Genomic DNA, 57,671 nt, shown 5'->3' on the forward strand with positions numbered 1-57,671 from the left:
CATTGTGAGTCATTATTTTGGCGATAAACAAGGTCTCATTCACAGCTGTATGCGACAAATGCTCAAAGTTTTGGCTGAAACCACGGCGAGTTATAAAGCACAGGTTGCACAGCCGAGTCCAGAATATTTGCTCAAAGCCATTATTGATGCCAACTTTGACATCAGTCAGGTCAACAACACCGCCATGCGGGTTTGGTTGGATTTTTGGTCTGCCAGTATGCACCTACCCGACTTAGGTCGTCTGCAACGAATCAATGACCAACGTCTTTATTCGAATTTGAAGTTTCATTTTTTGCAACTCATGCCAAAGTCACAGGCCAGCCAAGCCGCTAAAGGGTTAGCAGCACTGATTGATGGATTGTGGTTACGTGGAAGTTTAAGTGGTCATCAAGCATTTGATCGTGATTTGGCACGTTCTATTGCATACGACTATGTGGATATGCAACTTCGCTTAATTCAACAGATACGGCAGGAGCAACAAAATGAATGATGTACAGCTTCATAAGCTTTATATTCACGGACAATATTTCAATGCCACCAGTGGTCAAACTTTTGACAGTATCAATCCTGCTACAGGACAGGTCATTGCCAGCATTCAACAAGCCTCTAAAGCCGACGTCGATGCAGCCGTACACAGTGCTGTACAAGGGCAACGTGAATGGGCTGCCAAGACGGCAGTCGAACGTGCCCGTATTTTACGTCGTGCAGTCGATATTTTACGCGCACATAATGATGAGTTAGCGCGTCTCGAAACACTCGATACAGGTAAAGCATTTAGTGAAACATCTACTGTGGACATTGTCACTGGTGCAGACGTTTTAGAATACTATGCTGGATTGGCGACCGCCATTCAAGGCGAACAAGTCCCTCTACGCGAAAATAGTTTTTTCTATACGCGTCGTGAACCTTTAGGTGTGGTGGCTGGGATTGGCGCTTGGAATTATCCTATTCAAATTGCACTGTGGAAATCGGCTCCAGCCCTCGCTGCGGGAAATGCCATGATTTTTAAACCCAGCGAAGTCACCCCCCTTACAGCCTTAAAACTAGCAGAGATTTATACTGAAGCAGGTTTACCTGCTGGGGTGTTCAACGTTGTACAAGGTTTTGGTACTGAAGTCGGTCAATCGTTGACTGAACACCCCGACATTCAAAAAATTTCATTCACAGGTGGTGTAGCGACAGGTAAAAAGGTCATGGCAAGTGCTGCTGCTTCTAGCCTCAAAGAAGTCACCATGGAACTTGGCGGTAAATCCCCTCTTATTATTTGTGCCGATGCCAACCTTGACCGCGCAGCCGATATTGCAGTGATGGCAAACTTCTTTAGTTCAGGTCAAGTGTGTACCAATGGGACACGTGTTTTTGTCCCTAAAAATTTGAAATCTGCATTTGAACAGGCTGTGATTGAGCGTGTCAAACGCATCCGCATAGGCGACCCTATGCAGGCTGAAACCAACTTTGGACCTTTAGTCAGCTTTCCACAGATGGAAAAAGTCTTGTCTTATATTGAGTCGGGCAAAAAACAAGGTGCGACTTTATTGATTGGTGGACAAAGGGCCACCGAAACAGCGTTCGCAAAAGGTGCATATGTATTACCAACTGTTTTCACCGACTGTCACGACAACATGCAAATTGTGCAAGATGAAATCTTTGGTCCTGTCATGAGTATTCTAAGCTATGACACTATCGAGGAAGCGATTCAACGTGCCAACAACACCAATTTTGGCTTAGCTGCAGGTGTGGTTACACAAGATATTTCCCAAGCGCATCGTATTATTCATCAACTTGAAGCTGGTATTTGCTGGATCAATACTTGGGGTGAATCCCCTGCTGAAATGCCTGTCGGGGGTTATAAACAGTCAGGTGTTGGGCGTGAAAATGGCATTACCACCCTTGAACACTACACCCGTATCAAATCCGTTCAAGTTGAACTGGGTGACTATCAAAGTATTTTTTAATGCTTAAATTTTAAATAACTCAATACCGTCTCAAATCTCTCTTTATTTCATCCTCAACTCAACAGGTGACCACGTTCTGCTAGGACGTGGCACTGCCATAGAAAAGGATCATTATGCATTCTCAACACTACGATTATATTATTATTGGCGCAGGTTCTGCGGGTAACGTACTGGCTGCTCGTTTAACCGAAGACCCCGATGTTTCCGTACTCTTACTCGAAGCAGGTGGTCCTGATTATCGCCTCGACTTCCGCACCCAGATGCCTGCTGCATTGGCCTATCCCTTACAAGGGCGTCGTTATAACTGGGCGTATTTAACCGACCCAGAACCTCATATGAATAACCGCCGCATGGAATGTGGTCGTGGCAAAGGCTTAGGTGGTTCATCCCTAATTAATGGCATGTGCTATATCCGTGGTAATGCCATGGACTTAGAACAATGGGCTAGCTTGAAAGGCCTTGAAAATTGGAGCTACGCCGACTGTCTGCCTTACTACAAAAAAGCGGAAACACGTGACATCGGTGGCAATGACTATCATGGTGATACTGGGCCTGTTTCTGTTGCTACACCTAAAGCAGATAACAATGTTTTATTCCAAGCCATGATTGAAGCGGGTGTACAAGCAGGATATCCACGAACGGAAGACCTAAATGGTTATCAACAAGAAGGTTTCGGCCCAATGGATCGAACCGTAACCCCGAAAGGTCGTCGCTCAAGCACCGCACGAGGCTATTTAGACATGGCAAAAGATCGAGCAAACCTAAGCATCATCACTCATGCCATGACCAATCGAATTTTGTTTAATGGCAAGCAAGCCATTGGGGTTGAGTATATTCAAGGGGCAAATTTAAACAATCTGCACCAAGTCTATGCCAATAAAGAAGTCCTGCTTTGTGCAGGAGCAATTGCATCACCGCAGATTTTGCAACGTTCAGGAGTCGGTGCAAGCTCTTTGCTTCAATCACTGGATATTCCAGTCGTGCATGACTTACCAGGCGTGGGTGAAAACCTGCAAGATCATTTAGAAATGTATTTACAGTACAAGTGCAAGCAACCTGTTTCTCTTTATCCCGCTTTAAAATGGTACAACCAACCTGCCATTGGCGCGGGGTGGCTATTTAATGGGACAGGAATCGGGGCAAGCAATCAGTTTGAAGCAGGCGGCTTTATTCGATCATCTAAAGACTTTGCTTGGCCGAATATTCAATACCATTTCTTACCTGTGGCGATTAACTATAATGGCAGCAATGCAGTCAAAGAACATGGTTTCCAAGCGCATGTAGGCTCAATGCGTTCGCCTTCACGAGGCCGTGTACAAGTAACCTCTAAGAATCCTTTCGACCATCCAAGTATCTTGTTTAATTACATGTCAACCGAACAAGACTGGCAAGAGTTTCGGGATGCCATTCGAATTACTCGTCACATCATGCAGCAGCCTGCATTAGACCCTTACCGTGGTGAAGAAATTAGCCCTGGAAAAGATGTACAAACCGATGCTGAGTTGGATGAGTTTGTGCGTAATCATGCAGAAACGGCATACCATCCTTCTTGTAGCTGTAAAATGGGTGAAGATGAAATGGCTGTAGTCGATGGACAAGGCCGCGTGCATGGTATGCAAAATTTACGTGTGATTGATGCGTCGATTATGCCACTGATTATCACGGGCAACTTAAATGCAACCACCATTATGATGGCCGAAAAAATTGCCGATCAAATCCGTGGTCAGCAGCCTTTAGCACGATCCACTGCACCCTATTATCAAGCGCTTGAAACTAACATAGTCTAGTTGATTGGATATATCGTAAGACCACATTATTAAGAGCCACTCTGGTGGTCTTATGACTCCTTTATATTTATTAGGTATCATAACTAGATATATTTTGAATATATTTTCATTCTTTTAATGGCTCAGTACTTCCGCATTATCTTTGCGGAAGTACTATGCTGTAATGACAGTAAAAAACAGGGTTATATTAGAGAAAAACTCTAGTTTATTGATTTATAGAAGAAATAAACTCACCTTAAATCACTGAAATTCATAAAAAATAAATTAACCATCACTCAAATTTATAGATATTATATCTACATTTATAATAAAAATTACTGAGTCAATACTTATTTCGTCTAAAATGGCAACCGATTGGAAATGTGTGGTTAAACTAAAAGGTACATTTTTTCTTAGTCTTAAGGATTCATGTATTTCACTCCCTCTCTTCTGAACTTTTAGTTTGCCACCATTTCCGTCAACCTCTTTTTTATTTTTGCTATTACCCTCTATTCGCTCTAAAGCGATGCAAAAACCTGCTCCCAAGGTCAAAATCGCATGAAAACTTTTTTAAAATACCTCGCGGTATTTGTCGTACTGCTTTTGCTTGCAGTATTGATTTTTTTATTCCGACCAACTGTGTCTAAAAAAATTCAAACCTCAAATAATGAACCTGTCGTTGATGCTGTCTTGGTTGGTGGCGGAATTATGAGCGCTACCCTAGGTACTTATTTGACTGAGCTTGAGCCAAACTGGCAAATTCGTATGTACGAACGACTGGATCAAGTTGCCCAAGAAAGCTCAAATGGCTTTAACAATGCTGGCACAGGTCACTCTGGCTTTATGGAAATGAACTATACCTCTGAAAAAGATGGCAAAATGGACATTACTAAAGCTGTAAAAGTTGCTGAACAGTTTGAAGTTGCAAAACAATTCTGGTCATACCAAGTCAAACAAGGTGTTTTAGGCAAACCAAATAGCTTTATTAACCCTGTTCCTCATATTGCATTTGTATGGGGTGACAACGTGAATTTCCTAGAAAAACGTTATGCAGCTATGGTTAAAAACCCAATGTTCTACGGCATGAAGTTCTCTGAAAATCCTGCCGAAATTAAACAATGGGCACCTTTGGTGATGAATGGCCGTGATGCAACACAAAAAGTAGCTGCAACACGTATGGATGTGGGTTCTGATGTGAACTATGGTTCAATCACCACACAATTGGTCGATCACCTTAAAAAGCAGTCTAACTTCCAACTGCAAACCTCAACTGAAGTAACTGGCATTAGCCAAAATGATGACAAAACTTGGACTGTATCATTCAAAAATTTGAAAACAGGTGCAACCAACCATGTCAAAACTCGTTTTGTGTTTATTGGTGCAGGTGGTGCAGCAGTTAAACTCTTGCAAATGACAGGTCTGCCTGAAGCAAAACAATATGCTGGCTTCCCTGTAGGTGGTGTGTTCTTAATGACAGACAATCCCAAAGTCACTGCTGGCCATACCGCAAAAGTCTATGGTCGTGCCGAATTAGGCGCTCCGCCAATGTCTGTTCCACATATTGATACCCGTTATATTGATGGTAAAAAATATGTGCTCTTCGGACCATTTGCGACCTATTCAAATAAATTCTTAAAGCAAGGTTCTCAGCTAGATTTATTAAAATCGACCACAAAGAACAATGTGCTGCCAATGACTGCTGTAGGCATAGAAAACCTTGATTTGGTGAAATATTTAGTGAGCCAAGTCATGATGTCTGATGAAGATCGTTTTAATGAGTTGAAAAAATACTATCCTGATGCAAAACCAGAAGACTGGCATTTGAATCAAGGTGGTCAACGTGTTCAAATCATTAAGAAAGAAGATGGTAAACCAGCCCAACTTCAGTTTGGTACAGAAATTTTCGCCTCTAAAGATGGTGCTGTAACCGCCTTGTTAGGTGCTTCACCAGGTGCTTCAACTTCACCTTATATTATGTTGAGCTTGCTTGAAAAAGCATTCCCGCAACAAGTACAAGGCCAATGGAACCCGAAATTACATGAAATTGTAAAATCGTACCAACAGGAGTTAAGCACAAATCCTGTCCTTCTTGACCAAGTTCGCCAGTACACAAGCACGACCCTAGGTTTGAAATACACACCTATGGCAAAAGCTGCGAATGACGAAACCGCTGCTGTAGCGAAAGCACAATAAGCCTTTCTAAAATACAAAAGGATGGACTTCGGTTCATCCTTTTGACCTTTCCCGTCGTTACTGCTTTTAATTATGTTTCTTTTACGCTCCGATGTATTTGCTGCATTTCATTCGCGCGATTTTTCCTTACTCAGTATCAATCAACTCTGTCTGGTGCTTGCTCTTGTTATGCAAGAAATTGCCATTAGTTACGCGCTTTATCAGATTACCCAAGACCCTTTAAGTTTAGGTTTAATTGCTGTTGCAGAGTTAATTCCATTTATTGGTTTTTCTTTTATGAGCGGTCATTGGGCAGATCACTATAATCGTCAGAAAATTTTACAATGCAGTTTCTGTTGGAGTTGTAGCATTCCATTACTCTTTATAATTCTTTTTAAAAGCTATGAAGAACAACAAATTACGCAGAATTTATTATTAATAAGTATCTATTTTCTAATTTTTTGCTTAGGCGTCATACGTGGAATTTACAGCCCTACATTCAATTCATTACGCCCTTTTTTAATTCCAACTCATGCACAAGCAAATGCTGCTACTTGGACAAGCGGTATATGGCAGTTCGGAGCAATCACAGCACCACTATGTGCGGGACTTTTACTGAGTCAGTTTGGACTCAAGTTCACACTTATGGTGGTATTCATCTTTTGCTGTTTAGGAAGTGTAAGCCTTTTACACCTTTCAAAACGTACTTTCCCAGCCACATTAGAAACCAAACTTCATCGTAGTTTAAAAGAAGCGTTGTACTTTATGCTGCAACAACGCGTGTTGTTTTGGAGCCTATTACTTGACCTCATTGCGGCATTATTTTGCAGCGTTGTAATATTACTGCCGATTATTACTCAAGACGTCCTACAGCTTGGTGCTGAGAGTTTAAGCTTATTAAGAGCGGCACCTGCCCTAGGCAGTTGTATTATGATATTCATTCTGCTGCATTTTTCTCCTGCGCGAAATGCTTTACGGAATATGTTGCTCATCACTACAGGCATAGCAACTTTGACGCTTGTGTTTGCACTCTCAAAATCACTTTGGCTTTCGTTCATCTTGTTAATATTCATCGGTGCTTTCGACTGTATTGGTATGGTTATACGTCAACACTTATTACAACAGCTTCCACCGAAACAACTTTTAGGACGTGTCGCTGCTCTGAATGGCATATTGGTGACTTCTGGAAATCAATTAGGAGGGTTACAAAGCAGTATTATAACCCGATATTTATCCATCACACCTGCTTTATTGATTGGTGCGAGTCTTTGTTTAAGCCTCTGTTTCATCAGTTACTTTCTTACCCGAAATTTACTAAAAACATCATTAAATCATGAGAAATATACAATACTTACAACAGAAAAATAGAAGCTTACAGAGAATATGCCTATGCTTATTTTAAGCGTAATGAGTTTGGATAAGGATTGATTTTTATGGCAAAAACAACCGAATTAACCCATCGACTTTATACGCTCATGTACTTTTTAATCATCTTTCTTATATTGGCGTATTGCGTACTCAATGCAATTTATACGGTCATTATTGGTGGAACTACTTTTTATTTATTTGCCAGTTTTATTTTAACCCTTCAATGTATTTTTGCATTACGCACTTCTCTGGACAGCCGTATTTACGCCAGTTTAGGAGTTGTACTGCTTATTATTGGGCTACTATATACACATGGACTGGACTTTCTAAACCATTTAAAAGCCATTGTGTTGGTTCCTGCTTTAATTTTAACTGCCTTTGGACTAGATAATTTATATAGAAAGCCTAACAGACTTGCCTGTCTTAAAATCGGACTGGTCATCAGCTTACTGCTCGTGGCTTATAGTCAATATTATGATTTAGTTGAACTGCAAAATTATTATGACTCTTTACATAACGGGGAGACTTGGCAGCAATTTGGCGCGTTATAACAACAACTCGAACAAAAAACTCCCCTTGTTAAAATTTTACCGGCCTACTTCTGATTCATCGTGTTATTGCATACAAAAAAACCGCCTTTAAGGCGGTTTTTACTAGTCTAAAATTGCAGACCAGAGTGAATAAAATGCCTGAATCTCTGATTCTAGAAATTCATCATTTTCAGCATCATAAACAAAAGATTTTTCTTCTAATAAGTATTCGCCATCTTGTTCACTAAGATATTTTTTTAAGAAAGTTTTAAAGTTATTTGCTCGATCTGGGAAAACTTGTTCTCCGTCAAAAAAGATCATAACAACCTCGAACTGCCTAAATTAGCTTAAATTCTAGCGTATATGTTGATTTTTATCAACATATGATAATTTTATGATAAATACATCACTGTTTTATAAATAAAAACTCATTAAATAGATGAAATTCATTGATAAAAATTTTGTAAAACCACAACCCCATAAATATGATTAATTTTACATATAAATAAATTAAATTGCTTTATGTATCATTATATTAATTTAATGTGATTTGTTTTGCATTTTATAGATTTACTTCTACAATGAAGAAAGGGATAAGAAAAAGAGGTTCAAAGCTCATGAATTTCGATGTATTCTTTTCTGACAAAGATCGTCATGAAGCGATTGATACAGCAAAGCAAATGGTATTTTTGCCAGAGAATTGTTATTTCCTAGAAAACCAAAGCCCAACAATAAACTTTTATCAAAATAATGATCATGAAATTTTTGCGAAAGTTGTTGTTTCATATCAAAATTGTGTAACTGAACTGATAACTGATAAACCCTTTACCTTAAAATTTCACGATAATGGAGTGCATCAATTTTGGGAATACGTAGATAATGGTTCTAAAGAGAATTGGCTCTTATGATGCAATATTTTTAGCATTTAACCCTACAATAAGAAAATAAAAAGGAAACTCTCCTTTGGGGGTTTCTTTTTTTATGTGCTGCGTCTTGAACTACTAAATTATTTAAAACTTTTAATCGGCCTCATCTTAATAAAGTCTTAATAGTCAATGGTGAGCTACATTAACAATGTGAAATCTAGAAGAATAAAACAAATAGTCTATCTTCTATCTACATTTGTTTCATTTTAGAAAAAGTGCAAAACATCAAATGTAAAAAAGCCAAACACTTACACAAACTTAAGGACTCTCAAATGGATGGACCTTAAAATAGACTGAAAAATCTGTTGGTCTAAAATAATAGTCATTAAAAAACCTCGTAACTCAATGAGTTACGAGGTTGAATTTGGTGGGCCCACCCAGACTCGAACTGGGGACCAACGGATTATGAGTCCGCTGCTCTAACCGACTGAGCTATAGGCCCTATATTGTTGCAAAACCATTATATTCAATAGTTTGGCTGTGCTGCAATACTATCTAACATTTCCCTATTGAGCAAGTATTTTTTGCTTGTAGACGCATAGTAGACGCTAGAAAATATTGTGCTATATTGCTAAATATTGCAATTGATTGCGATTCTAGCGATGTCATCTCAAAGAGTAAAGCTAACAAAGACATTTATTGATCAACTCGAACTGATGCCTGCTATCTACAGAGACAGTGACCTCATTGGCTTTGCTATTCGGGTAAATAATACCTATAAAACCTATATTGTTGAGAAAAAAGTCCTTGGTAGGACTGTACGCTCAACAATTGGTCTACATGGAAATTTAACCCTAGCCCAAGCGCGTCATATAGCCAGAGATAAACTTGCGCTGATGGCTCAGGGCATCAATCCAAATGAAGTTAAAAGAAAAATTATTGCTGAAGAAAAATTAAAATTAGATTTACTCAAAATTAAACCAACATTAAAACAAGCATTTGAGCATTACCTTTTATATAAAACCCTTAAGCCTAGAACAATTAAAGACTACACTATGGTTGTTGATAACTATCTAAAGGATTGGAATGACATAACACTGGATAAAATCTCCAGATCTATGATTCAAGCAAAACATTCTGAATTGTCACAACGAAGTTTGGCTCAAGCAAATATGGCGATGCGTGTTTTCCGAGCTATCTATAATTACTCAGTTGAGCATTATCGAGATGAAAATGACCAATCTATTTTGGATCAAGATAATCCGATAAATACACTGAATGCTAAAAAGGCTTGGAATAAAATTCGCAGCCGTAAAACCTATATTCATCAAGATCAACTCCCTGAATGGATTAAAGCAGTATTTGAATATAAAGACCGTGGTCAACAGCTAGAAACCAATCGGGATTTTTTACTTACCTTAGTTCTTACAGGATTCAGACGTGAAGAATGTGAATCTTTAACTTGGTCCAGTATCGACTTAAAGTATGGTCGAATCACCTTAATAGATGCAAAATATCGTGAACCATACACTTTACCTATGGGTGACTTTCTATTTACCCTCATGACAAAACGTTATGATCAAGCCACAAATGAATGGGTATTCCCTTCTGCCAAATCTACCTCTGGTCATATTGTAAATATTTCCAAAGTACGCCAGAAAATTAATAAATCCTGTGGCATTGAGTTCAGCTTCCATGATTTGCGTAGAACCTTTGGCGCTATTGCAGAAAACCTGGGCTATGATCAGTACACAATTGATCGCCTCCTGAATCACATTAATGATGATCGAGATAGAACAAGAGACTTTGTTCAAGTCAGCGACAGAAAATTAAGAGAAGCAATGAATACTATTGAAGATATTATTTTAGGTGATTACAAAAAAAGTTGAACGAAGGATACAGCTACCTTTTCTTCGCACCAAATGATAGTAAGCGAGTTACTGTTGATATGGAAAATATAGAAATTATGTTTCTATGTTACGAATAATTCTAACTCGGAGACATCCTCAGAATAGACAGCAAACAATCGGTTGATGATTTTCGCCCTTCTATTCATGTAAAAAACCATCAAATGATGGTTTTTTACGAATGAAAAAGTGACTTCCTATAGCGAGATTCGGAGACTGCTTTATAATTTCTTCCAAGTCATCATTGTCGTAGTGTTATCAGACTTTGACTTGCCGAAAACCTTCATTTGTTCACCAGTATTACTTAGGTCCGCATTAATAATATAAACAAGACCATTTTGTGGGTTAACCCATACCCCATTATTAAATTTATTTTTTGACGTTGCCTGCATATTAGTGAGGATTTCCAAACCAAACAAATATTTATTTTTTAAGGCTCCTGTACACTTCGTACAAACATCAGTGGCTGCCGTACCAGGTAATGCATACGACTTAGTGATGGCTGCACTATATTGTTGAGTTTTAGAATTCTTACGAATTGCAATTTCTGTAATGTAATTTCCTGATTTATCGTCAATTACCTTCCATGAGCCTAATAGTTGATCAACAGGCATTGCTGCTAAAAATTGAGTTGAACCTAACAATAAAGTCGAAGCAAATAAAATTCTAAATTTCATAAAATTGTCATATATTAAAAAGCCTCGGGATTATAGCAAAGCACATCCTCGATAGAATTATTATTTTAAATCATATGCATAGTTTGCTGAAATCGTATACAGCTTCGTTTTTTTGAATTTTTATAGATCTGCTTGAGCTTGTCATAGCGTATAGGAATTGCTCTAAATTAATTAGTGCTTGCAAATGCTGTATTAGTTTTTTACTCCCTGTTCTCACTCAAAAATTGCGTGTCATGTCCGAAAGATGAAATTCCATAACCATGAAAAGTACATAACCCAAACTCAACTTCACTCATTCATAAGAGCATAAATGATATGCGGTAGAGTCTGGGTTATGTCTAACGAATTACCAACCTAGCTGTTTATTCAAAGTAGCAGCATCGTAGTAGTCACCTTGATAAACAATTTTGTCGTTTTTAACACGAACAAAACTTACACCCTCAAAGTTAATTGGCTTATTTGTTGCTGGCGTATCTTTGCTCCATGCACCAGTGTTATTCCCTGTAAAGCGCCATTGGAAAGAAATACCATCTTTACTCACAATTGGAGCACTCGTCATTTCCCATTTCAAATTAGGCACAGCATTAATAAATACACTGATGACATTATCTCGTGCTGCCACTTGCCCTTTTTGTGGTGTGCCTACCGTAGCATCATAAAATACACCATCTTTAGCAAAATAAGAGGCTGCTTTGTTGGCATCATGTTGATTCCAAGCTTGCATATATGATGTAACGATTTGCTTAGGTGGTACAGCTGCATGAACAACTGTGACACCAGCCATCGCAGGAACTAAAATAAGCGCTTGTAAAATATTTTTCATGTATATTCCCTTCTGAAAAAATATGTTAATAAATGATGATTGCAGGTGCATCATGCGGAAAATTAATCTTCGTAAGCACTCATCACATGTTTAATACGGGTATATTCTTCAAAGCCGTAGCTTGATAAATCTTTGCCATAACCTGACTTTTTAAAACCGCCATGTGGCATTTCAGCAGTAAGCGGAATATGGGCATTGACCCAAACCGTACCAAAATCTAAATCGCGGCTAAAACGCATACTACGGCTGTGATCATTGGTCCAAACACTTGAAGCAAGACCAAACTCAACATCATTGGCTTTGTCTAATGCGTCTGCTTCATCTTTGAAGGTTTGAATCGTCACAATTGGTCCAAAAATTTCATTTTGAATGGCTTCATCGTGCTGTTCTAAACCACAAATGATGGTCGGCTCGAAATAGAAACCAGAGTACTGAGTCACTTGTTTACCACCTGTGACAATTTTGGCATGCGCTGGTAAACGATCTAAAAAGCCTTTTACATGTACAAGCTGGCGTTGGTTATTAAGTGCGCCAAATAAAGCTGTTTCGTCATCTGGCAAACCGCAATGAATTTGCTTGGTTTTAGCAACCATTTTTTCCACAAATTCATCAAAAATACTTTCTTGGACTAAAACTCGTGCTGCTGCGGTACAGTCTTGTCCTGCATTAAAGAAACCCGCTACGCTGATTGCATCTGTTGCTTTTTCTAAGTCAGCATCTTCAAATACCAGTACAGGTGCTTTGCCACCAAGTTCCAAATGCGCTTTTGCTAAATTACTTGCAGCAGAGGCAGCAACTTGAAGTCCTGCACGCACTGAACCTGTAATTGAAACCATTGCAGGTACTGGATGTGAAACAACTTTTGAACCTGCATCTGCCAAACCTAAAATGACGTTAATGGCACCTTTAGGGAAAAACGGAGCTGCAATTTCAGCAAGTTGTAAAGTACTATTTGGGGTGGTGTCACTTGGCTTTAATACAACGGTATTACCAGCAGCTAAAGCAGGCGCAATTTTCCAAACTGCCATTAATAATGGGTAGTTCCATGGTGCAACTTGGCCTACCACACCAATAGGTTCACGACGGATACTTGAAGTAAAACCATCTAAATACTCAGCAGTTGCCTTCCCTTCTAAGCAACGAGCCGCACCCGCAAAAAAACGGATATGATCAACAGATGTTTTTATTTCTTCTGCGGCGATCATGTGTTTAAGCTGACCTGTTTCTATACTTTGCGTCTCTACCAGTTGTTCTGCATTTTTTTCTAATGCATCCGCAAAGTCCAATAATGCCTTTTGACGCATTGAAGGTGTTGAACGTCTCCAAACTTTAAATGCAGCTTTTGCGCAATCGTAGGCATAATCTACATCTTGCTGTGTCGCATTTGGCGATTGTGCATAAATCTGACCGTTCACAGGGCTAATTAAATCAAAGAATTCAACCCCTGTTGTTTGAACAAATTCACCGTTAATAAAATGCTTTAATTGTTTAACGTGCATTTGAACAAATCCATTCGCCTGTCCTAAATTTTCACCAATATGTAGGTCTGTCATGCAATTTCCTTATTCAGCAATTTAAATAAAATATCTATCTATTCACCACAAATGCTTATTTATTATTTATGATTTTTTTTGTCAAGAATATTTTAAACACAAACCAAGACAAACCCATCCTAAAATTATAATTAATATACTTACATTTTTTCATTTTAACTTTACATTTTTATTTTAACTTTACATTTTTACATAATGTAAATTTACTTCAATATATTGATTTATTTAAGTTTAATTAAAAAAATAAAATAAACCAATCAACAGACATTATATAAAAAATAACATAATAATACGGCAAAAAAATTATTTTAAAAAAAATTGGCTCCTGCTCCAATTAATAAATTGGCTCTCGTTTGTAATTATAAAAAAAGACAAATTAGACTACGTAAATGTATAGTGATTTGAATCTTTAATATCAGGGAATAAATGATATTAGACCTCAAATCATAGAAAATGGATTTCATTTAAAATCAGGAAATTTTATTGATCTTCATCAAAGGATTAAATTTTCTAGATTCAAATTGAAAACCTTTTATACCCAAAATATTCCACGCTCCCAAAACAGGATTGGGAAAATTTTAATACTTAGGTATTGAACTTTATTGCTAAATAAGGAAATTGCATGAATGACCTTCCTATAGGTGAAAATGTAGGACAAGAAACGAGTTCTTCGTCTGTCCAAAATTCACAATTCGAACGATCAATTGGATTGATCTCTAATTTCTCACTTGGTTTTACCTATTTATCGCCTTTAACTGCTGTTTACTCACTCTTTGCCCTCGCGATTACACTTGCTGGCCCTCCATCAATTTGGTGGATTATGATTGCTGCTTTTGGTCAATTATTAGTTGCAATCGTATTTGGTGAAACAGCTTCACAATACCCTATTACAGGTGGACTTTATCCTTGGGCTAGACGCCTATGGGGGAGAAAATATGCATGGATGGCTGCATGGGTTTACCTTTGGGCATTAGTCGTTACCGTGACTTCTATTGCTGAATATAGTGCAGGATTTGTTGCCTCATTATTCCAATATGAACCAACAGCAATGAATTGCTTACTCACGACCATCGTATTGTTAATCTTATGTATGGTTGTAAATATGTCTGGCACCAAAAACCTTGCACGTGTTGCTCGAATTGGCTTCTGGTGTGAAATAGTGAGTGTAATCGCGTTGGGGATCTACTTATTGATTTTCCATCGTGCTCAACCGTTTTCTATTGTATTTGACACCATGGGCGTTCTTGCACAAGATGGTTCATACACCACAGCATTCTTCTCTGCTTCACTACTTGGCTTATTCATGTTCTTTGGTTTTGAAGCCTGCGGTAACGTCGCTGAAGAAGTCAAAAATCCAAGCCGCCAAATTCCTGTGGCAATGATTTTAAGTATTGTTTTCGGTTGTATCTCTGCAATGGTTTCGGTATTAGGCTATTTACTTGCATCACCAAACTTACAAGCGATTGTAAATGGTCAAGTGACTGATCCTATTCCATTTATTTTACGTGATGCATTAGGTACGCATGGCGCGAATCTGTTTATTGTAATTGCCATCATCGCAATGCTCTCTTGTATCTTGTCTTTGCAAGCTGCACTTAGCCGCCTTCTATTCTCTTTCGCACGTGACCAAATGCTGCCTGGCAATAAATGGATTGCAAAATTATCGAAGCAAAATGTACCTGATAATGCAATGATTTTAAGCTGCTTATTGCCTTTAATTTTCTGTGTTGTGGTTTATTTCTCACCCGATAACTTGGCACGAATCACTGCCTTTGCTGTCATCGGTATTTATGTTTCTTTCCAAATGGTTGTATTTGCTGCGCTGAAAAACCGCTTAAAAGGTTGGAAACCTGCGGGCGAGTGGAGTGTCGGTGCTTGGGGCTTGCCAATCAATGCTCTTGCTCTGGCATATGGTGTAGTTGCAATTTATCTACTTGCTCAACCTGCCGATGTCCCTTCTTTCTTTGACCGTTGGATTGTACTGATTGGTTTAGGTTTCGTAATTGTCAGTGGTTTGCTCTACATGTTTATTGCAAAACCTTATGGCAAATCACAAGCACCTGAAAATGATGCAATTGCACATGCGGCTAAACTACGCCAAAAACGTAATGCAACTTAATTCTTCTTCATAAGAAGCAAGGTAAATCCATCATTCAACCGTAAAACTTGTCTTTATAGCGTGTTGAAAACACATGTTCAGAGCGTGGTAGCTAAAGAAATGAGTTCTTTGAATACTGCGCTCTATAGACATTTATACCTTATTTACAGCTTTTTAAGTCATGGATGACTTTTCCAAATGATTTAAAACGATTTACAGGTTTTAATACATGGACAATCGCAGTATTAACATTCGCAAACTCACATTAGCTCAAGTCATTATTGTGGGTATTGCTTATATGACCCCAATGACTGTTTTTGACACTTTTGGGATTGTGTCGGACATTACCAATGGTCGAGTTCCTCTCGCCTACTTGTTTGCCCTCTTCGCTATGTTACTCACAGCATTCAGTTATGCCCGATTAAGCCAGCAAACTGAGCGCCCTGGTTCTGCCTATACCTACACCGCTGAAAGTTGTGGAAATTCAGCAGGTTTCTTTGTTGGATGGTGTTCATTATTAGACTACATTCTGCTGCCTTTAATTAATGCCTTATTGGCTGGAATTTATCTACATGCCTTAATGCCAGCAATACCTTATGCGGCATGGGTATTTGTTGCGGCAGGATTGGTCACTTTAGTAAATTGTTTTAGAATTCATATCCTTGCAAACCTTTCCCTCCTCTTTGTATTCGTACCATTAATCTTACTTGTCGTTTTTATATATCTGGTGATTAGTGGCATTGGTTCTAATGGATATGAGCATGTACTAACTTTAAAACCATTATTTAATGGTGATACCAGTATTGTGCCATTAATTACGGGCGCATCTATTCTGTGTTTCTCATTTTTAGGTTTTGATGCTGTAACAACGTTATCTCACGAAACTAAAGATCCCAAAAAAACCATTCCTCGCGCTGTCATGTTGACCACATTATTGGGCGGATTTATCTTCATTTCGGCATCATGGTTTATTCAGCTTTACTTCCCTGATAACGCCCGTTTTAAAGACCCAGAAGCAGCTTTACCAGAAATTGCTTTATATGTAGGCGGTGCCTTATTCCAAGCATTATTTTTGGTTGGACAAATCATGAATACTGTTGCCTCTGGATTAGCTTCTCATGCTAGTGCAGCACGCTTAATTCATATCATGGGTCGCGATGGTATTTTCCATAAAGGCATTTTTGGTTCTGTGAACCATAAATTAGGTACTCCTTTATATTCTGTGCTCACGATCGGTATGGTTTCTATGACAGCGATGTTTTTAGATTTATCTACTGTTCTGAATTTAATCAGTTTTGGTGCCTTAATTGCATTTACGGCTGTGAACTTCTCTGTATTTATGAAGTTTTATATACATGAAAAACAACGTTCAGGCTTTAAATCATTCTTCTTAAATCTTTTTTTACCCGCGTTATCAGTACTATCCCTCGTTGCAATGTGGCTCAATCTTGAGTCCAGTGCACTACATTTTGGTCTCGGCTGGCTAACTGTGGGTATCGTGTTGTTTGTGTATAAGAAAGTTCGCAAACAAAGTATCGTCCTGAGCAATGCTTAAGCTTATTTACCAAATTTAAAAAGAGAGTTCCATATGTCTATCGAAGTGACTAAACCCATTTTACTCAACGATGTCACATTTAAAGCCAGCCAATATCAACAAACTGGTAAAGAATGGAACTGGATTGCAGCTTCACGCGGTCAGTTCGAACATCCTGCCAACTACTATGAAAGTTCATTGCAAGATTGGCATACTTTTAATGTACTGAATGCAAATATCGAGTGTGATGTGCTTGTGATAGGAGGTGGACTATTAGGAACCTCGACCGCACTGCATTTGGCAGAACAAGGTGTAGATACGGTACTGGTTGAAAAAAACCGCATTGGTAGTGCCGCTTCTGGGCGTAATGGTGGACAACTCACTCCTGGCTTGGCACGCTGGGAGGCCGAGACCATGGCAGAGCACTTCAGTTTTGCAGATGCAAAAAAATTGTGGCACTTTACCTCTACAGAAGCGATGTCATTAATTGACAACATTAGTGAAAAATATGACCTGAGTTTGCAACGCAAACGCGGTCATATCACGGCTGCGGTTCATTCAGGACATTTAGATGCTTTACGTGAAGGTATGCAAGCACGTGAATATTTAGAAGAAAAAAATACGTCCATGCTTAGTCAGGATGAATTGCATACGCATATTCGTTCTGAAAATTATTTTGGTGGCTTGTTGGATCATCTCGGTGGTCATATTCACCCCCTAGCATTGACCCGTGGTTTGGCTTATGGTTTTTGTCAAAATGGTGGCAAAATTTATGAGCAAACTGAAGTGCAGTCTATTCAAGAACGTGCAGATGGTATTTATGTTACGACAGCGAATGGCGTGATTAAAGCACGTAAAAGTGTGGTGATGGCGGTGCATCATGCGTCGTTTACACTATTGGAAGAACGTAAACAAACCACTATTCCTTTTTATACCTACGTATGTACCACAGCACCGTTGGAACTTGATTTAAAAGAATTGTTACCAACTGATATGCCTGTTTATGACACGCAGTTCCAGATCGATTATTACCGTGGTGTATCTCAAAACCGTTTATTATTTGGGGGTGAAGGCACAGGTTCTTGTTGGGATGCACAGCAAACTCATGACTATTTATTGGGACGTATTAAACATGTATTCCCTCAATTAAAGCAGGTTGAGATTGACTTTGTTTGGAGTGGAAAAACGGACTTAACCGTGAATGGTGCAACCGATAGCCGTAAGTCTGGCAATAAATTTCCAATTTATGCAGTTCACGGTTGGAGTGGTCATGGAGTGGCGCAAACAGTACGTATTGGTAAAGCCATTGCCGACGATTTCTGTGGTCAATCGGATGACTTTGAAATGCTGACCAAAATTCAGCACATCAATATTCCGATGGGTCGTACCTTAGCACCGATTGTGATTCCAATTGCCAAAAGTATGTATGGCATTGGAGCCATGATTAATCCAGGGAAAATGGTGTCTTTCTAATTCACTTTGAGATCAGTTCAAAGGCTGCCTATGTGCAGCCTTTTTATTTATATCATTATTCTTTGTACACGACAAAAAAAGACAACTCATTGAAATAATGGCATAATACTTGTTTTCTGACGACGAATATGATGACACATTTCAATGAGTTACATCTCATCTTAAACAAATATCTAAAGTGGAACAAGTCACGTGTAAAATGTTTTACACTGATTATGCTGGCATTAATTGTAAAACAGACATGTAATCTTTCTTCTGCATCTAAAGCCTTACCCATCACGTGCTTACCACAATCATTTTATCGACGTATACAACGCTTCTTTGCAGATCAGTATTTCGATTATCGTCAAATTTCTCAGTTAATTTTCAATATATTTTCATTCGATAAAGTCCAATTAACTTTGGATAGAACCAACTGGAAATGGGGAAAACGAGATATCAATATCTTGATGTTAGCCATCGTCTATCGTGGAATAGCGATACCTATTGTTTGGACATTGCTCAATAAACGTGGAAATTCAGATACAAAAGAGCGTATTGCTTTGATTCAACGCTTTATCTCCATTTTTGGTAAAGATCGTATTGTGAATGTGTTCGCAGACAGAGAATTTATCGGTGAGAAATGGTTTACATGGTTAATTGAAAATGACATTAACTTCTGTATACGTGTTAAAAAAACTTTATTGTGACCAATCACTTAGCCAAGAATCATAAAATTAGTGATTTATTTCGTCATCTTCAAGTTGGTCAAACAGAATGTCGTAAACGACGTATTTGGGTTGGTCGAGTGAAACTGTATATTAGTGCGCTACGATTAGAAGATGGAGAACTTTTACTTGTTGTTTCTCCTATGTTTAATGCTTCTGCTATTGGTGATTATGCATTACGCTGGGAAATCGAAACCTTATTTAGTTGTCTCAAAGGACGTGGATTCAATCTTGAAAATACTCGTTTAACAGACCCTAGACGAGTCAAGAAATTGATAGCAGTGCTAGCGATCGGTTTCTGTTGGTGCTATTTAACAGGTGAATGGCAACATGATCGAAAAAAAGCGATAAAACTAAAGAAGCATGGACGACTTTCAGTAAGTTTATTTCGCTACGGTTTGGACTATGTTCAGATGGCTATTCTACGTTTGATTGGTTTTGGAAAAAAAGAAGAATTTAAGAAAGTGCTAGCAATTTTAAGAAAGAAAAAGCCTGATAGGACAAGGGCCCTATGAAATTTGTCGTGTACAGAGATCATTATTATTTTCTAAGCTGCCTACATGGCAGTGAACCGAAACCGTCCAACTTGAGGACGGTTTTTTATTTTCTAAGCTGCCTGCATGGCAATGAACTACCACGTGAACCAACACGCACGATTGAGTTATTTCTAAGCTGCCTGCATGGCAGTGAGCATACCCAACGGAACCCGTTTAAAGATTAAAAATTTCTAAGCTGCCTGCATGGCAGTGAACGCAGGTAAAACCCAAGTCACCGTACCCATTGTTTTCTAAGCTGCCTACATGGCAGTGAACTTGAAGTTAAGTCAAGTGCAAGCTCAGTTACGTTTCTAAGCTGCCTGCATGGCAGTGAACACCATAGATGAATTTGTATTTCCCTTGATCTATTTCTAAGCTGTCTACATGGCAGTTAACACTTAGACGACTTCATTACACAATTCTTGTACTTTCTAAGCTGCCTACATGGCAGTTAACTTTGAATTGGCACCTAAAACAAAGATTGAAGGTTTCTAAGCTGCCTACTTGGCAGTTAACTCACTAGGGTTTAACACATATAACGGACTTTTTTTCTAAGCTACCTATATGGCAGTGATGATGGCGATATGCCAGTGCTCGAATTACTAAGCTGCCTACTTGGCAGTGAACATGTCGCGTCAAAGCTCACAAATGCTGGGTTTTTTCTAAGCTGCCTGCATGGCAGTGAACAGACCAATTGCAGGGTAACTGCCTAAACTCATTTTCTAAGCTGCCTGCATGGCAGTGAACTTGCCGCTTTTTTAAGGGCCATTTTCTGCTTATTTCTAAGCTGCCTGCATGGCAGTGAACCACTTAAAACCTTATATGACAACGGTTCACTATTTCTAAGCTGCCTGCATGGCAGTGAACTTCGTATTACCGAAAGGCTTTTGTCCTTTGATTTTCTAAGCTGCCTGCATGGCAGTGAACCCTTATAAGCGAAAACAGAGCGAAATAGAACATTTCTAAGCTGCCTGCATGGCAGTGAACCGACCAAACCAAATTTTGTTTGGAAACTTCTTTTTCTAAGCTGCCTGCATGGCAGTGAACATCATCAATGGATAAACTTTGGTAGTGCCTGGTTTCTAAGCTGCCTGCATGGCAGTGAACTTTACATCACAATGGCGACCCTGTTTTACAGTTTTCTAAGCTGCCTGCATGGCAGTGAACTCTACAATTGGCGTATCCCCTTCTTTGAAATTGTTTCTAAGCTGCCTGCATGGCAGTGAACACTGAGCTTATCTTGCTCAATGCCCATCATTTTTTCTAAGCTGCCTGCATGGCAGTGAACCAAGTCGCGTTGACGAACTTCTAGCACTTGAGTTTCTAAGCTGCCTGCATGGCAGTGAACCAGTGTTGTCTCCGAACGATGCCAATTGGTCAGTTTCTAAGCTGCCTGCATGGCAGTGAACCAGTATCACCCTTGATACCTTGTAGTCCTTGTTTTCTAAGCTGCCTGCATGGCAGTGAACGTAAAACCAAGGAAGAACTACTTGCGCTTGAATTTCTAAGCTGCCTGCATGGCAGTGAACAGTAATTTTATAGCAAAAAATAAAGTTATAACAGTGAGTTAAACCTAAAAATCCATAAAAGACCCAAGTTTTAACTCACGTTTATAACCTATTGATTTTATTAAGCTGTTAAAGAATGAAAAAATATTGGGTCAAAATTCAGGAACACTGGATTCCGAACTTAAACCATAGGTACTAAAAACCTGACTTTCAGATTGTTCAGCATTTTTCTTTTCTATGAAAAGTTTAAATACTTGATCAGACGTTAAACTTTTCATTTGAATAAAAGGCAGATCCGTTGTTGTTACAACATTACTATAACGAGCCAATGCTTCATCAAAACCAATATCACCACGTTTTACACGATGTCGAGCCAAACGTTCAGCATTGGTTTTTACCTGTTTACGTTTATAAATAGCATAACCTTTTATATTCTCTGGGACTTCTCGAATAGAAGTGATGTGAACATAATCAGTTAATCGATCTAACCATTTTTTAAGATCAAGTTTTTTCAAATCAGCTTCATTTTGAGCAAAAAGTCGAAGCTTTTTACCTAAATTTACTTTTGAATTTTTATCATTTTTCTCAAATAGATATTGAGGAAAAGACACACCAAGATCCACCTTATTATTTGTATCTTTTATTTCAGCCAAAGCAATATGCAACTGCGTATAGAGCTTTGACCAAATGAAATACAAGGAAATCTCGGCTTGATCAATCAGCGTGATTTCTTGGTAATATTTCATATTTAGTCCTTAGCACTTTGACCGAATACACCACCACGGACTAAAACAGCCATAACATAGTGTTCCTGTTCAGCATTTTCTAACTTTTCACCCAACGCATATTTATCAAAGAGTGTAAAAAAGTCTTTTTTCTCTTTTGGGGTACGATACGCTTTGCCTAAATTCGTTACTGCACCATAGGGTTCAATTGCAATAGCCATTTGTTTATCTTCAAATTCTGGATACCATGTATCAATAGTACGTAGTGCATTTCCAACTTTTTGAGAGTGCATTGCCGCGACATCATTGACTTGATATAAAATCTTACTTTTATCGCCTTTACCTTTATCCAATACAAGTTCTTCACTTGGATAAACTTCCTGTGCTTTACCCACCAGAGCATAAGCTTCAACCTTTAAAAGTAAATACGGCAATTCACCCTTTAAAGCAGCAGCGATTTGGTCAGCTAATGCCTGAACTTGACTATCAACAGTATCAAAATCATGAAGTGAATAATCAAACGCATTAAATGTAATTGATGGTTGATCATTGGCTGTTACAACCACTTCTACTTTTTCAGCCCCAACACGGTTACGCCATAAAAAGCGACCATTTGCAATATTCAATGCATAGCGTTTTGCAAGTTCAGTAAAACCATATTGCTGAATATAGTCTTTTACCACAGTTTCATAGGACTTAAAGAACGTTTCATTATTACAAGCAGATGGTTTTTCTACGCCACCCAACACTTTTAAGCTAAATGAAACTTTTAATGTATCCTGACTTTCACCAAGTGAGCAAGCATCTACTTTTTGTAAATTGGCTTTTTCCACTTCAGCATTTAACTTCATCGGGTCGCCTGCTACAGCAGGTTTTAAACGGTTTGAAATAGTTCCTCGTACAGATTTTTCAATCAACTTTAATGCTGTTTGTTCAGCACGATTATCCCAATTTGTCCCATAAAAATACCCATCAGATGGGACTAATTTCTTTTCAAATGCTAAGACACTTGCAACTGCTTTTTCATTTTTAGCCATGAATTTTATTCCTTAATAAATGATTTAAATCGTTGTTGTTGCGTTTTGACAAAGGTATAAATTATTTTCTAAATCAACATGATATTGCCATAACAATTGATCCATACTTTCTATGCGATAAGGCATGATAAATTCGCCCAACGTAATCACACTTTCTGCAAAACGATGTGGCGTATTAACGTCACGTTGATTTTTCGCTTGCCCTAATTCAGAAATCCCCTGAAAGCCAACAGCAATTGGAACAAGCCAACCCATAGTTTTGCGTTTAGATGACCATGTGACTTTGCCATTTTCATCTTGTGTGGAACTATGTGTGACTTTTAAATAATCAAGTACAGCATCTAAGGCATCTTTGCCTTCATTCATACTTTCAATAACCAAATCACGGCGTTCAATCAGCACATGACCGAGCATTAATTTATTTAAAAGAGGCTTGAGTTGCTGATTTTGGTCTCCATCTTCATCAAAATATTGCAAGCTACAATTTTTCACTGCCAATACATCGCCACTGGCAAATTTCATACTCAAAATTAATTTTTGCACATCTACCAATAACTGTTTTTCTTCATCAGGATCTAAATTTTGACATTCAATTAACAGCGAAACTTCAAGGTGACAACGTGCTTCTTCAATAAAAGCAGGTCGATTACCATCTTTATCAAGCGGATTGGCTGTTCCTACAATGGAGTGAACAAAATCTCCTCGCCCTTTATAAGTTTGTAAATCAAAGTGATGGCAACTTATCGCAACTTTATCTAAAATAATATTGGTGTAACCTTGAGCCTGTAGTTTTCGTTGCAAGGCATGTATCGCGCCAAGCCATGCTGTCATCGCAGGAAAGCCAATGGTATATGGGCTACTCATGGCATTGGCATTTTGAATTTTTAAATGTGAAATAAGTAAGAAGTTACGCATTAGAAAAACTCCTTCGTTTGTTGTAAAGATTTTTCAACACGTTGTTTGACCTCTATCAATTCTCCTGCTCCAAGCGTAAAAGAACCCTCGATAGACTTTTCATAACTTCGTAAAATCCAACGTGCAATTTCACGGCTTAATTCATCACGCCATTCATCATCTTGTTCACGTTCATTTTCATAAAAACCGTCTAACCATACACGTTGTAATTTTGGCAAACTTGCATAGTAATCTTCGTTCGACCATCCTTCAGCATAGCTTTGTCTAATTTTAAATGCCTGAAATATCACTTGATCAATCACAAACTGAATGATGTTGCGAATTGCTGTACGAATCTCAATATTATTCAGATTCAATTGCATAAAATTATGCAATTGAATAAAACTTTCTTGAAAATTTTTACGATATAAACATTGAGCAAAAAAATCTGTCTTCGGTAATCGAATAGCACGTTTTTCAAAAAATGGTGGGCTACTGGATAAAAGATAAGCCCTTCCTGCATTTTGACTATTTAATACACTGACATTTTGTGGTTGTGTACCGCCATAAGCCGTCACTGTTAAATCATAAATATCAGCATAACCAACATCATCAAGTTCATTTTTTTTACGTCGATCTTTTGCCAGTTTTGTTGCATCTGAAAATCGTATTGCATCAATACTTTGCTTTAACTTGGTGATTAATCCTGATGGCGTAAGTAACGAAAGTAAATGGTATTTTTTTTCATCAATTGGAAAATAAACCTGCTTGACTAAATGATCTGTTTTTACTGATGTATCATTGTCTTTGATCACAAGAAAAGCTAAGCGTAAAACATCAAAGTCCAAAGAAGAACGTTGAATGAGTTGCTTTAAATCTTCATCCTGTTTTTCAAAGGCATCTAAAACAGTTTGCCCATTATCCAAATTAACTGACAAAAATTTGAAGACATCCATGGCCGCAGCATTACCAAAAACATCTAATGGATAATCCACATTACCACTACGTAAATATCCATCAACTGCATGCTTTGCCTGCACAATCACACCAGATGTTTTCGCACTAGGGTGACTAAATTTACTTGGATGGCTCACCATCGAAAGTTGACTGACTCGCTTAGCGGCATCAGGCAACCATTCTTGTAAACTAAACCGTTCATTGGCTTGCTGCTGTAATTCAGCAATTACCGTTTCATTTTCTGCTTTTTTTAACCGATCTTTGAGCCACAGCTCTTTTCGTTCATTTAAAAATGCTTCAATACTTGCTGTCATTATCTATCAATCCCCCTATTATTTATCTTTATTCAAAACGACTAAACCCAATTGCTCTGAATAAGTCAGCTTTTTGTTACTGTCATATTCTGGAAGCATTATTTCTCCATAACGCTTTGATAATTTTTCTACTTCACTCTTAATATCTTCATTTTCTGAATCTTTTTCAATTGCCATGCGACACAAAATGTCGCCATAATTTCGATTAAGCCAAAGTTTTTCTTTCTCTAAATCATTGAGTTCAACACAAGAAATATTATAAAAACCTGTCCGCTCAATATACTCACCAAAATCATCTTTCTCACAAAATATAAGCTTGTCATTTTTCCAAACGGCAAAGAGTTGAATATTGGGTGAGCTTTGTCTAAAGGCATTAAAACGTTGTGGCAGCGCGGTTAAAAACCATTTTTGCGTGAGCCAACCATTTAACGGTTGTGCCCCAACTTTTGCATAAGCCGTTAAAGCATCTGCCATGACAGCATGCTCTAAATCAGCTAATTTTTTAGTCGGTTGCAATGGACAATTACGTTGTATGCGAGGAATTGCATTAATGCCTGATTCAATATTCTGAATATCTACAAGTTCAGCAAGATTTTTGGTGTCTAATTTGAAATTCCCTTTCGCAGAATTAACTTCAAAACCTGGCTTTTCAAAAGCAACTTCAGCTTTTCTTAAACCTTTTAAGTTATATTGCAGCAAAGCAATATTTGGCTTTTCAATATTCTGTTCTAATTTACGATGCCGAAGTACACGACCTGCCAACTGAATAATCGAACGATATGAAGATGGCTCCACAATTGCCCAATCAAAATCATGATCTCGCCCAACTTCTTCAACAGGGGTCGCCACTAAAATAAAAATGACATTGTATACTTGGGTAGAATCTAAATGTTGCCGAATCATAGGGTTGGAAAATGCTTTGGGCTGTTCACCCATTTTTTCTTTCCGTTTTAGCACTTCATCTAAATGATGTTCCTGCTCACTGCGCAGTAATAAAACTTGTCGACTATGATATGCCATGGTACGAGCAGCCACATCAGGCGACCATTCTGCATTCAATAAATACTGGGTCAATGCGACACAAGGTGAAACATTAGCAACTCGAATCACTCCAAAGGAAACTTTCTTACCTGTCTTTTCATCAATCGTATGATGATCATGATGTAATTTTTCTACATGCTGTTGAATACGGCTAAAATATTCTGTCTGCACACTTTCATCTAATTGTTGCGTGTTTTTTTCTACCACTAAATCGGCACAATCAATCAGATATGCCTTATGTTTCACCACTTGTTCTAATAAAGATTTGGCGCGAATTTGTACAAATTTTTCATGTGCCTTTTCATAATCCAAAACATTATTATGGTTATTCGCTAATGGAACCGTTTGTATTTGCGCTTTGAACTCATCGACCCACATGCTGACTACATCTGTATTTTTTAATTTTTTAAAAGCACAATACAATTGCCATCCTTGCTGATAAGCATTGAAAAACCCTTCTGCCAATGCAGGTGGGATTGTTGCAGATGAAATCATCACCTTACGCCCCAGCATTCCTGTTAAATGGACTAAGCGAGCAATCGCAATTAAATCTTGCCCATTAAAATCATCAACTTCATCAATGACTAAATCTGAAGACAACAACCTTAAACATGGCAAAATATATTTCCCACCGCGTTTGGTTTCGGTAGCAGACATCATATGATCAATGGTACAAGCCAAAACAGGCTTATATAAAAATGCTTTATTTCGTTCTGCCTGATTTTGTGGAAATAATGCATTCATAAAATCGGCTTGTGGCATCGACTCATAATCGAGTTCATTATCCAATAATTGTTCTAAAGATTCAGAACCAATCTCGGCAAGATCATTTTCTATTTCATCTTTCTTTTGCGTGTTTTTATGATGTAACTCCTGAACCGCTTTAGAACCAATCAGAACTGCAAGCTCATCATTGCCCAAACCAATGTCATTACGATAAGAACCCCCTGTTTGTAGGGTTAAAGTCCTTAAACCCAAAGCGAGGATATAACGCAATGAATCCGCATTTGGAGAAAGAGCCTGCATAATTTTGGCATTGGCAATGGTTTTACCTTTGCCTGTACTTGCCATATTGACAATAAACCAACCCTGTTTTTCAGAACCTTCATTCTTTTGAATAAATTGCTGAATACTTTTGACTGCCTGATCTTGCCACTCAAAACCATCAGGACTTTTCTTTTTTAGTTTTTGAATGTCATAAGCAGGTTCCATCTCATCAGCCAAACGGCTTAAGGATTGTGCAACTTTCATTGCATTATCGCTCACACGCACAAGATGCTCATCTAAAAATTGTTTTGGCTGTTTGTTTTTTTGATCCGTGTTAGCAATTAAAGTTAGTTTGGTTTTCCAATTTTCATCTGCATCACAAGATGAATAATAATGATCACCTAGCATCAAACATAAACGCGCATGATGCACAATCACCCGCCAACTACCATCCGCAAATATTTGTTCGGTATGACTTAATTCTTGTAATAAACGTCCTGACCATTTTTTGATTTGTTTCGTCCATTCTGTAGATTGACTGAGTAAACCTTGTTCAAACTCAAAACACTGTTTTAAACGTACCTTATAATCATTTTCATCAAATTTATTCTGATACCCCCAATCTGCCCCAATACTTTTTAATAAACTTGAAAGTGTTTCTTTTGGGACAGATGCATAAGCCTTTCGACGATCTTCTTCTTTTAAGTCAGGCAAACGATGATGTGAAACAATCAACCACGAAACCAGTTGCGCCATAGGTGGCAGTTGATCTAAAGCTTTGGACTGATCTAAATTTTGTGTAATGGTTTGTTTTAATGCATCTTCACTCCAACTGTGTTGAAGTAATAAATTCAGCCATGCTTCATCATGTTTAACATTGCCCGAATGTTGTATTAAGACATTAAGTAATAGACATGAAATCCATTCGTGCCGCAGTGGATCACCCTTTTTACTATTCTTACTCTCTGGTTGTAGTTTTTCTTGGAATAAAACTGTTGCTTTGCCCCAGTCATGTAGTAAAGCAGAAATAGCCACCAATGCTTTGATTAGAGGCAAATAGTGCCAATCATTTTCCCATTTATTTTGATCTAATTTCTTCTTTGTTGTATTTACAGGTACAATGCCCTGCGCATTAAATTTATTCCGATTCCCTACGATCCACAGCAATTCGCTTCGACGTCTGCCTCGAATCCAGTGACAGCTTACCGCAGTACTTTTAGTCACCGTTTTACGCAAGAGTTTTTTAACCGCAATTAAGCCATCTTCAGTGATCACCGTTTGCCATGTGTTATCGCCAATTCGGTCAGCAAATGCATCCAATACACGGCGAGTGCGAGGAATCGCTTTCTTTTCACATTGAGAGACAAAGGTCACAATCATGCTTCATCCCCATGCTTTGCAGCCAATGCCGCATCTTTCACCTGATCAAACATCCAATCCAAACATTTATGCTCGATAAATTTCTGTAAGATTTGAGATCTAAACTCTTGCTCAGCCATACGCTCTTTGGCGCAAATAAAGGCATAAGGAAGTACCACAGCGTCCTTAATTAAATCCGCAACATCAAATACCAAAGCACCGCGACGGGTTTTACCATGCATCACCGCAAAACCATGAGGAATTCCGAGCACCCAAAGTGTTGTTGCGGCTAAACCATAGGCTAAATAATTGCCGTGATTGAGAAAGTCATTGGCTAAGTCTCCTTGTTCGGGATTACGACTAAACTCTTTGCTTCCACAACGGGTTGCAGCAATTTTATAAAGTTGTTTGGTCATGGCCGCTTCATGCAAAAGCAAATCACCGACTTTTGTGGTGTTAGGAATCTTCTTTTCAAAACCATCCAGTGCAGTTTGAATATCCCGATCATCCAAATAAAAACCCTGCTCTTTTAAATCACGGTCTTTGTCCCAAACTTTTCGAATAAATTCGACACGCGCAAACTGAAATTGTTTTGCGACTTCTAAACGCTTAGCCTCATCAAACCAAAATTGCATCCAACCTTGCATATATTCTGTTGGTCGGTACTCGCTTTGCGGGGTCATCCACTCAATTTCACTACCCATAAAAAGCGGCGTTCCACCCCCACCACAAAAACCAACCAATACTCCTGCACTGGCGAGCATTCGCATTGCAGCTTGGGTAATGGATGTACCTGTACCCAGTAAAATTACTGTGGTATTGGCAATCGGAATATTCCAGTATTGGTTTTCATTTTTGGCTTCGGTTAAGTAAAGCACCCGACCATCTTTTTGCATGACACGTGCATGTTCAAGGTAATAGACATTTGCACGTTTTGAATGAAGAATTGCTTTTAAGTCCGATGGATTCAGTTGTTCCATTTTTTATAAAACTATAAATATAATAATTAAAATGAGTATAAAAAAATTATGGGAAAAATATATAAAGCTTTAATCTAAAACGACATACTTTGACGTCTATTTAATTTTTTAGTTTAAACAAAATTCTTATTCTTAACCTAAAATTTGCTCATCAAGCCTACATTTGGTATCTAAAATAGAACTCAATAAATAAGACCATAAGCAGTCCAATTCATTATGATTTAACTGATTTCTTTTTTCGATAATCTAAATAAAACTCAATTGAAGACCAAATGACAACCAATAAAAAAAAGAAAAATACCAACAGAAAAGCGGAAAAATACATCATCTTGTTCAATCCTAAACTTGCTTTGGTAAAACGAAAGATATCTAGTGAAGTCCCATTTCATCTACGACAAAAGTCTAATATGGTTTAAATGTAATGAATAGTGATTTTTCCAATAAATTAAGAATTTTTTTCAATGAGTTAATAAGTAAAATCAATAAATAAGCTAATTTATTGGCATAAGCACAACACCATTACAAAATAGAAAAGATCAAATATACATTTGTATTTTATATACGCAATTACATCATTCCAGCCATTGACCTTATTTTGAAATAGGCAGACATTAGCAAGCTTGATTAACCCCAAAACATTAAGATCCGCTATGTTAAAAAAAATGATTGGCGAATCCGCATTTAAACTTGCGGGCTGGCAATATCACGTAGAACCGAATACCCTCGAAAACAAACAAGTAATTGTAGGTTTTGAGCACACATCAATGATGGATGCTGTTTTATCTCTTGCCTTATTCCAAATTTACGATATTAAAATTCATACACTTATCAAAAAAGAATTGTTTAAAGGCCCTTTAAAACCCTTGTTAGAAGCGATTGGTGGCATCCCTGTCGACCGCAAATCGAACCAAGACATTGTGGGACAAATGGTCGACCTTTTTGCTTCTCATGAAAAATTTAATTTGGTCATTGCACCTGAGGCAACGCGAGCAAAAAATGGTGAAGCGCGCAAACCTATCCGCACAGGCTTTTGGCATATTGCTAAAGCTGCCAATGTGCCTATTGTATTGATGTATGCCAATTCACAAACCAAACAAGGCGGTATTTTTGGTAAAATTTACCCTACAGAATTGCACCATGACCTTGCTTTAATGCAAAAACTGTATAAAGAAAATGTGGGATTGGAAATTATTATTCCTGAACCCAAATAGCACCGTTCAATTGTTTAAAAACTCAAACTTAAGCCCTTTCTCTGAAAAAAGGGCTTATGGTAGAATCTGCTCAATTTGATTTGGCATAAAGCCAATCTACAAGGAGCATATTTCGCATGGCGGGTCATTCCAAGTGGGCTAATACTAAGCATCGTAAAGCAAAACAAGATGCGAGCCGCGCTAAAGTATTCACAAAATTCATTCGTGAAATCGTTACAGCTGCCCGTTTAGGCGGTGGTGATGTTGCATCTAACCCACGTTTACGTGCTGTCGTTGAGAAAGCATTAGTCGCAAATATGACACGTGATACGATCAACCGTGCAATCCAGCGTGGTGTTGGTGGTGAAGAAAATGCTGATTTAAAAGAGGTCACTTACGAAGGTTATGGCGTGGGTGGTGTTGCAGTCATCGTAGAAACAATGACTGACAACTTAAACCGTACTGTGCCAGATGTTCGTCACTGTTTTTCTAAAACTGATGGTAACTTAGGTACCAATGGTTCAGTGGCATTCTTGTTTACTAAACGTGGCGAAATCACTTTTGAAGATGTTTCTTTAGAAGATAAAATTATGGATGTCGCTTTAGAAGCAGGTGCGGAAGATATTGAAGTGACTGAAGATGAAATCCTGGTCATTACTACACCTGAATCGTTTGGTGATGTACAGGATGCTTTGACTGCTGCTGGCTTAAAATCTGACAATGCTGAAGTCGTGATGAACCCTTCAACTAAAGCATTGATTTCTGATATCGATCAAGCGAAAAAAATCGTGAAAATGATTGATATGTTTGAAGACTTAGATGACGTGCAAAACGTTTATACGAACGTTGAATTTACAGAAGAAGTTTTAGCTCAGCTAGATGAGTAATCTTTCAAAAAATAAAAAAACGCGCCTATAAGCGCGTTTTTTTATTGATGAATACATACGGTATTGCTTATATCAGCGATTAAACTAACATTAAAAATTTTGAGAGTTTAAACCTTATTCAATAAACCACGACAGTTAAATACATTGTATTCCTTAATGACGAAGCTCGAATGTAAAGCAACAACGTGCTCAATTTTACCAATTCGATTGAGAAGAATTTGACTGTAATTTTCCATATCACGTGCAATCACTTCCACAATAAAATCTGCGGACTGCCCTGTGACTAAAAAAGCATTAATCACTTCTGGAATACTTTCTAATTCTTCTAAAAATTTGGAAAAGGTATCGGTATCGTGCTTACTTAAAGAAACTTGCAGTAATACATGTAAGCTAAAACCCAGTTTTTGATAATTGATGTCTCGACGTACATTGGTCATGACATTGGTATCAATCAAATGTTTAATACGGCGATGAACTGAGCTGACCGAAAGATTAATTCGCTCTGACAGTTCATTCAGATTCACATCTTCATGGGTCAATATTTCCAGAATCTGTTTGTCAAAGCGGTCTAATTCCATCACTGGCTCCAAGATAAAATAATAAAATACAGATAAGAACACATGGAAGAATTATTTGAATTATGCAAGATACGTGTTCAATATCTAAGACGATTATTTCGTTTATTCCACTAAAAATAAAGTCATGCATACTAGATATTTTTATCAGGCATTAGATTTATAGAAATTTAATGCCATAAATGTCCTTGAAGATAAATTAAAAATTATTCAAGGGTGATCATTACACATCTTTTTTCAATGAGTAATACAGCAAAGATTACATACCACGCCAGTCTACACGCGCATTACGTTCAGTATAATATATACGCTGTACATATTGCCCTAAAGGTAAATCCAAAAGTTGATGCTTGAAGATATAAAAATCTTCCGAACTTCCTGAAATATAGTCTTCTTCACGTTCCCAAGGGGTTCCCGCTATTTCCAATAAGGGTGCTAGCATGGAACAGACCGAAATATCTGCAAACCCTAAACGCTCACCCACAAAATAACGTCCATCATTTTCTAATAATTTCTGATTCAATACACTGATGAGCTGTTCCATCTGATGCTTAGAATATTCAACTTTTTCGGCATCAAGCTGGTAGCTCTTAGACACCAGTGTTCTTAAAATAGGTTTAGAAAATTTCTCAAATTGGCGCAGATAACCTTTTTCACCAATCATAATGTCTAAAGTTTCATCACTTTCAGATAGACTTTGTGCTAATCCCCAACGGCGTACATGTAAGCCAAGCTCGGACGCCAACGCATTAATTTCTAATGCTGCTTCTCTTAAATGTGGGTCTGCACGTAATAAAGCATGTTCAGGATACGTTTGATCTAAATACAGTGCAATTTGTGTTGAATCTGCAACCCAATGTTCGTTGTCTCGTAAAATCGGAAGTTTATTTTGCCCTGTTTTAAGTTGGGCAAAAGCACGATGCACACCAGGTATTAAATTCTGCGCAACAAAATCAAGTTGTTTATGATCGAGTAACCAGCGAGCTTTCTCACAATAATGAGATAAAGGAAACTGGTATAAAATTCGCATAAACACTCCAAAAGCTGATCGGAACATTGATTTTTGAGAAAACCAACGCTTTCAGTCTGTTACTTTAGTCAGTCAAAGCCAGAAACACAATGTCATTTTTATCCCAAAATAAATATAGCTGAGCCTTTTACAGTTATATAATTTTGTGGCTTAAATATCTTTAAACAAGATAACCCGCCTCTTTCAATTCAGTAGCTGAAATTTCAAAATTTAAATTATTATTTAAAATCAATTATTTAACTTATCTGTTTTTATTCAAACTTTACCACTTTAAGTTTTAAACATTGTTTTTCATAAGTACATAGAAATCAGTCAGTTAATTTTTTAAAGCTGAGATATTAACGTTTTGACATTGTTTCGAAGGTGTCATCATGGCTTATATCAATTCTAAAAACGTACAGATCATCAAAAATGATCAAGATGCAATTAATGCAGCTTACCAAGTTGCAGATTTTGCACTCGAGGAAAGAAATGTTCGAGATCAAACCCGTACATTACCTTTTGCAGAAATTGAACAATTTAGCCAAAAAGGCTTAGGCGGTTTAAGAATTCCCAAACAATATGGCGGTGCTTATGTTTCCAATAAAACACTGGCACGCGTATTCCGTATTTTGAATAAAGCCGATTCGAGCATCGGGCAAATCCCTCAAAATCAAATTAGCTTACTTTATCTCATTGACTTGATGGGCACCGAAGCGCAAAAGCAGTTCATTTTTCAAGAAATTTTAGCAGGTAAACGCCTTGCCAATGGTGGTCCTGAGCGCCATACCAAAGACTCTAAAACACTCAACACCATTTTGAGTATTGAAAATAGCCACTACTATCTTCAAGGTGAAAAATTCTATTCCACAGGCAGCAGCTTCGCCCACTGGTTAGCCATTAAAGCCATTCATCCTGAAGGTCATGTAGTGCTCGTCATCGTAAATCGTGAAGCGCAAGGCGTAGAAGTGATTGATGATTGGGATGGTTTTGGACAACGCACCACATCGAGTGGCTCGGTCCGTCTGAACCATGTGGAAATTGATCCCTTTCTGATTTTTGATGAACGCCTCTTAACGGCAGCACCTACCTATCGTGGTGCTTATTCGCAACTGTTACAAGTCGCGATTGATGTCGGTATTGCTGAGGCTGCCTTTGAAGATACGTTGGCAACCATCAAAAAAGCGCGTCCAATTGTCGATGCCCAAGTGGAAAAAGCCAGCTTTGAACATTACACCCTACAAGAAGTAGGCAAACTGCAAATTCAACTTGAGGCCGCTATTTTACTGCTCGATGAAGCCGCAGAGTATTTAGATGAGTTAGATCAGCTTGAGGGGGTAACCAATGAGCAAGCTGCACGAGCCTCTATTCTCGTCGCTGAAGCCAAAATTTATGCCAATGATGCAGCACTGAATATTTCTGAAAAACTGCTCGAACTCGGGGGCAGTCGTTCGAGTTTAAGTCAATTCAATTTAGATCAGCACTGGCGTAATGCACGTGTGCACACCTTACATGATCCTGTGCGTTGGAAACTGCATGCGCTAGGTGATTATTACCTGAATCATAAATTACCTGCCCGCCATGCATGGATTTAAGGAGAATAACATGACCTCATTTCAAAGTATTTCCCCTGCACAGGCAGCACAACTTGCACCTGCACATATTATTCAATCCGATGCCGAAGCCTTAGAAATTGCGCATACCTTGGCAGAACAATTCAAGCACAATGCGATTCTGCGCGATGCTGAGCGCATTTTGCCTTTTGATGAAATTGAAGCTTATAGCCAGTCTGGACTTTGGGCCATTACGGTACCTAAACAATATGGGGGTGCTGAAGTTTCGAGCTATACCGTGGCGCAGATTATTGCCCTTATGAGTGGTGTGGATGGTTCAATCGGTCAGATCCCACAAAATCATTTCTACGCCCTTGAAGTACTGCGTAATACAGGTACTGAACAACAAAAACAAAAACTGTATCAGGAGGTATTGCAAGGTGCGCGCTTTGGTAATGCGCTTGCAGAATTTAAAACTAAGAATGCCGCACAAAAACAAACTGCAATTTCTCCGACAGCAAATGGTTTTATCGTAAATGGTGAAAAATTCTACTGCACTGGCAGTTTGTTTGCACATCGTATTCCAACTTTGGTCAAAGATGCCCATGATCGTGAATTTCTGGCCTTTATTCCGCGTAACAGTGAAGGCTTGGAGCTGATTGATGATTGGTCGGGATTTGGACAACGCACTACAGGCAGCGGTACGGTTAAATTCCATCAAGTCTTTGTTGCTGCAGAAGATGTAATTCCTTTCGATCAAGCCTTTCAACAGCCTACTTTGGTTGGACCTTTTGCCCAAATTATGCATGCGGCAATTGAAACAGGCATCGCCCGTGCTGCTTTTGAAGAAACCTTGATTCGCGTTCGTCAAGCCCGTCCTTGGATTGATTCAGGTGTAGATGCTGCAACCCAAGACCCACTCACCTTATTAGAATTAGGTCGTGTCGTGGCAGATGTTCGCGCTAGCGAAGTGTTATTAAAACAAGCTGCTCGCTCTATCGATGCCGCCAAACCGCAACCCACCGAAGACAGCATTACTCAAGCGTCTTTAGACGTTGCCAAAGTACGTGCCCATAGTAGTGAAACAGCACTTAAAGCATCGTCCAAACTGATTGAACTGGCAGGTAGCCGTGGTAGCCAGCGTGTAGATGGTTTAGATCGTTTCTGGCGTAACGCCCGCGTGCATACCCTGCATGATGCGGCACGTTGGAAGTATTACTTCATTGCCAATTACACTCTCAACGGCATTCGCCCTCCACGTCGGGGGACCTTATAATGACACAACAAACGCAAAAAAAGATTATTTTAAATGCCTTTGATATGAATTCGGTTGGGCATATCAATCATGGTTTATGGACACATCCGCGAGATCAATCGCACCGTTTTAATGAACTCAGTTATTGGACTGAATTGGCACAAACCTTAGAACAAGGCTTATTTGACGGTCTATTTATTGCCGACATTACGGGTGTTTATGATGTCTATCAGAATGGTATTGATTTAACTCTGAAAGAATCGATCCAGTTGCCTAGTCATGATCCAAGTACCTTGGTTTCAGCTATGGCTGCTGCAACTCAACATTTGGGTTTTGGTGTTACGGTTAATTTAAGCTATGAAAATCCATATCAATTTGCCCGTCGTTTTGCCAGTTTAGACCATTTAACCCAAGGTCGTATCGGTTGGAATATTGTGACTGGCTATTTGGATAGCGCAGAACGATTGGTGGGACAAAAAGGCCTAAAAGAACACGACTTGCGTTATGCCCAAGCCGAAGAATTTCTTGAGCTTTGCTATAAGTTTTGGGAAGGCTCTTGGGAAAATGACGCGGTATTGAAAGATAAAGCACAGCGTATTTTTACCGATCCCGCTAAAGTACATGCCATTCAGCATCAGGGACAGTTTTATCAAAGTCAAGGGGTGTTTCAAGTCTCTCCCTCACCACAGCGTACCCCCGTTTTATATCAGGCAGGCGCTTCGCCACGTGGTTTAGCATTTGCGACTCAACATGCAGAAGGTATTTTTATTGGTGGAGATCGACCAGAGAAGATTAAGCAACAGGTCGATAAAATTCGTGCCCTCGCAGTTGCTCAAGGTCGAGATGCAAATAACGTTAAAATCTTTGTTGGCATTACTGTTGTGACTGCAGAAACGGATGCATTGGCTCAAGAAAAATTGGCTGAATATATCCGCTATGCCAGTCCTGAAGCGGGTTTAGCACATTACTCCAGTTCGGTAGGCATCGATTTATCCAAATTTGCTGATGATGAAGCGATTCCTTATCAAAAAACCAATAGCATTGCCTCAGTCAATCAAAAGTTTAAAGAACAAACCATTACACGCAATGACTTAAAAGCACAGCATGTCTTGGGTGGACGTTATCCCCTCATTATTGGAAGTGGCGCGGCTGTGGCAGAACAACTGATTCGGTGGATCGATGAAACAGGCATCGATGGCTTTAATCTGACCCGCACGGTTGCCCCAGAATCACATCAAGACTTTATTCGCTATGTCATCCCTGAATTGCAACAACGTGGGCGCTACAAAACAAGCTACAGCGAAGGCAGTTTAAGACACAAACTATTTCAACAAGGCGGCCATCTTGCCGACCATCATCCTGTACAGCAGTTCCGATGTTTAAGCTCAAATTCGTCTCCAGACTTAACCACACATTCAGAAAAACAGACAGCTTAACAGCTGTAAATTTGAAAATACGAGAGATAACATGGCTTTAACTGCAAAAAATAAATTTACCTTTTTAGGGGTACTTGTCGCTGCACTGGTGATTGGGCTAGTGGCGTGGAGTTACCATAAAAAGACCAGCAATACCGAGTTAGTGATTGGTATTAGCCCACCCTTTGCTAACCCATTAAAGGTTGCCGTCGAAGAGGCGAAACAACAAGGGATCAATGTCAAACTGGTGGAATTTTCCGACTGGAATACCCCGAATATTACTTTGAATCATGGTGATATTGATGCCAATTATTTCCAGCATCAACCCTTCTTGGACAATGCTATCAAAGAAACTCAATTCAAACTAAAAGCATTGGATAAAGGCGTCACAACCCATGTTGGCCTATACTCCAAGAAATACCATTCACTGGATGAACTACCAGATCAAGCTCGCGTAGTCATTCCAAATGATCCTGTGAATCAAGGTCGTGCATTGTTGCTGTTACAACAAGCCAAACTAATTACCTTAAAAAATCCAGAGAATCATTTATCTAACTTACAAGACATTGCTGCCAATCCTAAAAAGCTACAATTTATTGAAGTTGAAGGGCCGCAAACGGCACGCGCAGTGGATGATGCTGACTTAGTTTTCAGTTACCCACATTATTTACGTCTTGCCAAAACCATTGACCCGAATGATGCGCTGATTTTAGATGACAATACCAATACCCGTTATTCGATTTTATTTGTGGTGCGCGATGACTACCAACAGCAACATCCAGAGAAAGCAGCACAATTAGAAAAATTTATCAAAATTTATCAGACTTCTGCCAAAGTTAAACAAACTTTGAATGATGAGATTGGCTCAAAACTTTGGTTCCCTGGTTGGAAGTGAGATTGAGCAATGACAGATTCAGTTTTTAAGCCCCAAAATCGTAAGGTATGGCTGATTGGACTGACCGTTGTAATCTTGATTGCTGCTGTAGCGGTTTACCGCTACAGCAAAAGTCAGGCACAACAAGATGTTTTAACCATTGGCATTAGCCCACCTTATGCAGAACTGCTGCAAAGTGTTGCAGATGATGTAAAAAAACAAGGGATTCAGGTCAAACTGGTCGAATTCTCTGACTGGCATGCACCCAATGTCGCAGTACAAAACGGCGATATTGATGCCAACTTTTTCCAGCAAAGCGTCTTTTTACGCAATGCAATTCGTGAAACTCAATATGACTTACATGCCTTTGCCACAGGTACAGGCAGTCATGTTGGACTATATTCTAAAAAATATAAGTCCTTACAGGAACTCCCAAACAAAGCCCGTGTGGTCATTCCGAATGATCCTGTAAACTCTGCACGCGCACTGATTTTGCTACACCGTGCAGGTTTAATTCAATTGAAGGATATCAATAACGAACTTTCAACCGTGCAGGACATCATCCAAAATCCGAAACAACTGCAATTTATTGAAGTTGAAGGGCCACAAACTGCACATGCATATAACGATGCCGACCTCATCTTTGGTTTTCCACATTACTTAAAAATGGCGAAAGTAACCGATCCGCATAGCGCTCTGTTTCTCGACCCTATCGATAAGAAATACGCAATTTTGTTCGTCACACGTAAAGACTACAGCGATCACAATCAAAAATTAGCCACTTTCGTTAAAGCTTTCCAAAACTCTAAAAAAGTTCAAGAGATTTTAGACCGAGATTTTGGCAGCAAAATGTGGTTTGAAGGCTGGAAATAAGGAGAAAGACAATGGTGAGTTTTGGTTCTCATGTGGATTTTTCCCTTCCACATATCAAAATCCGTAATTTGAACAAGTATTATGCAGTACAAAACCAACAAGTCCATGCACTAAAGAATATCGATTTGGATATTCCTGAAGGTAAGATTTTCGGCATTATTGGTAAAAGTGGTGCGGGAAAATCTTCCCTATTGCGTACACTCAATGGCCTAGAAAAAGTCAGTGAAGGTAGCATTCACATCCATCAACAGAATTTGGCTGAACTCGATCATGCAGAACTCATCCAATTACGTCAGCGTATTGGCATGATCTTTCAGCACTTCAATTTAATGTCGGCTAAAACCGTGTGGGAGAATGTAGCACTACCGCTGAAGATCGCCAATTACAGTACGACTGAAATTGAGCAACGCGTCAGCGAAGTACTGCAACTGGTGGGTTTAGCCAATAAGGCTCAACACTATCCATCGCAACTCTCTGGTGGGCAAAAGCAGCGTGTCGGCATTGCCCGTGCGCTGGTGCATCATCCTGAAATATTATTATGTGATGAAGCAACCTCTGCACTTGATCCAGAAAGTACCTCAGTGGTGTTATCGCTGCTCAAGGAAATCAATCAAACCCTCGGTATTACCATTGTCCTGATTACTCATGAAATGCAAGTCATCCGTGAAATTTGCGACCAAGTTGTGGTGATTGAACACGGTGAAATCGTGGAGTCTGGACAAGTCTGGTCGGTATTTTCCAATCCTCAGCAGCAAATTACTCAAGAGTTGCTCAATTTAGAAGAATTAGATTTGCCCTTTCAGTTACACGAGCAACCACTAGCAGAATCGAGTCAGGTAATCTTGCGATTAAGTTATGCCTCACCCCTGCAACATGCACCAGATCTAAATTCGATATTCTCGGCAATCGATCGCCCTGTTCATCTCTATCAAAGTCATATTGATTCAATTCAGGAACATTTGATTGGAAAATTTGTGGTAGCTGTACCACAGCATGATCTGGATATCCATCAGCTTAAACAACAACTGCAACACCAGTTTGCCAAAATTGAGGTATTAGGCTATGCACAACCAACTCATTGACCTTTTGCTCACAGGAACTGTTGATACGCTAATTATGGTCGGCGTATCGGCAATTTTAGCTTTCCTAATTGGCTTACCTATGGCAGTCATACTGGTGAATACCAGTGAGCACGGCATTTATCCCTCAAAACCGATTAACCAAGCTTTGGGTTGGGTGGTGAATATTACCCGTTCGGTGCCTTTCCTGATTTTAATGGTAGCCTTGATTCCTTTAACACGCTTTATTGTTGGCACCAGTTATGGCGTTTGGGCTGCCGTTGTGCCTCTCACCTTAGCTGCAACACCATTCTTTGCACGTATTGCTGAAGTGAGCTTACGTGAGGTCGATCAAGGCCTAATTGAAGCCGCGCAAGCCATTGGTTGTAACCGTAAACAAATCATTTGGCATGTATTACTGCCTGAAGCTTTACCTGGAATTGTGGCAGGCTTTACCGTAACAATTGTCACCATGATTAATTCTTCAGCGATTGCAGGTGCCATTGGCGCAGGTGGATTAGGTGATATTGCCTACCGTTATGGTTATCAACGTTTCGATATGCAAATCATGCTCGCGGTTATTGTAGTTTTAGTGGTTCTGGTTATGTTAGTACAAGCAACAGGAGATGCACTTGCACAACAACTAGACAAACGAAAAGTTTAACAATCATGCACTTGAAGGTGCCGAAAAGAAAGATACGAGCCATGACCTGACTTTGTCATGGCTTTCATGTAAAATCAGCGCCAATTTTTAAATAATACGTTGTGAGTCATTTCATGGGTTTTAATTGCGGTATTGTCGGCTTGCCGAACGTTGGTAAATCTACCCTTTTCAATGCGTTAACTAAAGCAGCAATTGCGGCAGAAAACTTTCCGTTCTGTACCATTGAACCAAACACAGGGATTGTTCCTGTTCCAGATTTACGTTTAGACAAATTAACTGCCATCGTAAAACCACAACGTGTGCTTCCAACCACAATGGAATTTGTAGACATCGCAGGTTTGGTTGCTGGCGCGTCTAAAGGTGAAGGTTTAGGTAACCAATTCCTTGCCAACATCCGTGAAACTGATGCGATTGCACACGTGGTTCGTTGTTTTGAAGATGAAAACGTCATTCACGTGAATGGTAAAATTGACCCCTTAGATGATATTGCCACCATCAATACTGAACTTGCACTTGCGGACTTGGAAACTGTAACCAAAGCAGTAACACGTTTAGCTAAATCAGCGAAAAGTGGTGATAAAGATGCGATTGCAACAAAAGCTGTTTTAGACAAAATTCTACCTTTATTAGATGAAGGTAAACCAGCTCGTGCTGCCACGCTTGATGAGGATGAACGTAAATTGGTACGTGGTTTTGGTTTAATGACTTTAAAACCAACCATGTACATCGCCAACGTGGCTGAAGATGGTTTTGAAAACAACCCGCATTTAGACGCAGTTAAAAAACTTGCTGCTGAAGAAAATGCGATTGTGGTTCCATTGTGCAACCAAATCGAAGCTGAAATTTCATTACTTGAAGATGAAGACCGTGCTGAATTCCTTGAAGCTCTGGGTATGGAAGAACCTGGTCTGAACGTGGTGATCCGTGCAGGTTATGCATTACTTGGCTTACAAACTTACTTCACAGCAGGCGTACAAGAAGTACGTGCTTGGACTGTAAAAGTAGGTGCAACTGCACCACAAGCTGCGGGCGTCATTCACACTGACTTTGAAAAAGGCTTCATCCGTGCTGAATGTATTGCTTATGATGACTTCATTCAATACAACGGCGAAGCAGGTGCCAAAGAAGCTGGTAAATGGCGTTTAGAAGGTAAAACTTACGTGGTACAAGACGGCGACGTTTTACATTTCCGTTTCAATGTCTAATTTCATTTAGATATTGCTAAAAGCCAGTGATAACACTGGCTTTTTTATATCCTAAATATGAGTTAACCAAGCTCAGCAACAACAGCACTTAACTTCGTGTACATAAGATGCAGAGTGCCCCTCCCGTTTCTGTCGCCTGAAATCTTTAGCATCATTCAAACATAAGTGACTCAGGTTAAGTAAAGCTTTATTTGATAAATATAATGATAATAATTATCATTATATTTACATTAAATCCAACATCGCCTACACTCCTATGCATACATAACTAAAAACTTAGATTGAAAGGATGATGCTATGGCTTATACCCTTCCCCATTTACCTTATGCCTATGATGCACTCGAACCGCATATTGATGCGAAAACCATGGAAATCCATCATCGTAAGCATCATCAGACTTACATCAATAATATTAATGCAGGCATTGAAGGGACACCGTGGGAAAACTTAACTGTGGAGCAATTAGTCACTCAGGTAAATAATGTTCCTACACAACTCAAAAACAATATCATCAACAACGCAGGTGGACATGCCAACCACAGCTTATTCTGGACCATTATGAGTCCTCAAGGCGGTGGACAACCTATAGGCAAAATTGCGGTAGCGATAGAGGCTGAGCTAGGCGGATTTGACAACTTCAAAGAGGCTTTTACCAAAGCGGCACTCACCCGCTTTGGTAGTGGATGGGCTTGGCTAACAGTTACCCCAGATCAAAAATTATTGGTAGAGAGCAGTGCCAATCAGGACTCACCACTCATGCAGGGTCACACGCCCATTTTGGCACTCGATGTTTGGGAACATGCCTATTACCTCAAATATCAGAACAGACGTCCCGAATATATTTCAGCTTTTTTTAATGTTATCGACTGGCAAGAAGTCAACCGACGTTATGAACAAACCATCCAGTAATATGCACACGGTCACTGAATTACCTATGCCATCCTTTCATCAACTACGCTTTATATTGGGTGTTTTTATTTTGCTAAGTGGTGCCTTACTTTGCATTTATAAAGTTGCAACATCCTTAAATGCATTCTAACGTTGAAGAATCCTGCCGAATACGTCTCTATCAATCATGCAAAGCATTGGGCAGGCTGAATTTAAGGACTAAATCTGAACTGGTTTCGTATCCATCGCTGCGCGTTGCTTTCGCGCCTGTTCCAATATACGTTGTTGCAATTCTTGTCTAAAGCCCATCATAAAAATTGCTTCTGCTAACACAAATAACGGACCAATGATCAAACCAATTAAATCATCGACAAAGGCAGGTTTTTTCTTTTCATAAAAATGCCCAACAAACTGAAATACCCAGCCCACCACAAAAATACCAACACTCAGCATTAACCACGTCGCCAAACCAAAACCAGCAATCTTTAATGCCAAAGGATAGACTGCAGAAAATAGCAATAACATGATACAGCCAAACCAGAGATCTAATTTCAAATAATACGTACAACTCACTATAATCAAGACCAATGCTAAGGTAATTTCAAATCCTGAAAAGTGAAACCCTACCCTTGCAGTCAAACACATAATGGAAAACACAATCAGCGGAATCCCGACAAAATGGGTTAAAATATTTTTATGATCAAGATGATAAGCCGCATACTGGCTTAAAAGTTGTTCTAATTTACTCATTGGGATCGTCCTTGTAAGATGCATAAACTCACTATATAAAAAAATCATTTTTATAGTTGTCACCTAGCCGACAATTCAAAAAATAAGGATGCCCATGTCACTGCAAATGGATGATCTTCAACATCTTGCCAATAACCGTTGGTATTCTGAATTACCACTCCCCTTTCAGCAGTTTATTCAGGAACATGCGCTTATACAGCACTATCAGAAAGAACAAGCTATTTTTTATTCTGGAGATGCTTTTGATGGAATCTATGCGGTACTCGATGGTGCAGTACGCTTAGGTTATGTCGATATTGAAGGTACAGAATCTATTGCTGCAATTGCAGAACCCATCATGTGGTTCGGTGAAATCTCTTTAATTGATCAGCAACTGCGCTCCCACGATGCCATTTCGATTCAAAAAACACGAATCCTGCATATTCCTAGTGCGGCTATCCACACTTTACTCACTACACAGCCGCAGTTCTGGTTTCATATTGCTCAACTCACCAGCCAGAAATTACGTATTGCCTTTTTAGAGCTGATTTCAATTCAAACTCAGACCATCAGGCAACGGCTTGCTCTACGATTAATGCTGATTTTACAAGGCTATGGCAATCATGTCCTGATTGAAAAAAATGTCATTCAACTCAGTCAAGAACAACTTGCCCAGATGCTAACTTGCTCACGGCAAACGGTGAATCAGGAATTGCAGGCTTTAGAAAAACTGGGGGTGTTAAATCTGGCATTTAAAAAAATTGAAATTATAGATCAAGAGCAATTACATCGCTTAGCACATACTCGACAGAGTTGAATTCATCAACATCAACTGTCATTTTATGGTGCAAAACTTTTCACCATAAATGTGCATTAAATATTAAAAGCACCAAAAAGCAACATTAATTTAAGAGGTTAATTGACAGACATTAACGTCATCAAAGCCATTGGTGCAAGGTGCAACTTCTTGTGCAACAGAATCATGCAAAGCTGTATGTACTTGTACAAGTTGTGCATTCACAGTTGAACTGAATACGCATAAAAGACTAAAAGTTAGGACAGATATTTTCCGCATAAAGCGATAACCTCGTGATAATAAATGTGACTTTTCACATAAATTATACACTTTTTATCACATTAGGATAATGCATAAAATTAATCAAATCAGTGTTATTTTCTATTATGGTAGTGACTGTTTAAAGCTGCATTACAATTCTCTAAATCACAATACAGCTTTGAACATAAAAGTTTTATGAATTAAAGGCCTTTTTCTTTGGGTCGGTGTTACCTAACTCTGGATGCTCTAGTGCATCTTTACATTGTGCTTTGTCTCGTTCGTAATCCGCTTTTGTCTGAGAAACTGTCGCTGAGTTTTCCATGGTTTCACGCGCCCAAACATCTAAACTGGTCAAAGCCTTACGACACAATGCATATTTTCCTTCAGTAACCGAATCTGTCATTTTGACATTAATGCGCCAATCAGTACTGAGTTTTCGCGCAGGTTTACGCACCTTTTCTTCTATTAAATTACGTTGCTTACGATATACATAAGGATCCGCCTCGTTCATGAATCGCCATGCTTCATGTGCATAAGTGGTCGCATCATTGGTCAATTTAGGCGCAGCTTTAATTTCCGCTTTCTTTTCAGCATGATCTGAAGATTGACCACAACCTTGTAAAAACAAAGCACTACTTATTACAGAAACAACAAGCACAGGCGCTCTAAGTATTCGCATTCAGGGAATCACCGCAACAATCGAGTAAGCACTATGCTAGTAAATTCGGCTACAATACACAATCTTATTTGACCTATCGTTTAACTCTAACAAGGTGTGTCGTGTCACAACACAAATTAACACCCACGCAAACAGCGGGCTTTTGGCAAGGTGCCAAAGATAGCCAAGCAATTATCTTTACTTATTTACCTGTATCTTTTGCATTTGGGGTTTCAGCAACACAGTTTGGCTTTAGTGCTTGGGAAGCCTTATTTCTCTCTTGTACCATGTATGCGGGTGCTAGCCAATTTCTGGTGGTTGCACTACTTGGTAGTGGAACCTCCATCTGGATGACGGCACTGACTGTCATTGCCTTGGACATTCGTCACTTACTATATGGACCTGCCCTACAAAATTTAATTCAAGATCGTTTGAATTTAAAAAAAACCGCAATTTGGGCGTGGGGACTGACAGATGAGGTATTTGCTTCAGGCATGATCAAACTCTCTCAACGACGCCAAGAATGGTCTGAATCTTGGATGTTGGGACTGAGTTTATTTAGCTGGTTATCTTGGGCAACTGGCTCATTCTTGGGTGGACTGTTTGCCGATCAAGTCGGCAATCTACCGCTATTTCTGCAGGCGGCACTAGATTTCTTATTACCCGCGCTATTCCTCAGTTTCCTACTGGCTGCTTTTGAGAAAAAACATACCTTTGTGGTCAGTGTGACTATTTTAGTATCTGCGATCGCCTGCTATCTCGTAGATCTCTCTGCGGCAATTTTCATTGGTATTTCATCAGGTATATTTGCAGGTTTGTTTAAGCACTATGTCCTCAAACAACATGATGCAGAACTTACAGGAGCATCACATGAATCTTGAAATCATATTGGTAGGTATTGTGGTCGGTATTGCAAATTTTGCCTCACGTTTTGGTCCTTTTTTTGTCATTCAGAAGTTTCAACAAAATTCGCAAAAGCGCGGTGCATTGTGGTTAAAAATTGCCTTGGGCTCGATTGGGATTTCAGCTATTAGCTCCATGTTGGTCGTTGCGACACTTCCTCCACTGTTAGAAACACCCAACAAAAGTTTAGCAATGCTGATAGGGTTTCTGGTTCTGACGGGCTTATATTTCAAATTTAAGAAAATTGTCCCTGCAACCTTAACTGCTGCTTTGACCTACGGCTTGGTTTATACCTATATGCCTTTTCATTTTTAATTTATTTTGAACGAATGATTCACAGCACAATTAATCACTTGAGAGCAATTTTCAGGTGATTAACTAAAAATATAAAATAAACTTACTTTATGAAAGTAATCATATTTTCCTTTTATAACTTAAGATTCTAATCAGCGTAAACTTAAAAGAAATTGTTCGACAATCTTATCATTTTATGTGAATCATACCTGAACACTACGCTGAGTTCTGCTATGCTAAAACCCCATTTACGCAAGGATGAATCACATGAGCGTGACTATTGGTACTCCCCTTCAATCTTCTGCATTTAAAGTTCTACTGTTAGGGTCAGGTGAACTCGGAAAAGAAGTGGTGATTTCACTGCAACGTTTGGGTGTCGAAGTACACGCTGCTGACCGATACGACCATGCTCCTGCCATGCAAGTTGCGCATTATCAATACACCTTAAATATGGCAAATCCTGAAGAATTAAAACAACTGATTGCACAAGTAAAACCTCACCTTATTGTTCCTGAAATTGAAGCGATTGCAACTGAAGTTCTGGTTGAAATTGAAGCAAGCCAAACTGCAACGATCATTCCTTCTGCAAAAGCTGTGAACCTCACCATGAACCGTGAAGGCATCCGTCGTTTGGCCGCAGAAGAACTTGGCTTACCCACCTCCGCTTACCGTTTTGCCGATTCTCTCGAATCTTTCCGTGCTGCTTGCGATGACATTGGTTATCCAAACTTTGTGAAACCTGTAATGTCCTCTTCGGGCAAAGGTCAATCACGTGTAAAAAGCTTTGCCGAAGTCGATGCAGCTTGGGAATATGCACAAACAGGTGGTCGTGTGAATCAGGGTAAAGTGATTGTTGAATCGCAAATTGATTTTGATTTTGAAATTACCCTTCTTACTGTTCGCGCCAAAAATGCCGAAACAGGTGAAATCGAAACCCAATACTGCGACCCAATTGGTCATCGTCAAGATTCAGGCGACTATGTAGAAAGCTGGCAACCTCAAGCCATGACAGCCGTGGCATTGGAAGAAGCTAAACGAATTTCTCACAAAGTCACAACTGCTTTAGGCGGTTGCGGTATTTTTGGCGTGGAATTGTTTGTCAAAGGTGACAAAGTATGGTTTAGTGAAGTTTCACCACGTCCACACGATACAGGTCTTGTGACTTTAGCCTCCCAATATCAAAGCGAATTTGAATTACATGCTCGCGCCATTTTAGGCTTGCCTGTCAATACAACTCGCCACAGTATTGCTGCAAGTGCTGTCATTTACGCGGGTGTGGATGATACCAATCTTTCCTTCTCTGGCTTAAATCTTGCTTTGGCAAATCCAAATACTGATTTACGCCTGTTCGGAAAACCTGAAGGCTTTAAACGCCGTCGTATGGGTGTTGCTACTGCACGTGCTGAAACTACGGATCAAGCACGTGAGTTGGCACAACACGCTGCGGATCAAGTCATTGTGAATCAGAACTAACTTATACATATTACGGACCACTGTTCATGATCAATACTTTACCATTGTTGAATTACGTCAAAAGTAACCATGATATTCAAGCAATTAACCAATGGCGTACCGATGTAGAAAAACAATTACAGGAAAGTTTTGAACATGGACAGTCCATTCGTGATGTCATTTTAGCGCGATCTCATCTAATTGATGAAGCGTTACAATTTCTCTGGCAACATGCCGAATTAGATCAAACCAAACTCGGTCTATTTGCAGTGGGCGGCTATGGTCGCCGTGAAATGCTGCCGTACTCAGATGTCGATATCATGATCTTGTCGGAAGATGAAATTACCGCAGATCAAGAAAAACTGATTTCTATTTTTATTTCTTCACTTTGGGATGTTGGCAATTTTAAACCAGGCATCAGTGTGCGCAGTATTCGCCAATGTGTCGAAGAAGCTACCAATGATCTGACTGTTGCCACTACCCTAATTGAAGCACGACTAATTATCGGCTATGAACATCTCGCGCGTTGGCCGCGTCGTATCGTTTCACAAACATGGACAGATAAAACCTTCTTTGATGCAAAGATGGAAGAGCAACACCGTCGCTATGCGCAGCACAACAATACCGAAAGCAATTTAGAACCTGATATTAAAAATGCTCCAGGCGGTATCCGAGATATCAACCAAATTGGCTGGATTGCAAAGCGCCACTTTAGGGTCAATCGTATTTATGATTTAGTCCATTTGGGCTTTATTTCCGAATTTGAACTGGGTGTGCTCGAAGAAGCCGAGAGTTTCTTATGGGAAATTCGCCATCACTTACACCGCCTAACCAAACGTGATGAAAACCGTTTATTATTTGACTATCAACGTGACATTGCCGCTATGTTTGGCTATGTGCGTGAAGAAGACAAATCACCTAATTATCCAATTGAACAGTTCATGAAGCGCTACTACCGTACTGCGCAGCAGGTTTCTACCCTGAATGAAATGTTATTGGCATATTTTAGTGAATCGGTCATCACCCCTCGACTACCACAATATGAACGTCAGATTGTGGAAATTAATGACAACTTCAAACTGGTCGATGGTAAGTTAGCAGTTCAACACCATAAAATTTTCGCAGAAAATCCAAGTGCAATTTTAGAATTATTCTATTTACTCGCAAACCGCCCAGAAATCGAAGGCATTCGCGCTCGTACTTTACGCCTATTGATTTTAGCCGCCAAACGCATCGATCAGGCCTATCGGGATAATCCAGAACATCAAGCCTTGTTCATGGCGATTATTCGTTCACCTTACCGTTTGTATGACACCATGGTTGCCATGAAGCGTTACGGCGTTTTGGGCAATTATATTCCTGCTTTCGGGCAAATTATGGGACTGATGCAGTATGATTTGTTTCATATTTATACTGTCGATGCGCATACGCTCCTATTGTTACGCAATTTAAACCGCTTTAAAGAGCCTGAATTTGCCAAAGATTTCCCAGTGGTCAGTTCAGTCTTCCAACGCTTAGCAAGACGAGACATCGTATTCTTAGCTGCCTTGTTCCACGACATAGCCAAAGGTCGCGGTGGAGACCACAGTGAACTCGGCGCAGAAGATGCGATAGAATTCTGCCGCGTGCATGGCTTTACCGAACGTGAATGCAAACTGGTGGCTTGGTTAATTCACAATCACTTACTCATGTCACTGACGGCACAGAAAAAAGATATTTCCGACCCAGATGTAGTCAAAGATTTTGCCGAAAAACTCGGGGATATGGAGCATTTAGACTATCTCTATACCCTCACAGTGGCGGATATTAATGCCACCAATCCAAAACTCTGGAACTCGTGGCGTGCATCACTCATGCGTCAACTGTATACCCATGCCCGTGACATTATTCGTACTGGTCTTGGTCGTCCTGTGGACTATCAAATGCTGATTGAGGACACCAAATTTGCAGCCAGTGAAATGTTAGTGAATGATTTCTCTTTGACTGATGTAGAAAAAGTCTGGCAAGAACTCGGCGATGAATATTTCATTAAAGAATCGGCTGATGAAATTGCTTGGCATACCCGTGCGATATTAGAACACGGTGAAAATCCAGCACCTCTGGTATTAATGCGAGCACATCGTAAATCAGCACAAGATGCCGTGCAGATCTTTATTTATACGCGCGATCAACCCAACTTATTCGCAACCACTGTGGCCATTTTAGACCGAATGAATCTGGATGTTCAGGATGCAAGAATTATTACTGCAACCACTGCGTTTAGTTTAGATACCTATGTGGTTTTAGACCGTTTTGGCACGTTATTAACCGATCCTGAACGAGAGGCTACAGTCATTCATTCTCTCACTTCAGCACTCAGCCAATCCGATAAGTACCCAGGATTAATGCAACGCCGTATTCCACGCCAACTTCGTCATTTTGATATTGAAAATACGGTAGATGTAACCTTAAACGAAGCATTACAGCAAAATATGGTTGAAATTTCTACACTTGACCATCCTGGATTACTTGCGAAAATTGGTGGTCTGTTTATGATGCAAGGTTTAGACATTCACTCTGCTAAAATCGCCACTTTAGGCGAGCGCGCCGAAGATATTTTCTTTGTCACCAAAAAAGATGGCTTACCAATGACAGAAGAAGAAACGGTATTATTTGCCAATCAACTGAAGCTCGCATTGGATGAAGCCTCTAATCAGGTCTGTGGTCAACATTAATTTTTAACGTTCGGGTATTCGTTTCATGAACTCTAGTTTGTCTTTATTACATCCGTATCCATTTGAAAAGTTAAATAAGCTTTTTAAGGATGTACAACCCGCAGATTTACCTTTGATTCCCCTATCAATTGGAGAACCAAAGCATCCTGCACCAGAGTTTGTGAAACAAGCCATTATTGATAACTTCCAGCATTTATCGACTTACCCGAACAGTAAAGGTCTGCCTGAGCTACGCCTGAGCATTGCCAACTGGTTAACACATCGTTTTCATCTGAATCAAATTAACCCTGAACAGGAAATTCTACCTGTTTCGGGCACCCGTGAAGCGATTTTTTCTTTTGTACAAGCGCTGATTAATCGTGATGAAAAACCGTATGTGGTAATGCCAAACCCCTTCTATCAAATCTATGAAGGGGCAACTTTACTCGCAGGTGCTGAGCCTTACTTCATCAACTGTACCGAAGAAAATGGCTATTTAGGTGATTTTGATGCAGTTCCTGCTGAAGTATGGGAAAAAACGGCACTCTTGTTTGTTTGTACCCCAGGTAATCCTACAGGTGCAGTGCTTTCTAAAGAACAATTTAAAAAGCTGATTGCACTATCTGACCAATACGATTTTGTGATTGCATCAGATGAATGTTATTCGGAACTATGGTTTGATCAAGCACCAACAGGGCTATTAGAAGTTTGTGCTGAAATTGGACGTAACGATTATAAAAATTGTGTCGTATTCCACTCTTTATCAAAACGTTCAAACTTACCGGGCATGCGCTCAGGTTTTGTCGCGGGCGATGCAACCTTGTTGAAACCTTATTTGCAATATCGTACTTATCATGGTGCAGCCATGCCTGTTCAACATCAGTTGGCCTCTATTGCAGCATGGGATGATGAAGCACACGTTGAAGAAAATCGCGTGCAGTACCGTGCCAAGTTTGATTTATTTCAAAATGAATTGGGACATCTTTTACCACTTCAGAAACCTGATGCTGGCTTTTATTATTGGCTTAAAGTAGATAATGATGAATCATTTGCCAAAATGCTGATGGAAAAGGCTCATATTAAAGTGCTTCCAGGTCGTTATTTATCGCGTGATACTGCGACGGGTAATCCAGGTGAAAACCACGTGCGTATGGCATTAGTGGCTGATATTGCGCAATGTGAACAAGCCATCGTACGGTTAAAGAAGATTCTCTAACCCCTATTTAACCAACAAAAAACCTCCAATAAGGAGGTTTTTTGTTGGTTAAATTTTGCAAAAATAATAATGAAGAACTTGTGCTCCCACTTTTTCTTGAAATTGATCTAAGTTTTAAAATTCTAAGAAATATTCAAATACACACATTTTATAGACAGCATTTTCTGTTCCATTTTGGTCTATTGAACAGCAATACTTTAACCAACCTATGTCATAAACCAAGGGCAATAACTCGTAATTAAAATGACAAATCTATCTGTTGATAGTTAAATTGGATTTATTTTAGCAAATGCTCCAACGATTGTACTTACAAAAATAAAACCGCATTCCGTCATTTTATTTAAAACCGAGTTGAAGTTCACAGAATAATATCTTTAACTATAAGACGACCTTTTACACTAGGAAATAAAAGATGAATAATAAGCCTACAATTATTTTAGTACATGGATTTTGGGGTGGCGCAGCCCATTGGTCTAAGGTCATCATTGACTTATCTCACCGAGGTTATACTGCATTACGTGCGGTTGAACTTCCTCTAACTTCCTTAGCAGATGATGTTGAACGCACACGCAAAATGATTGCTCAAGTAAAAGGTGATGTCCTTTTAGTTGGTCACTCATATGGTGGGGCTGTCATTACCGAAGTAGGCAATCACCCCAATGTGGTTGGGTTAGTATATATTGCAGCTTTTGCACCAGATACAGGTGAGAGTCCTGGCAGTATTACACAACAACATTTACCTGAAGGTGCACCTCATTTAGAGCCAGATAGTGACGGTTACCTTTGGGTAAAAGTCGATAAGTATCACGAAAATTTTTGTCAGGATTTAACTCATGATGAAGGCCTTGTCATGAGCATCACACAGAAGGCACCTGTAGCCAGTACATTTGGCGATACGATTTCAACGCCAGCATGGAAAACCAAACCATCTTGGTATCAAATTTCAACCGAAGACCGTATGATCCATCCTGATAATCAAACCATGATGTCTGCACGGTTAAATGCAAAAAAAGTCATTTCTTTAAATGCCAGCCATGCATCCCTTGCATCTCAACCAAAAGTAATTGCTGATTTAATTGATGAAGCTGCAACATTTCTTACTCGTTAATAGCTTTACATTTGATAGTGGCCAAAAATCGCTCTTATCCAACTATTTAATTTGAGTCTGTTAAGATCAGGACTTATCAAAATGAATATCTTTTGACGAGTTATTGAAGGAATTTAACCATAGAAACTTCCGATCCATAAGCAGCTAAAACCATCAGAGGCATTTCAAAGTGCCACTGAATTATGATTATCTAATTTTTTTATCAACTGAACCCTTATTAAGTTATATGAAAATTTATAGTGGTTTCTTCATCTGAAAGGCGATAGAAAAGACAAACCGTTAGCTCAATTCATTACAAAATCAAATAGACTGGTTCTGTGATGGATTAGAGCACCATCAAAACCACAGCAAACCCCCAAAAACAACAGCCTGTAAACCTATACAATATCTTCGTATTCCTTTTTAAAAACTGACTCCAACTCCTAGAATTAAGCAATTTAAGCAAAAATAAATTCCAAAATAGAACGACACTTACCATCCAAAAGCAAACCAAAGACAGTTGTTTAACACTAAATTGACTGTAAACCAATAAAATAAGACTACTATAAAACATCACATTTTTAGGATTAAGTAGACTGGACTGCAAACCTTGAACAAAACATAGAACACCTGATGATTTGATTTGTATTTCATTATGATCTTCAAAAGACTGTTTCTCAGCTTCACGATAACGTAAACATTGCCATCCCAAATACAGTAAATAGGCGATGCCTAAGTAACGAAATAGTTGCAATAATATGGGATGAATTTGTCCTAACCACCATAACAATATAAAGATCATCAATAATATGAGCGCATTCCCGCTTGCAATCCCTAATACCGTGTAACGGGCTAGTTTCGAACCGTACTGCATTGAATGAATTAATATGAGAAAAAAATCAGGTCCGGGAGAAAGCAGTGCCATAAAATGCGTAACTGCAATAAAAAAGAATAATTCCATAACTCATCTCAACTAAATTTTGAGACAAGCCTAATCAGTGTTTAGATTTAATTATTGTATAAAATTGCGCGACGGTGCTGTTTTTGATAAAACTTCGGCGTGGTCCCTGTCAACTGTTTAAATACACGCTGAAAATGACTCTGATCACTAAAACCCAACTGATAACTCAACTCAATAATATCCTTACCCTGTCTTAAAAGCGTTCTTGCTTGATTAATTTTTAAATTGAGTTGATAGGCATGTGGAGTTAAACCCAAATTCGACTTAAATAAACGAATAATCGCGTAACGACTCAAACCACTTTGCTCAGACAATTGCTTTAAGGATAAAAACTCATCATTGCCACTCAACCTAGAAATTAGCAATTGGAACTCCTGCTGCGCATAGCTATTTTCAGTAAGCAATTCCAAGTGCAAATTGGGAAATAACAGCTCAGTTAAGGTCTGAATTAGCAACTGTTCTTTCTGCAAATATGAAATGGAAGAATCAAATAAGTTTTGATTTAAATGACAAAAAACTGAATACAATCGCTCTGATTGATAAAGTTGAGGTTTATACTGTGGAACTGCGTCACAACGAAAATCCTGTTTAGTTTCATGTAGTAACTGTCGTAACCAGAGCATATCCAGATGCATCATCTGATAACTCCACGCCTGATCAGGTTCAGGATTACAAGAGTGTTCAACATTTGCAGGAATTAAAACCAATGTTCCTGACTCAATTTCTTGTGTGCCTATAAAGCGACTACTGAAAACACTTTGCCCAAGATCTACAGCACCTATGGAAAAGGTTGGATGACTATGAGCATGATAACAGGCGCGACTATGACATGCCTTACGTGTTTCTACATAAGGCATATTCGGGTCACTCCAAAACTCAGTCTGAGCTTTGGAGGTATCATTGGAAGGCTGCAATCTATTCAACATGACATTTATTGTTGTAATGCCTTTTCGATTTCTTCCTCTAAAGCTTCTGGTTTTGTGGTTGGTGCAAAACGGTTTAATACTGTGCCATCTTTACCAATTAAAAACTTGGTAAAGTTCCATTTAATACCGCTGCCTAAAATTCCTTTGCTGTTATTGGTGAGATAGCGAAAAATGGCGTGAGCTTCAGGACCTTTGACATCCACTTTGGAGAACATTGGAAAAGTCACTCCATAGTTTTTCTGGCAGAAAGCTCCAATTTGGTCATTTGAGCCTGGGTCTTGCCCACCAAATTGATTACATGGAAAGCCAAGTACTTCCAACCCTTGAGACTTATATTTTTCATATAACTTTTCTAAGCCAGCAAATTGTGGAGTAAACCCGCACTTACTGGCAGTGTTTACAATTAATAAAACCTTCCCCTCATAATCGGCAAAAGATTTATTTTTTCCATCTAGCAACTCAGCTTCAAACTGATAAATGTTGGTCATGGATAGGTTTCCTCGTCATTTTTTTCTTGTGATTGTAGTTCTAATGAAGCCGAATTTACGCAATAGCGTAATCCTGTCGGCTGCGGACCATCCTCAAAAACATGCCCTAAATGTGCGTCACAATGATGACAAACTATTTCAGTTCTTTCCATACCATGTGAGTTATCTTGTAATTCATCAATTGCTCCTCCAGCAATTGGTTTAAAAAAACTTGGCCAGCCACAACCGCTGTCATATTTCGTCGTCGATGAAAATAACGGTGTACCACAGCAACGACACACATAAGTTCCTTCTTGTTTGCTATTCCAGTATTTTCCCGTAAAAGCAGGTTCTGTTCCTTTTTGTCGAGTTATACGGAATTCTTCTGGTGATAACTCTCTTTGCCATTCTCGGTCTGTTTTACTGAGTTTTCCCATGATTATTTCCCTTTCTATCTTGCTGTTTCAAATAAGATAATCTTATATTTACGTCATTCATCTTAAAATTTCTAGTCTTTCGTTAACAATTTACAAAAGACTTATAATTCCAATAAAAGCAAAAAGTAAGCAAATACAATAATTATGGTAAGCATTTTTATTTCATTAATGCTTTTTTGTGAGCAAAATTGGTGTTATTCTTGCGATCATGCTTACTCAGGATTAAAAAATGTCGCAGAAAAAGAGCGTTATTTTTAAACATCTACTACCTGTGATTAAACAATATCAACAGGCGGGTTATACGCATGAAAAAATTGTTGCTTTACTCCGAGATGAACATGATCTCGATTTGGTAACAACTGAAACATTTAAAAGTTATTTATATCGTTATGCAAAAGTGACCTCCACTCTTTCCGAGAACATCAAAATGCCGAACACTATCCAAACTCCACGCGAAATAAAAAAATCGTCTAAGCTCGAGCATGTTTGCTACGACATCCGTGGACCAGTGTTACGAGCGGCCATCGAGATGGAAGAAGCAGGTCATAAAATTATTAAGCTGAATATTGGCAACCCTGCTCCATTCGGCTTTGAAGCCCCACAAGAAATTATTAACGACGTCGCCCTAAACCTGCCAAATGCTGTGGGTTATACCGACTCGAAAGGGATTTTCCCCGCACGTAAAGCCATTTGCCAGTATTACCAGCAAAAAGGCATTTTCGATATGCACGTGAATGATGTCTATATCGGTAATGGTGTTTCTGAACTCATCGTTATGGCGATGCAAGGCTTGCTCGATGATGGTGATGAGATGCTGGTGCCAATGCCAGATTATCCACTGTGGACTGCGGCTGTGAATTTATCGGGTGGTACAGCGATTCATTATAAATGTGATGAAGAAAATTTCTGGTATCCAGACATTGCCGACATGGAAAGTAAAATCACGCCAAATACCCGCGGTATCGTGATTATTAACCCAAACAACCCAACGGGGGCTGTTTATCCACGTCATGTTTTAGAGCAAATTGTCGCTTTAGCGAAAAAGTACGACCTGATTTTATTTGCAGATGAAATCTACGACAAAATTATTTATGACGGTATCGAACATGTTTCCGTTGCAGCATTAGCAGGCGATCAACTGTGTATTTCATTCAACGGTTTATCAAAAGCCTATCGTATTGCAGGTTATCGTTCAGGCTGGATGGCCATTACAGGCGATAAATCACGCGCAACTGATTATATCGAAGGTTTGGATATGCTTGCATCTATGCGTTTGTGTGCCAACCATCAAGCACAATATGCGATTCAAACAGCCCTAGGTGGTTATCAATCGATTAATGATTTAATCCGCCCAGGTGGTCGTTTATATGAACAGCGCAATATTGCATGGGAAATGTTAAATGAAATTCCTGGCGTCTCTTGTGTAAAACCTGAAGGTGCAATGTATTGCTTCCCTAAACTTGATCCAGAGATATACCCAATTCAGGACGATGAAAAGCTCATGCTTGATTTACTGCGTGCAGAGAAAGTCTTATTGGTTCAGGGCACAGGGTTTAACTGGCCAACACCAGACCATTT

Annotated in this window: 50 protein-coding genes, 1 tRNA gene and 1 CRISPR repeat array (2 of these 52 cut by a window edge); of the genes, 31 read left to right on the top strand and 20 right to left on the bottom strand. The window is 39.1% G+C overall.

Annotation, left to right across the window (positions count from 1 at the left end; all coding sequences use genetic code 11):
* The 3 genes from betI to betA all read left to right on the top strand — a co-directional run.
* Positions 1-490, top strand: the 3' portion of a protein-coding gene (gene betI, locus C3F34_RS00230) for a transcriptional regulator BetI (RefSeq protein ID WP_044739499.1). 137 nt of this gene lie to the left of the window's left edge; the window shows 490 of its 627 coding nt (coding positions 138-627); the start codon falls outside the window, past its left edge; its stop codon occupies positions 488-490.
* Positions 483-1,955, top strand: a complete 1,473-nt coding sequence (gene betB / locus C3F34_RS00235) for a betaine-aldehyde dehydrogenase (protein ID WP_044739498.1) — start codon at positions 483-485, stop codon at positions 1,953-1,955. Before betI ends, betB begins: the two co-directional genes overlap by 8 nt.
* Before the next feature lie 113 nt (positions 1,956-2,068).
* On the top strand, positions 2,069-3,742 hold the full coding sequence (betA, locus tag C3F34_RS00240; protein WP_044739497.1) for a choline dehydrogenase: 1,674 nt from the start codon (positions 2,069-2,071) through the stop codon (positions 3,740-3,742).
* A 264-nt stretch (positions 3,743-4,006) separates the two neighbouring features.
* On the opposite strand, the gene C3F34_RS00245 is transcribed toward betA, so the two are convergent.
* Positions 4,007-4,267: a hypothetical protein gene (locus C3F34_RS00245; protein ID WP_026440967.1), complete on the bottom strand. Its 261-nt coding sequence runs from the start codon at positions 4,265-4,267 to the stop codon at positions 4,007-4,009.
* 12 nt (positions 4,268-4,279) lie between these two features.
* On the opposite strand from C3F34_RS00245, the gene mqo reads away from it, so the two are divergent.
* From mqo to C3F34_RS00260, 3 genes are all read left to right on the top strand, one after another.
* Positions 4,280-5,914: a malate dehydrogenase (quinone) gene (mqo, locus tag C3F34_RS00250; RefSeq protein ID WP_044739496.1), complete on the top strand. Its 1,635-nt coding sequence runs from the start codon at positions 4,280-4,282 to the stop codon at positions 5,912-5,914.
* A 72-nt stretch (positions 5,915-5,986) separates the two neighbouring features.
* On the top strand, positions 5,987-7,261 hold the full coding sequence (locus tag C3F34_RS00255) for an MFS transporter (RefSeq protein WP_104440794.1): 1,275 nt from the start codon (positions 5,987-5,989) through the stop codon (positions 7,259-7,261).
* Between the two features lie 65 nt (positions 7,262-7,326).
* Positions 7,327-7,812, top strand: a complete 486-nt coding sequence (locus C3F34_RS00260) for a hypothetical protein (protein WP_104440795.1) — start codon at positions 7,327-7,329, stop codon at positions 7,810-7,812.
* Between the two features lie 102 nt (positions 7,813-7,914).
* Here C3F34_RS00260 and C3F34_RS00265 read toward each other — a convergent pair whose 3' ends face one another.
* Positions 7,915-8,112, bottom strand: coding sequence for a hypothetical protein (locus C3F34_RS00265; RefSeq protein WP_016167557.1), 198 nt, complete (start codon positions 8,110-8,112; stop codon positions 7,915-7,917).
* Positions 8,113-8,408: 296 nt separating this feature from the next.
* Between C3F34_RS00265 and C3F34_RS00270 the strand changes: the two genes are divergently transcribed.
* Positions 8,409-8,699, top strand: a complete 291-nt coding sequence (locus C3F34_RS00270) for a hypothetical protein (protein ID WP_044739493.1) — start codon at positions 8,409-8,411, stop codon at positions 8,697-8,699.
* Between the two features lie 383 nt (positions 8,700-9,082).
* Here C3F34_RS00270 and C3F34_RS00275 read toward each other — a convergent pair.
* Positions 9,083-9,159: transfer RNA gene (locus C3F34_RS00275), tRNA-Ile, on the bottom strand.
* A 160-nt stretch (positions 9,160-9,319) separates the two neighbouring features.
* Between C3F34_RS00275 and C3F34_RS00280 the strand changes: the two genes are divergently transcribed.
* Positions 9,320-10,546, top strand: coding sequence for a site-specific integrase (locus C3F34_RS00280; RefSeq protein WP_104440797.1), 1,227 nt, complete (start codon positions 9,320-9,322; stop codon positions 10,544-10,546).
* Positions 10,547-10,785: 239 nt separating this feature from the next.
* Here C3F34_RS00280 and C3F34_RS00285 read toward each other — a convergent pair whose 3' ends face one another.
* From C3F34_RS00285 to C3F34_RS00295, 3 genes are all read right to left on the bottom strand, one after another.
* Complete coding sequence (locus C3F34_RS00285; protein ID WP_016167542.1) at positions 10,786-11,241, bottom strand: DUF2147 domain-containing protein; 456 nt, start codon at positions 11,239-11,241, stop codon at positions 10,786-10,788.
* Positions 11,242-11,587: 346 nt separating this feature from the next.
* Positions 11,588-12,064, bottom strand: coding sequence for an ester cyclase (locus tag C3F34_RS00290; protein ID WP_044739491.1), 477 nt, complete (start codon positions 12,062-12,064; stop codon positions 11,588-11,590).
* Positions 12,065-12,126: 62 nt separating this feature from the next.
* Positions 12,127-13,563, bottom strand: a complete 1,437-nt coding sequence (locus C3F34_RS00295; protein ID WP_026440972.1) for a gamma-aminobutyraldehyde dehydrogenase — start codon at positions 13,561-13,563, stop codon at positions 12,127-12,129.
* Between the two features lie 676 nt (positions 13,564-14,239).
* On the opposite strand from C3F34_RS00295, the gene C3F34_RS00300 reads away from it, so the two are divergent.
* The 4 genes from C3F34_RS00300 to C3F34_RS00315 all read left to right on the top strand — a co-directional run bounded on the left by C3F34_RS00300 (position 14,240) and on the right by C3F34_RS00315 (position 19,944).
* On the top strand, positions 14,240-15,736 hold the full coding sequence (locus C3F34_RS00300; protein WP_104440798.1) for an APC family permease: 1,497 nt from the start codon (positions 14,240-14,242) through the stop codon (positions 15,734-15,736).
* Positions 15,737-15,944: 208 nt separating this feature from the next.
* Positions 15,945-17,270: an APC family permease gene (locus C3F34_RS00305; RefSeq protein ID WP_016167538.1), complete on the top strand. Its 1,326-nt coding sequence runs from the start codon at positions 15,945-15,947 to the stop codon at positions 17,268-17,270.
* Positions 17,271-17,303: 33 nt separating this feature from the next.
* Positions 17,304-18,722 (top strand): NAD(P)/FAD-dependent oxidoreductase, encoded by a 1,419-nt coding sequence (locus C3F34_RS00310; RefSeq protein WP_171284943.1) that lies wholly within the window; start codon positions 17,304-17,306, stop codon positions 18,720-18,722.
* A 131-nt stretch (positions 18,723-18,853) separates the two neighbouring features.
* A protein-coding gene (locus C3F34_RS00315; protein WP_104442269.1) for an IS4 family transposase occupies positions 18,854-19,944 on the top strand; the annotation gives its coding sequence in 2 pieces (ribosomal slippage) (positions 18,854-19,394 and positions 19,394-19,944; 1,092 coding nt in all).
* Positions 19,945-19,973: 29 nt separating this feature from the next.
* A CRISPR array of direct repeats spans positions 19,974-21,494; the repeat unit is 28 nt; unit sequence TTTCTAAGCTGCCTGCATGGCAGTGAAC.
* 131 nt (positions 21,495-21,625) lie between these two features.
* On the opposite strand, the gene cas6f is transcribed toward C3F34_RS00315, so the two are convergent.
* From cas6f to cas1f, 6 genes are read right to left on the bottom strand one after another with little or no spacing between them, the layout of a single operon-like run.
* Entirely contained in the window at positions 21,626-22,219 is a 594-nt protein-coding gene (gene cas6f / locus C3F34_RS00320) for a type I-F CRISPR-associated endoribonuclease Cas6/Csy4 (protein WP_104440799.1), read from the bottom strand.
* Between the two features lie 2 nt (positions 22,220-22,221).
* Entirely contained in the window at positions 22,222-23,235 is a 1,014-nt protein-coding gene (gene csy3, locus C3F34_RS00325; protein WP_104440800.1) for a type I-F CRISPR-associated protein Csy3, read from the bottom strand.
* A gap of 24 nt (positions 23,236-23,259) precedes the next feature.
* The gene (gene csy2, locus C3F34_RS00330; RefSeq protein ID WP_104440801.1) at positions 23,260-24,150 is read right to left on the bottom strand and encodes a type I-F CRISPR-associated protein Csy2; all 891 of its coding nucleotides are present in this window, start codon (positions 24,148-24,150) and stop codon (positions 23,260-23,262) included.
* A complete protein-coding gene (csy1, locus tag C3F34_RS00335) occupies positions 24,150-25,400 on the bottom strand; it encodes a type I-F CRISPR-associated protein Csy1 (protein WP_104440802.1) in 1,251 nt (416 codons plus the stop codon). The genes csy2 and csy1 overlap by 1 nt, the downstream gene beginning before the upstream one ends.
* Before the next feature lie 18 nt (positions 25,401-25,418).
* On the bottom strand, positions 25,419-28,808 hold the full coding sequence (gene cas3f / locus C3F34_RS00340) for a type I-F CRISPR-associated helicase Cas3f (protein WP_104440803.1): 3,390 nt from the start codon (positions 28,806-28,808) through the stop codon (positions 25,419-25,421).
* The gene (cas1f, locus tag C3F34_RS00345) at positions 28,805-29,767 is read right to left on the bottom strand and encodes a type I-F CRISPR-associated endonuclease Cas1f (RefSeq protein ID WP_104440804.1); all 963 of its coding nucleotides are present in this window, start codon (positions 29,765-29,767) and stop codon (positions 28,805-28,807) included. The genes cas3f and cas1f overlap by 4 nt, the downstream gene beginning before the upstream one ends.
* 650 nt (positions 29,768-30,417) lie before the next feature.
* On the opposite strand from cas1f, the gene C3F34_RS00350 reads away from it, so the two are divergent.
* Both C3F34_RS00350 and C3F34_RS00355 read left to right on the top strand, forming a co-directional pair.
* Positions 30,418-30,978, top strand: a complete 561-nt coding sequence (locus C3F34_RS00350) for a 1-acyl-sn-glycerol-3-phosphate acyltransferase (RefSeq protein WP_044739488.1) — start codon at positions 30,418-30,420, stop codon at positions 30,976-30,978.
* A gap of 116 nt (positions 30,979-31,094) precedes the next feature.
* The gene (locus C3F34_RS00355; RefSeq protein WP_016167535.1) at positions 31,095-31,844 is read left to right on the top strand and encodes a YebC/PmpR family DNA-binding transcriptional regulator; all 750 of its coding nucleotides are present in this window, start codon (positions 31,095-31,097) and stop codon (positions 31,842-31,844) included.
* 107 nt (positions 31,845-31,951) lie between these two features.
* Here the strand turns inward: C3F34_RS00355 and C3F34_RS00360 are convergent, their stop codons facing one another.
* Positions 31,952-32,422: an Lrp/AsnC family transcriptional regulator gene (locus C3F34_RS00360; protein WP_016167534.1), complete on the bottom strand. Its 471-nt coding sequence runs from the start codon at positions 32,420-32,422 to the stop codon at positions 31,952-31,954.
* 256 nt (positions 32,423-32,678) lie between these two features.
* Complete coding sequence (locus C3F34_RS00365; protein WP_016167533.1) at positions 32,679-33,449, bottom strand: glutathione S-transferase family protein; 771 nt, start codon at positions 33,447-33,449, stop codon at positions 32,679-32,681.
* Between the two features lie 371 nt (positions 33,450-33,820).
* Between C3F34_RS00365 and C3F34_RS00370 the strand changes: the two genes are divergently transcribed.
* From C3F34_RS00370 to C3F34_RS00410, 9 genes are all read left to right on the top strand, one after another.
* Entirely contained in the window at positions 33,821-35,023 is a 1,203-nt protein-coding gene (locus C3F34_RS00370) for an SfnB family sulfur acquisition oxidoreductase (RefSeq protein WP_104440805.1), read from the top strand.
* A 10-nt stretch (positions 35,024-35,033) separates the two neighbouring features.
* A complete protein-coding gene (locus C3F34_RS00375) occupies positions 35,034-36,257 on the top strand; it encodes an SfnB family sulfur acquisition oxidoreductase (RefSeq protein WP_104440806.1) in 1,224 nt (407 codons plus the stop codon).
* Complete coding sequence (locus tag C3F34_RS00380; RefSeq protein WP_104440807.1) at positions 36,257-37,672, top strand: LLM class flavin-dependent oxidoreductase; 1,416 nt, start codon at positions 36,257-36,259, stop codon at positions 37,670-37,672. The genes C3F34_RS00375 and C3F34_RS00380 overlap by 1 nt, the downstream gene beginning before the upstream one ends.
* 31 nt (positions 37,673-37,703) lie before the next feature.
* Positions 37,704-38,546 (top strand): MetQ/NlpA family ABC transporter substrate-binding protein, encoded by an 843-nt coding sequence (locus tag C3F34_RS00385; protein WP_044739484.1) that lies wholly within the window; start codon positions 37,704-37,706, stop codon positions 38,544-38,546.
* Positions 38,547-38,555: 9 nt separating this feature from the next.
* Complete coding sequence (locus tag C3F34_RS00390; RefSeq protein WP_104440808.1) at positions 38,556-39,398, top strand: MetQ/NlpA family ABC transporter substrate-binding protein; 843 nt, start codon at positions 38,556-38,558, stop codon at positions 39,396-39,398.
* 11 nt (positions 39,399-39,409) lie between these two features.
* The gene (locus C3F34_RS00395; protein WP_104440809.1) at positions 39,410-40,480 is read left to right on the top strand and encodes a methionine ABC transporter ATP-binding protein; all 1,071 of its coding nucleotides are present in this window, start codon (positions 39,410-39,412) and stop codon (positions 40,478-40,480) included.
* Positions 40,461-41,120 carry a methionine ABC transporter permease gene (locus C3F34_RS00400; protein WP_044739481.1) on the top strand — a complete coding sequence of 220 codons (660 nt, stop codon included), beginning with the start codon at positions 40,461-40,463 and terminating at the stop codon, positions 41,118-41,120. The genes C3F34_RS00395 and C3F34_RS00400 overlap by 20 nt, the downstream gene beginning before the upstream one ends.
* A gap of 113 nt (positions 41,121-41,233) precedes the next feature.
* Positions 41,234-42,325: a redox-regulated ATPase YchF gene (gene ychF / locus C3F34_RS00405; protein WP_104440810.1), complete on the top strand. Its 1,092-nt coding sequence runs from the start codon at positions 41,234-41,236 to the stop codon at positions 42,323-42,325.
* Positions 42,326-42,622: 297 nt separating this feature from the next.
* Complete coding sequence (locus C3F34_RS00410) at positions 42,623-43,234, top strand: superoxide dismutase (RefSeq protein ID WP_104440811.1); 612 nt, start codon at positions 42,623-42,625, stop codon at positions 43,232-43,234.
* A gap of 198 nt (positions 43,235-43,432) precedes the next feature.
* On the opposite strand, the gene C3F34_RS00415 is transcribed toward C3F34_RS00410, so the two are convergent.
* Positions 43,433-43,963 carry a DUF962 domain-containing protein gene (locus C3F34_RS00415; RefSeq protein ID WP_104440812.1) on the bottom strand — a complete coding sequence of 177 codons (531 nt, stop codon included), beginning with the start codon at positions 43,961-43,963 and terminating at the stop codon, positions 43,433-43,435.
* A 94-nt stretch (positions 43,964-44,057) separates the two neighbouring features.
* Here C3F34_RS00415 and C3F34_RS00420 point away from each other — a divergent pair, with 94 nt between their 5' ends.
* Positions 44,058-44,759 (top strand): Crp/Fnr family transcriptional regulator, encoded by a 702-nt coding sequence (locus C3F34_RS00420; RefSeq protein WP_104440813.1) that lies wholly within the window; start codon positions 44,058-44,060, stop codon positions 44,757-44,759.
* Between the two features lie 433 nt (positions 44,760-45,192).
* Here the strand turns inward: C3F34_RS00420 and C3F34_RS00425 are convergent, their stop codons facing one another.
* Positions 45,193-45,678 (bottom strand): hypothetical protein, encoded by a 486-nt coding sequence (locus C3F34_RS00425; protein ID WP_104440814.1) that lies wholly within the window; start codon positions 45,676-45,678, stop codon positions 45,193-45,195.
* A 101-nt stretch (positions 45,679-45,779) separates the two neighbouring features.
* Between C3F34_RS00425 and C3F34_RS00430 the strand changes: the two genes are divergently transcribed.
* From C3F34_RS00430 to C3F34_RS00455, 6 genes are all read left to right on the top strand, one after another.
* Positions 45,780-46,538: an AzlC family ABC transporter permease gene (locus C3F34_RS00430; RefSeq protein WP_104440815.1), complete on the top strand. Its 759-nt coding sequence runs from the start codon at positions 45,780-45,782 to the stop codon at positions 46,536-46,538.
* Complete coding sequence (ygaH, locus tag C3F34_RS00435; RefSeq protein WP_016167518.1) at positions 46,528-46,875, top strand: L-valine transporter subunit YgaH; 348 nt, start codon at positions 46,528-46,530, stop codon at positions 46,873-46,875. The genes C3F34_RS00430 and ygaH overlap by 11 nt, the downstream gene beginning before the upstream one ends.
* 237 nt (positions 46,876-47,112) lie before the next feature.
* Positions 47,113-48,327, top strand: a complete 1,215-nt coding sequence (gene purT / locus C3F34_RS00440) for a formate-dependent phosphoribosylglycinamide formyltransferase (RefSeq protein ID WP_171284944.1) — start codon at positions 47,113-47,115, stop codon at positions 48,325-48,327.
* Between the two features lie 26 nt (positions 48,328-48,353).
* Positions 48,354-51,020, top strand: a complete 2,667-nt coding sequence (gene glnD, locus C3F34_RS00445; protein ID WP_044739473.1) for a [protein-PII] uridylyltransferase — start codon at positions 48,354-48,356, stop codon at positions 51,018-51,020.
* 25 nt (positions 51,021-51,045) lie between these two features.
* Complete coding sequence (gene dapC, locus C3F34_RS00450) at positions 51,046-52,215, top strand: succinyldiaminopimelate transaminase (protein WP_104440816.1); 1,170 nt, start codon at positions 51,046-51,048, stop codon at positions 52,213-52,215.
* Positions 52,216-52,627: 412 nt separating this feature from the next.
* Entirely contained in the window at positions 52,628-53,323 is a 696-nt protein-coding gene (locus tag C3F34_RS00455; protein WP_044739471.1) for an alpha/beta hydrolase, read from the top strand.
* Between the two features lie 325 nt (positions 53,324-53,648).
* Here the strand turns inward: C3F34_RS00455 and C3F34_RS00460 are convergent, their stop codons facing one another.
* The 4 genes from C3F34_RS00460 to msrB are packed head-to-tail and all read right to left on the bottom strand — an operon-like array spanning position 53,649 to position 56,093.
* Positions 53,649-54,263, bottom strand: a complete 615-nt coding sequence (locus C3F34_RS00460) for a LysE family translocator (protein WP_104440817.1) — start codon at positions 54,261-54,263, stop codon at positions 53,649-53,651.
* Between the two features lie 47 nt (positions 54,264-54,310).
* Complete coding sequence (locus tag C3F34_RS00465) at positions 54,311-55,189, bottom strand: AraC family transcriptional regulator (protein ID WP_213064789.1); 879 nt, start codon at positions 55,187-55,189, stop codon at positions 54,311-54,313.
* A gap of 5 nt (positions 55,190-55,194) precedes the next feature.
* Positions 55,195-55,677, bottom strand: a complete 483-nt coding sequence (locus C3F34_RS00470; protein WP_044739461.1) for a glutathione peroxidase — start codon at positions 55,675-55,677, stop codon at positions 55,195-55,197.
* The gene (gene msrB / locus C3F34_RS00475; protein ID WP_016167511.1) at positions 55,674-56,093 is read right to left on the bottom strand and encodes a peptide-methionine (R)-S-oxide reductase MsrB; all 420 of its coding nucleotides are present in this window, start codon (positions 56,091-56,093) and stop codon (positions 55,674-55,676) included. Before msrB ends, C3F34_RS00470 begins: the two co-directional genes overlap by 4 nt.
* Before the next feature lie 229 nt (positions 56,094-56,322).
* Here msrB and C3F34_RS00480 point away from each other — a divergent pair, with 229 nt between their 5' ends.
* Positions 56,323-57,671, top strand: partial view of a pyridoxal phosphate-dependent aminotransferase gene (locus tag C3F34_RS00480; RefSeq protein WP_044739460.1) — the 5' portion only. It continues 82 nt past the right edge of the window; 1,349 of the gene's 1,431 nt are visible here — the first part of the coding sequence; its start codon is at positions 56,323-56,325; its stop codon lies off the right edge, out of view.

The sequence above is a fragment of the Acinetobacter sp. ACNIH2 genome, assembly GCF_002934965.1.
Taxonomy (GTDB): domain Bacteria; phylum Pseudomonadota; class Gammaproteobacteria; order Pseudomonadales; family Moraxellaceae; genus Acinetobacter; species Acinetobacter tandoii.

Bases quoted from the DNA above. Each gene is read 5' to 3' on its own strand.
- betB (WP_044739498.1), top strand. From the start codon at position 483: ATGAATGATGTACAGCTTCATAAGCTTTATATTCACGGACAATATTTC.
- betA (WP_044739497.1), top strand. From the start codon at position 2,069: ATGCATTCTCAACACTACGATTATATTATTATTGGCGCAGGTTCTGCG.
- mqo (WP_044739496.1), top strand. From the start codon at position 4,280: ATGAAAACTTTTTTAAAATACCTCGCGGTATTTGTCGTACTGCTTTTG.
- C3F34_RS00255 (WP_104440794.1), top strand. From the start codon at position 5,987: ATGTTTCTTTTACGCTCCGATGTATTTGCTGCATTTCATTCGCGCGAT.
- C3F34_RS00260 (WP_104440795.1), top strand. From the start codon at position 7,327: ATGGCAAAAACAACCGAATTAACCCATCGACTTTATACGCTCATGTAC.
- C3F34_RS00265 (WP_016167557.1), bottom strand. From the start codon at position 8,112: ATGATCTTTTTTGACGGAGAACAAGTTTTCCCAGATCGAGCAAATAAC.
- C3F34_RS00270 (WP_044739493.1), top strand. From the start codon at position 8,409: ATGAATTTCGATGTATTCTTTTCTGACAAAGATCGTCATGAAGCGATT.
- C3F34_RS00280 (WP_104440797.1), top strand. From the start codon at position 9,320: ATGTCATCTCAAAGAGTAAAGCTAACAAAGACATTTATTGATCAACTC.
- C3F34_RS00285 (WP_016167542.1), bottom strand. From the start codon at position 11,241: ATGAAATTTAGAATTTTATTTGCTTCGACTTTATTGTTAGGTTCAACT.
- C3F34_RS00290 (WP_044739491.1), bottom strand. From the start codon at position 12,064: ATGAAAAATATTTTACAAGCGCTTATTTTAGTTCCTGCGATGGCTGGT.
- C3F34_RS00295 (WP_026440972.1), bottom strand. From the start codon at position 13,563: ATGCACGTTAAACAATTAAAGCATTTTATTAACGGTGAATTTGTTCAA.
- C3F34_RS00300 (WP_104440798.1), top strand. From the start codon at position 14,240: ATGAATGACCTTCCTATAGGTGAAAATGTAGGACAAGAAACGAGTTCT.
- C3F34_RS00305 (WP_016167538.1), top strand. From the start codon at position 15,945: ATGGACAATCGCAGTATTAACATTCGCAAACTCACATTAGCTCAAGTC.
- C3F34_RS00310 (WP_171284943.1), top strand. From the start codon at position 17,304: ATGTCTATCGAAGTGACTAAACCCATTTTACTCAACGATGTCACATTT.
- cas6f (WP_104440799.1), bottom strand. From the start codon at position 22,219: ATGAAATATTACCAAGAAATCACGCTGATTGATCAAGCCGAGATTTCC.
- csy3 (WP_104440800.1), bottom strand. From the start codon at position 23,235: ATGGCTAAAAATGAAAAAGCAGTTGCAAGTGTCTTAGCATTTGAAAAG.
- csy2 (WP_104440801.1), bottom strand. From the start codon at position 24,150: ATGCGTAACTTCTTACTTATTTCACATTTAAAAATTCAAAATGCCAAT.
- csy1 (WP_104440802.1), bottom strand. From the start codon at position 25,400: ATGACAGCAAGTATTGAAGCATTTTTAAATGAACGAAAAGAGCTGTGG.
- cas3f (WP_104440803.1), bottom strand. From the start codon at position 28,808: ATGATTGTGACCTTTGTCTCTCAATGTGAAAAGAAAGCGATTCCTCGC.
- cas1f (WP_104440804.1), bottom strand. From the start codon at position 29,767: ATGGAACAACTGAATCCATCGGACTTAAAAGCAATTCTTCATTCAAAA.
- C3F34_RS00350 (WP_044739488.1), top strand. From the start codon at position 30,418: ATGTTAAAAAAAATGATTGGCGAATCCGCATTTAAACTTGCGGGCTGG.
- C3F34_RS00355 (WP_016167535.1), top strand. From the start codon at position 31,095: ATGGCGGGTCATTCCAAGTGGGCTAATACTAAGCATCGTAAAGCAAAA.
- C3F34_RS00360 (WP_016167534.1), bottom strand. From the start codon at position 32,422: ATGGAATTAGACCGCTTTGACAAACAGATTCTGGAAATATTGACCCAT.
- C3F34_RS00365 (WP_016167533.1), bottom strand. From the start codon at position 33,449: ATGCGAATTTTATACCAGTTTCCTTTATCTCATTATTGTGAGAAAGCT.
- C3F34_RS00370 (WP_104440805.1), top strand. From the start codon at position 33,821: ATGGCTTATATCAATTCTAAAAACGTACAGATCATCAAAAATGATCAA.
- C3F34_RS00375 (WP_104440806.1), top strand. From the start codon at position 35,034: ATGACCTCATTTCAAAGTATTTCCCCTGCACAGGCAGCACAACTTGCA.
- C3F34_RS00380 (WP_104440807.1), top strand. From the start codon at position 36,257: ATGACACAACAAACGCAAAAAAAGATTATTTTAAATGCCTTTGATATG.
- C3F34_RS00385 (WP_044739484.1), top strand. From the start codon at position 37,704: ATGGCTTTAACTGCAAAAAATAAATTTACCTTTTTAGGGGTACTTGTC.
- C3F34_RS00390 (WP_104440808.1), top strand. From the start codon at position 38,556: ATGACAGATTCAGTTTTTAAGCCCCAAAATCGTAAGGTATGGCTGATT.
- C3F34_RS00395 (WP_104440809.1), top strand. From the start codon at position 39,410: ATGGTGAGTTTTGGTTCTCATGTGGATTTTTCCCTTCCACATATCAAA.
- C3F34_RS00400 (WP_044739481.1), top strand. From the start codon at position 40,461: ATGCACAACCAACTCATTGACCTTTTGCTCACAGGAACTGTTGATACG.
- ychF (WP_104440810.1), top strand. From the start codon at position 41,234: ATGGGTTTTAATTGCGGTATTGTCGGCTTGCCGAACGTTGGTAAATCT.
- C3F34_RS00410 (WP_104440811.1), top strand. From the start codon at position 42,623: ATGGCTTATACCCTTCCCCATTTACCTTATGCCTATGATGCACTCGAA.
- C3F34_RS00415 (WP_104440812.1), bottom strand. From the start codon at position 43,963: ATGAGTAAATTAGAACAACTTTTAAGCCAGTATGCGGCTTATCATCTT.
- C3F34_RS00420 (WP_104440813.1), top strand. From the start codon at position 44,058: ATGTCACTGCAAATGGATGATCTTCAACATCTTGCCAATAACCGTTGG.
- C3F34_RS00425 (WP_104440814.1), bottom strand. From the start codon at position 45,678: ATGCGAATACTTAGAGCGCCTGTGCTTGTTGTTTCTGTAATAAGTAGT.
- ygaH (WP_016167518.1), top strand. From the start codon at position 46,528: ATGAATCTTGAAATCATATTGGTAGGTATTGTGGTCGGTATTGCAAAT.
- purT (WP_171284944.1), top strand. From the start codon at position 47,113: ATGAATCACATGAGCGTGACTATTGGTACTCCCCTTCAATCTTCTGCA.
- glnD (WP_044739473.1), top strand. From the start codon at position 48,354: ATGATCAATACTTTACCATTGTTGAATTACGTCAAAAGTAACCATGAT.
- dapC (WP_104440816.1), top strand. From the start codon at position 51,046: ATGAACTCTAGTTTGTCTTTATTACATCCGTATCCATTTGAAAAGTTA.
- C3F34_RS00455 (WP_044739471.1), top strand. From the start codon at position 52,628: ATGAATAATAAGCCTACAATTATTTTAGTACATGGATTTTGGGGTGGC.
- C3F34_RS00460 (WP_104440817.1), bottom strand. From the start codon at position 54,263: ATGGAATTATTCTTTTTTATTGCAGTTACGCATTTTATGGCACTGCTT.
- C3F34_RS00465 (WP_213064789.1), bottom strand. From the start codon at position 55,189: ATGTTGAATAGATTGCAGCCTTCCAATGATACCTCCAAAGCTCAGACT.
- C3F34_RS00470 (WP_044739461.1), bottom strand. From the start codon at position 55,677: ATGACCAACATTTATCAGTTTGAAGCTGAGTTGCTAGATGGAAAAAAT.
- msrB (WP_016167511.1), bottom strand. From the start codon at position 56,093: ATGGGAAAACTCAGTAAAACAGACCGAGAATGGCAAAGAGAGTTATCA.